At 59.0% G+C, this 51,251-nt stretch carries 42 protein-coding genes and 1 pseudogene; 33 read left to right on the top strand and 10 right to left on the bottom strand.

The window, feature by feature from the left end:
• The first annotated feature begins 190 nt into the window (after positions 1-190).
• The 7 genes from ebgR (at position 191) to AACR93_RS17785 (ending at position 9,826) form a co-directional block, all read left to right on the top strand.
• Entirely contained in the window at positions 191-1,156 is a 966-nt protein-coding gene (gene ebgR / locus AACR93_RS17815) for a transcriptional regulator EbgR (RefSeq protein WP_043851545.1), read from the top strand.
• Positions 1,157-1,477: 321 nt separating this feature from the next.
• On the top strand, positions 1,478-4,552 hold the full coding sequence (gene ebgA, locus AACR93_RS17810; RefSeq protein ID WP_043851544.1) for a beta-galactosidase subunit alpha: 3,075 nt from the start codon (positions 1,478-1,480) through the stop codon (positions 4,550-4,552).
• Complete coding sequence (locus AACR93_RS17805; protein ID WP_043851543.1) at positions 4,549-5,004, top strand: beta-galactosidase subunit beta; 456 nt, start codon at positions 4,549-4,551, stop codon at positions 5,002-5,004. Before ebgA ends, AACR93_RS17805 begins: the two co-directional genes overlap by 4 nt.
• Before the next feature lie 102 nt (positions 5,005-5,106).
• The gene (locus AACR93_RS17800; RefSeq protein WP_043851542.1) at positions 5,107-6,552 is read left to right on the top strand and encodes an amino acid permease; all 1,446 of its coding nucleotides are present in this window, start codon (positions 5,107-5,109) and stop codon (positions 6,550-6,552) included.
• Between the two features lie 76 nt (positions 6,553-6,628).
• A complete protein-coding gene (locus AACR93_RS17795; RefSeq protein WP_026080427.1) occupies positions 6,629-6,967 on the top strand; it encodes a tRNA-binding protein in 339 nt (112 codons plus the stop codon).
• A gap of 167 nt (positions 6,968-7,134) precedes the next feature.
• Positions 7,135-8,580: an amino acid permease gene (locus tag AACR93_RS17790; RefSeq protein ID WP_043851541.1), complete on the top strand. Its 1,446-nt coding sequence runs from the start codon at positions 7,135-7,137 to the stop codon at positions 8,578-8,580.
• 295 nt (positions 8,581-8,875) lie between these two features.
• Positions 8,876-9,826, top strand: coding sequence for a bile acid:sodium symporter family protein (locus AACR93_RS17785; protein WP_043851540.1), 951 nt, complete (start codon positions 8,876-8,878; stop codon positions 9,824-9,826).
• A gap of 79 nt (positions 9,827-9,905) precedes the next feature.
• On the opposite strand, the gene ovoA is transcribed toward AACR93_RS17785, so the two are convergent.
• Positions 9,906-12,056 carry a 5-histidylcysteine sulfoxide synthase gene (ovoA, locus tag AACR93_RS17780; RefSeq protein WP_043851539.1) on the bottom strand — a complete coding sequence of 717 codons (2,151 nt, stop codon included), beginning with the start codon at positions 12,054-12,056 and terminating at the stop codon, positions 9,906-9,908.
• A gap of 395 nt (positions 12,057-12,451) precedes the next feature.
• On the opposite strand from ovoA, the gene AACR93_RS17775 reads away from it, so the two are divergent.
• From AACR93_RS17775 to AACR93_RS17745, 7 genes are all read left to right on the top strand, one after another.
• Positions 12,452-13,174 carry a head GIN domain-containing protein gene (locus tag AACR93_RS17775; protein WP_041209455.1) on the top strand — a complete coding sequence of 241 codons (723 nt, stop codon included), beginning with the start codon at positions 12,452-12,454 and terminating at the stop codon, positions 13,172-13,174.
• A gap of 197 nt (positions 13,175-13,371) precedes the next feature.
• The gene (locus AACR93_RS17770) at positions 13,372-13,737 is read left to right on the top strand and encodes a carboxymuconolactone decarboxylase family protein (RefSeq protein WP_041209456.1); all 366 of its coding nucleotides are present in this window, start codon (positions 13,372-13,374) and stop codon (positions 13,735-13,737) included.
• Complete coding sequence (locus AACR93_RS17765; protein WP_043851538.1) at positions 13,737-14,252, top strand: VOC family protein; 516 nt, start codon at positions 13,737-13,739, stop codon at positions 14,250-14,252. The genes AACR93_RS17770 and AACR93_RS17765 overlap by 1 nt, the downstream gene beginning before the upstream one ends.
• Entirely contained in the window at positions 14,249-14,689 is a 441-nt protein-coding gene (locus AACR93_RS17760; protein ID WP_033114720.1) for a DMT family transporter, read from the top strand. The genes AACR93_RS17765 and AACR93_RS17760 overlap by 4 nt, the downstream gene beginning before the upstream one ends.
• Entirely contained in the window at positions 14,689-15,147 is a 459-nt protein-coding gene (locus tag AACR93_RS17755) for a DMT family transporter (RefSeq protein ID WP_043851537.1), read from the top strand. The genes AACR93_RS17760 and AACR93_RS17755 overlap by 1 nt, the downstream gene beginning before the upstream one ends.
• Positions 15,140-15,469, top strand: coding sequence for a hypothetical protein (locus AACR93_RS17750; protein WP_043851536.1), 330 nt, complete (start codon positions 15,140-15,142; stop codon positions 15,467-15,469). The genes AACR93_RS17755 and AACR93_RS17750 overlap by 8 nt, the downstream gene beginning before the upstream one ends.
• Before the next feature lie 69 nt (positions 15,470-15,538).
• Positions 15,539-15,754: a hypothetical protein gene (locus AACR93_RS17745; RefSeq protein ID WP_043851535.1), complete on the top strand. Its 216-nt coding sequence runs from the start codon at positions 15,539-15,541 to the stop codon at positions 15,752-15,754.
• On the opposite strand, the gene AACR93_RS17740 is transcribed toward AACR93_RS17745, so the two are convergent.
• From AACR93_RS17740 to AACR93_RS17730, 3 genes are all read right to left on the bottom strand, one after another.
• The gene (locus tag AACR93_RS17740; RefSeq protein ID WP_052497092.1) at positions 15,751-16,680 is read right to left on the bottom strand and encodes a LysR family transcriptional regulator; all 930 of its coding nucleotides are present in this window, start codon (positions 16,678-16,680) and stop codon (positions 15,751-15,753) included. The genes AACR93_RS17745 and AACR93_RS17740 overlap by 4 nt on opposite strands.
• A 186-nt stretch (positions 16,681-16,866) precedes the next feature.
• Positions 16,867-17,703, bottom strand: a complete 837-nt coding sequence (gene fghA / locus AACR93_RS17735; protein WP_043851533.1) for an S-formylglutathione hydrolase — start codon at positions 17,701-17,703, stop codon at positions 16,867-16,869.
• A 48-nt stretch (positions 17,704-17,751) separates the two neighbouring features.
• Complete coding sequence (locus AACR93_RS17730) at positions 17,752-18,879, bottom strand: S-(hydroxymethyl)glutathione dehydrogenase/class III alcohol dehydrogenase (protein ID WP_019446200.1); 1,128 nt, start codon at positions 18,877-18,879, stop codon at positions 17,752-17,754.
• Between the two features lie 119 nt (positions 18,880-18,998).
• Here AACR93_RS17730 and AACR93_RS17725 point away from each other — a divergent pair, with 119 nt between their 5' ends.
• The 3 genes and pseudogenes from AACR93_RS17725 to AACR93_RS17715 all read left to right on the top strand — a co-directional run bounded on the left by AACR93_RS17725 (position 18,999) and on the right by AACR93_RS17715 (position 26,827).
• A complete protein-coding gene (locus AACR93_RS17725; RefSeq protein ID WP_043851532.1) occupies positions 18,999-19,904 on the top strand; it encodes a LysR substrate-binding domain-containing protein in 906 nt (301 codons plus the stop codon).
• Positions 19,905-20,141: 237 nt separating this feature from the next.
• Positions 20,142-21,180, top strand: a pseudogene (locus AACR93_RS17720) (IS481 family transposase).
• A gap of 172 nt (positions 21,181-21,352) precedes the next feature.
• Complete coding sequence (locus AACR93_RS17715; RefSeq protein WP_156153004.1) at positions 21,353-26,827, top strand: ATP-binding protein; 5,475 nt, start codon at positions 21,353-21,355, stop codon at positions 26,825-26,827.
• 275 nt (positions 26,828-27,102) lie between these two features.
• On the opposite strand, the gene AACR93_RS17710 is transcribed toward AACR93_RS17715, so the two are convergent.
• Positions 27,103-27,966, bottom strand: a complete 864-nt coding sequence (locus AACR93_RS17710) for a YicC/YloC family endoribonuclease (RefSeq protein ID WP_042031958.1) — start codon at positions 27,964-27,966, stop codon at positions 27,103-27,105.
• A gap of 146 nt (positions 27,967-28,112) precedes the next feature.
• Between AACR93_RS17710 and rph the strand changes: the two genes are divergently transcribed.
• The 9 genes from rph to AACR93_RS17665 all read left to right on the top strand — a co-directional run bounded on the left by rph (position 28,113) and on the right by AACR93_RS17665 (position 37,861).
• Positions 28,113-28,829, top strand: a complete 717-nt coding sequence (gene rph, locus AACR93_RS17705; protein WP_026080315.1) for a ribonuclease PH — start codon at positions 28,113-28,115, stop codon at positions 28,827-28,829.
• 341 nt (positions 28,830-29,170) lie between these two features.
• Entirely contained in the window at positions 29,171-29,824 is a 654-nt protein-coding gene (pyrE, locus tag AACR93_RS17700; protein ID WP_043851530.1) for an orotate phosphoribosyltransferase, read from the top strand.
• A 179-nt stretch (positions 29,825-30,003) separates the two neighbouring features.
• Positions 30,004-32,436 carry a heavy metal translocating P-type ATPase gene (locus tag AACR93_RS17695; RefSeq protein ID WP_043851529.1) on the top strand — a complete coding sequence of 811 codons (2,433 nt, stop codon included), beginning with the start codon at positions 30,004-30,006 and terminating at the stop codon, positions 32,434-32,436.
• Between the two features lie 10 nt (positions 32,437-32,446).
• Positions 32,447-32,836, top strand: coding sequence for a Cu(I)-responsive transcriptional regulator (gene cueR / locus AACR93_RS17690; RefSeq protein ID WP_041209465.1), 390 nt, complete (start codon positions 32,447-32,449; stop codon positions 32,834-32,836).
• A gap of 83 nt (positions 32,837-32,919) precedes the next feature.
• Positions 32,920-34,074, top strand: a complete 1,155-nt coding sequence (locus AACR93_RS17685) for a GGDEF domain-containing protein (protein WP_041209466.1) — start codon at positions 32,920-32,922, stop codon at positions 34,072-34,074.
• Between the two features lie 30 nt (positions 34,075-34,104).
• Positions 34,105-34,368, top strand: coding sequence for a YihD family protein (locus AACR93_RS17680; RefSeq protein WP_005339598.1), 264 nt, complete (start codon positions 34,105-34,107; stop codon positions 34,366-34,368).
• 155 nt (positions 34,369-34,523) lie between these two features.
• The gene (gene ccoG / locus AACR93_RS17675; RefSeq protein ID WP_042031955.1) at positions 34,524-35,975 is read left to right on the top strand and encodes a cytochrome c oxidase accessory protein CcoG; all 1,452 of its coding nucleotides are present in this window, start codon (positions 34,524-34,526) and stop codon (positions 35,973-35,975) included.
• A 74-nt stretch (positions 35,976-36,049) separates the two neighbouring features.
• Positions 36,050-37,039: a serine/threonine protein kinase gene (locus AACR93_RS17670; RefSeq protein ID WP_043851528.1), complete on the top strand. Its 990-nt coding sequence runs from the start codon at positions 36,050-36,052 to the stop codon at positions 37,037-37,039.
• Between the two features lie 213 nt (positions 37,040-37,252).
• Positions 37,253-37,861 (top strand): thiol:disulfide interchange protein DsbA/DsbL, encoded by a 609-nt coding sequence (locus AACR93_RS17665; protein WP_043851527.1) that lies wholly within the window; start codon positions 37,253-37,255, stop codon positions 37,859-37,861.
• Positions 37,862-37,933: 72 nt separating this feature from the next.
• On the opposite strand, the gene pncB is transcribed toward AACR93_RS17665, so the two are convergent.
• Together pncB and AACR93_RS17655 are read right to left on the bottom strand one after the other, a co-directional pair.
• On the bottom strand, positions 37,934-39,112 hold the full coding sequence (pncB, locus tag AACR93_RS17660) for a nicotinate phosphoribosyltransferase (protein WP_041209470.1): 1,179 nt from the start codon (positions 39,110-39,112) through the stop codon (positions 37,934-37,936).
• Position 39,113: 1 nt separating this feature from the next.
• Positions 39,114-39,749: a nicotinamidase gene (locus AACR93_RS17655; RefSeq protein ID WP_043851526.1), complete on the bottom strand. Its 636-nt coding sequence runs from the start codon at positions 39,747-39,749 to the stop codon at positions 39,114-39,116.
• Positions 39,750-39,823: 74 nt separating this feature from the next.
• Here AACR93_RS17655 and AACR93_RS17650 point away from each other — a divergent pair, with 74 nt between their 5' ends.
• Entirely contained in the window at positions 39,824-40,474 is a 651-nt protein-coding gene (locus tag AACR93_RS17650) for an NUDIX hydrolase (RefSeq protein ID WP_043851525.1), read from the top strand.
• Positions 40,471-40,974 (top strand): DUF523 domain-containing protein, encoded by a 504-nt coding sequence (locus AACR93_RS17645; protein WP_043851524.1) that lies wholly within the window; start codon positions 40,471-40,473, stop codon positions 40,972-40,974. The genes AACR93_RS17650 and AACR93_RS17645 overlap by 4 nt, the downstream gene beginning before the upstream one ends.
• On the opposite strand, the gene AACR93_RS17640 is transcribed toward AACR93_RS17645, so the two are convergent.
• From AACR93_RS17640 to AACR93_RS17630, 3 genes are all read right to left on the bottom strand, one after another.
• A complete protein-coding gene (locus tag AACR93_RS17640; protein ID WP_043851523.1) occupies positions 40,899-41,864 on the bottom strand; it encodes an acyltransferase in 966 nt (321 codons plus the stop codon). The genes AACR93_RS17645 and AACR93_RS17640 overlap by 76 nt on opposite strands.
• A gap of 6 nt (positions 41,865-41,870) precedes the next feature.
• The gene (locus AACR93_RS17635) at positions 41,871-42,770 is read right to left on the bottom strand and encodes an acyltransferase (RefSeq protein ID WP_043851522.1); all 900 of its coding nucleotides are present in this window, start codon (positions 42,768-42,770) and stop codon (positions 41,871-41,873) included.
• 126 nt (positions 42,771-42,896) lie between these two features.
• A complete protein-coding gene (locus AACR93_RS17630) occupies positions 42,897-44,411 on the bottom strand; it encodes a YifB family Mg chelatase-like AAA ATPase (RefSeq protein WP_043851521.1) in 1,515 nt (504 codons plus the stop codon).
• A gap of 384 nt (positions 44,412-44,795) precedes the next feature.
• Between AACR93_RS17630 and ilvG the strand changes: the two genes are divergently transcribed.
• From ilvG to ilvA, 5 genes are all read left to right on the top strand, one after another.
• A complete protein-coding gene (ilvG, locus tag AACR93_RS17625; RefSeq protein ID WP_043851520.1) occupies positions 44,796-46,442 on the top strand; it encodes an acetolactate synthase 2 catalytic subunit in 1,647 nt (548 codons plus the stop codon).
• A complete protein-coding gene (gene ilvM, locus AACR93_RS17620) occupies positions 46,439-46,729 on the top strand; it encodes an acetolactate synthase 2 small subunit (protein ID WP_042079763.1) in 291 nt (96 codons plus the stop codon). The genes ilvG and ilvM overlap by 4 nt, the downstream gene beginning before the upstream one ends.
• A gap of 12 nt (positions 46,730-46,741) precedes the next feature.
• Positions 46,742-47,686, top strand: a complete 945-nt coding sequence (locus tag AACR93_RS17615; RefSeq protein ID WP_043851519.1) for a branched-chain amino acid transaminase — start codon at positions 46,742-46,744, stop codon at positions 47,684-47,686.
• Between the two features lie 144 nt (positions 47,687-47,830).
• Positions 47,831-49,672 carry a dihydroxy-acid dehydratase gene (ilvD, locus tag AACR93_RS17610; protein ID WP_043851518.1) on the top strand — a complete coding sequence of 614 codons (1,842 nt, stop codon included), beginning with the start codon at positions 47,831-47,833 and terminating at the stop codon, positions 49,670-49,672.
• Between the two features lie 3 nt (positions 49,673-49,675).
• On the top strand, positions 49,676-51,196 hold the full coding sequence (ilvA, locus tag AACR93_RS17605; RefSeq protein WP_043851517.1) for a threonine ammonia-lyase, biosynthetic: 1,521 nt from the start codon (positions 49,676-49,678) through the stop codon (positions 51,194-51,196).
• The last annotated feature ends 55 nt before the right edge of the window (positions 51,197-51,251 follow it).

Here is a 51,251-nt window from a genome sequence, read left to right as displayed (position 1 = left end):
ATGCGAGAGTAGGACACTGTCAGGCACCTATTTAGAAGAGGCCTCCCATTCGGGAGGCCTTTTTGCATTTCTGCGTTCCAAAAATCTGCCATGCCGCCGGCATTTTAGTAAAAGTGCTGGGCTATCAAGGGATTGCCCGTTACTCTTTAGCCGTTACCGATTAACACGTGATGCTGCCAGCGAGGTATTGATGGCTACGTTGAAGGAAATTGCACAGGAAGCGGGGGTTTCTCTCGCGACGGTATCCCGGGTACTGAACGAGGATCCCAGCCTGAGCGTCAAGGAAGAGACCAAGCAGCGGATCTTCGAGATTGCCGAACGGCTGGAGTACAAGACCAGCAGCGCCCGCAAGGGGGTACACAAGAGCAAGCTGCACTTTCTGGTGGTCTATGCCTATCCCCAGAGTACCGAGGTCAACGATCCCTACTATCTCGCTATCCGTTATGGCATCGAGACCCAGAGTGCCCGCCTCAATATCGAACTGACCCATCTCTACAACTGCGGTGAAGGGCGCGAACTGAGCGCCGTGGATGGCATTCTGGTGGTCGGTACCCTCACAGCCGAGCGTCTCGTCCAGCTCAGGGCTTGTTCCAGCCAGCTAGTGTTTGTCGACTGCCGTTCACAGGGAGAGTTCGATTCGGTCGATGTGGATCTCGCCCTGATCAGCCAGCAGGTAGTCGATTACTTCATCGCGCAGGGGCACCAGCGTATCGGTTATATCGGTGGCCAGGATGAGAATCCGGACCTGCGTGAACTGGCCTTCCGCGATTATGGCCAGCGGCTGGGGGTGGTGCTGGAGAGCGATCTCTATCGTGGGGACTTCTCCAGCGCTTCCGGCTACCAGTTGGCGAAGGAGATGCTGGCCGGCGACTGGCCCAAGGCGCTGTTCGTCGCCTCCGACTCCATCGCCATCGGTGTGCTGCGTGCCATCCACGAGAAGGGACTGGCGATTCCCCAGCAGATCGAGCTTATCAGCGTCAACGATATTCCGACCGCCAAGTTCACCTTCCCGCCGCTCTCAACGGTGCGGATCCACTCCGAGTTGATGGGCTCCCAGGGGGTCAATTTGCTGGTTGAGCGGCTGCGAGACGAGCGTGATATTCCACTCCGGGTGCTGGTACCGAGCAAGCTGACCCTGCGTGGCACCACTCGCTGATTTTAGTAAAATATTCTGCTTTTTAGTCGCGCCATCTTGCGGTGGTGCGACACCTCTCCCTAGCAAACCTCTTTCCCATATCATCCAACAACTTCATATCATATTGTTTTGTAGCTGATTTTATTGCTAATTAGCCAACTGTTATCAACATCCATGCCACTCCTCCATATCTTGCCCTCCTTTATCTCCCGCTTCTGATCTCGCTCACAAAACCATCTGTTCATTGTGATCAGGTTAAAACTTTACCAATGCAAAGCTGATATTTAGTAAATGTTTATCTAGAGTTTACCCAGTTAACGTTGCCTTGTTCCGGGAGGACATGTGAATAACTGGGAAAACGTCCAATTCGTTGGTGAAAACAGGCTGGCCCCGCGCGCCTACTTCTTCTCTTATGCCGACCACGCGCTGGCGGCCACCATGCAGCGCGAGCTGAGCCGCCGTTTTCTGAGCCTTGGCGGCCAGTGGCAGTTCCACTACTTCGACCACCCCCTGCAGGTGCCGGAGGCCTTCTATCACAGCCCCATGAGCGAGTGGGGCCAGATCACCGTGCCCAACATGTGGCAGATGGAAGGACATGGTCAGCTGCAGTACACCGACGAAGGTTTTCCCTTCCCCATCGACGTACCCTTCGTGCCGACCAACAACCCCACCGGCGCCTATCAGCGCAGCTTCATGCTGAGCCCAGCCTGGGACGGCGAGCAGGTGATCATCAAGTTTGACGGGGTGGAGACCTACTTCGAGGTCTATGTGAACGGCCAGTATGTCGGCTTCAGCAAGGGGAGCCGTCTCACCGCCGAGTTCGATATCAGTGCCTACGCCAAGGTTGGCGAGAACCTGCTGTCGGTACGGGTGATGCAGTGGGCTGACTCCACCTATATCGAAGATCAGGACATGTGGTGGATGGCGGGGATCTTCCGCGACGTCTATCTGGTGGGCAAACCGGCCGCCCATGTGCAGGACTTCTTCATCCGCACCGCGCTGGCCGATGACAATCAAAGCGCCACCCTGAGCTGCGATATCCAGCTGGAAAATCTGGGGGCGGCTGCCCGTGATCACCGTCTGGTCTGGTCGCTGCAGGATCAGGGCAGCGAGATCGCCAGTGGCTCGCTCGACCATCTCGCCATCGACGGCAAGTGTGATTGCCACTTCACGCTGGATCTGGCCCACCCCCATCTATGGAGTGCCGAAGATCCTTACCTCTATCAGCTGCAACTCTCCCTCTACAACGGTCAGGGCGAGCTGCTGGAAGTGATCCCGCAGCGGGTCGGGGTGCGTGAAATCAAGGTCAAGGATGGCCTCTTCTACGTCAACGGCCACTACCTCAAGCTGCACGGGGTGAACCGCCACGACAACGACCATCTCAAGAGCCGCGCGGTCGGCATGGATCGTGTTGAACGCGATATCGTGCTGATGAAGCAGCACAACCTCAACTCGGTGCGCACCGCCCACTACCCGAACGACCCGCGCTTCTATGAGCTGTGCGACCAGTACGGCCTGTTCGTGATGGCGGAGACCGACGTGGAGACCCACGGTTTTGCCAACGTCGGCGATCTCAGCCGCATCACCGACGACCCCTTCTGGGAGCCGGTGTTCGTGGATCGCATCGAGCGCCACGTGCACGCCCAGAAGAACCACCCCTCCATCATCATCTGGTCGCTCGGCAACGAGTCCGGCTACGGCTGCAACATCAGAGCCATGTACCAGCGCTGCAAGGCGATCGACTCGACCCGGCTGGTGCACTACGAAGAGGATCGCGATGCCGAGGTGGTGGATGTGGTGAGTACCATGTACTCCCGCGTCTCCCAGATGAACTGCTTCGGCGAGTTCCCGATGGCGAAGCCGCGCATCCTCTGCGAATACGCCCACGCCATGGGCAACGGCCCGGGTGGCCTCAGCGAATACCAGCAGGTGTTCGACCGCCATCCCCACATTCAGGGTCACTACATCTGGGAGTGGTGCGATCACGGCATTCTGGATCAGGACGAGCAGGGCCGCCCCGTTTACAAGTACGGTGGCGACTACGGCGACTACCCCAACAACTACAACTTCTGCATGGATGGCCTCATCTATCCGGATCAGACTCCAGGGCCGGGCCTGCGCGAATACAAGCAGGTGGTCTGCCCGGTCAAGGTGCGGGCGCTGGATCTGGCGAGCGGCAAGCTGGCGGTGGAAAACCGCTACTGGTTTTCCACTCTCGACGATATCCGCCTGTTGGTCGAGGTGAAAGCCGAGGGCGAACTGCTGGCCAGCCAGCAAATCCGGTTGGAAGGGATTGCCCCCGGTGCCACCACAGAGTTGCAACTCGAACTGCCATCCCTCGATGGGCGGGAAACCTTCGTCCAGCTGCGGGTCATCAAGGCCACCGCCACCCGCTACAGCGCGGCGGAGCACGAGCTGGGCCAGTACCAGTTCCAACTGAAGGCATCGACTCGCCAGCTGCAGCCCTTTGCCAATCCCAACGCTACTCCGTTGCATATCGCCGACGAGCGCCTCGCGCTGACCCTGAGCGGCAGCGGCTTTGCCCTGCGCTTCTCGCGCCTCGACGGCAAGCTGGTGAGCTGGCAGCAGGATGGCAATGAGCTCATCGAGCGGGCGCCACGCCTCACCTTCTTCAAGCCGATGATCGACAACCACAAGCAGGAGTACGAGAGCCTGTGGCACCCGAACCACCTGCAGATCATGCAGGAGCACTTCCGCACCTTAAGCTGGCGCCAGCTGGGTGAGGCGGTCGAGGTAACGGTCGAGAGCCTGATCGCGCCGCCGGTGTTCGACTTCGGCATGCGCTGCCGCTACGTCTACACCCTGAGCCCGAACGGTCAGCTGCACGTGGTACTGTCCGGCCAGCCCTACGGCGGTTATGACGACATCATTCCCAAGATCGGCTTCGAGCTGGGCATTCGTCAGGATCTCGACCGGGTGCACTACTACGGCATGGGGCCGGGCGAAAACTATCAGGACAGTCGCCAGAGCAACTGGATCGACAGCTTCCAGAACACAGTCAGCGAGATGTGGGAGCACTACCCCTTCCCGCAGGATAACGGCAACCGCCAGCAGGTGCGCTGGGCGACCCTGACCAACCGCCACGGCGCCGGTCTCTACGTGCGACCCGATGCCCCCATCAACCTGAGCGTCTGGCCCTACAGCTGGGAGCATATCCACGCGGCGCAGCACATCAACGAGCTGGAACCGAGCGGTTATCTCACCCTCAATCTGGATCACAAGGTACTGGGGCTCGGCTCCAACTCCTGGGGCTCCGAGGTGCTGGACTCCTGGCGGGTGTGCTTCGAGCCATTCAGCTTCGGCCTGACCCTGCTGCCCATCGCCCGTGGCAACCTCAATCCGGCTGCGCTGGCCGGGCTCGATCTCACCATCAACGGCGGGAGGAACCTCGCATGATCACCCTGGACAACCTGACCCTGTTCAAAAACATCTACCGGGAGGGCAAGAAGTGGGGCCGCTGCGTGGAGGCCATCAACAACCTGCCGAACCTCAAGCCCGGCATCTGCCACTCCATCGGTGACTCCCTCACCTACCGCTTGCAGGAGGGGGCCAGCCCGGCCACCTCGTTGTTCGAGGGGCAGCGCCGCTACTTCGACGTTCACTACTACCTGGAAGGGGAAGAGACGGTGGAGTGGGCTGCCAAGAGCGAGCTGGCGGTCGAGCAGGCCTATGACGATACCACCGACCGCGAGTGGCTGGCCGGTGAGGTGCGTGAGCGCCAGCAGGTGGGCAACGGGCAGGTGGTGATCTTCGAGAACGACGAGGCCTACCGCTTCGTCGGCGACGGGCCGGTGCGCAAGGTGATCATCAAGGTCACCGTCGAAGGCGGCTACTTCAAAAACAAATAACAAGCCGCCGGTTCTGCACTGACAAAAGCCGGAAGGGCGGGGCTCACCCTACAACCCATGCCCCGCTCTTTCGCTAGATAACTACAGGTCTGGAGATGCACCATGTCTGATTCCAAACGGAATACGATAGGCAAGTTTGGTCTGCTGTCGCTCACCTTCGCGGCGGTATTCAGCTTCAACAACGTCATCAACAATAACATCGAGATCGGTCTGGCCTCGGCCCCGATGTTCTTTCTGGCCACCATTTTCTACTTCATTCCGTTCTGCCTGATCATTGCGGAATTTGTGTCACTGAATAAGAACTCCGAAGCGGGGGTTTACGCCTGGGTGAAGAGCTCCCTCGGCGGGCGCTGGGCCTTTATCTCCGCCTACACCTACTGGTTCGTGAACCTCTTCTTCTTCACCTCGCTGCTGCCGCGGGTCATCGCCTACGCCTCCTATGCCTTCCTCGGCTATGAGTACATTCTCACCCCGGTGGCGACCACGGCATTGAGCATGGTGCTGTTTGCCTTTGCCACTTACGTCTCCACCAACGGCGCCAAGATGCTGGGCCCCATCACCTCGGTGACCTCGTCCCTGATGCTGCTGCTGACCCTCTCCTACATCCTGCTGGCAGGTGCGGCACTGGTGGGCGGCGTGCAGCCGGCAGACCCCATCACGGTAGAGGCCATGATCCCCGATTTCAGCTGGGCCTTCCTGGGTATTACTACCTGGATCTTTATGGCGGCCGGTGGCGCCGAGTCGGTGGCGGTCTACGTCAATGACGTGAAAGGGGGCTCCAAGTCATTCGTGAAGGTGATCATCATCGCCGGGATCTTTATCGGGGTGCTCTACTCCATTGCATCGCTGTTGATCAACGTGTTCGTCCACAGCGACACCCTGAAATATACCGGCGGCTCGGTGCAGGTGTTTGAAGGGCTGGCAGCTTACTTCGGCCTGCCGGAGATCCTGATGAACCGCTTCGTCGGGCTGGTCTCCTTCACCGCCATGTTCGGCTCCCTGCTGATGTGGACCGCGACCCCGGTGAAGATCTTCTTCTCCGAAATCCCGGCCGGTATCTTCGGCAAGAAGACGGTCGAGCTGAACGAGAACGGCGTGCCCGCTCGGGCAGCCTGGATCCAGTACCTCATCGTGCTGCCGCTGATGGTGATCCCGACTCTGGGCTCCAACACAGCGCAGGATCTGATGAACACCGTCATCAACATGACCGCTGCCGCCTCCATGCTGCCGCCGCTGTTCATCATGCTGGCCTACCTCAATCTGCGGCTGAAGCTCGATCACCTGCCGCGGGATTTCAGGATGGGTTCGCGCACCACCGGCATCGCCGTGGTCTCGGTGCTGATCGCCATCTTCTCGGTGGGCTTCCTCGCCTCCACCTTCCCGACCGGCGCCGACATCATGACCATCATCTTCTACAACGTCGGCGGGATCGTGATTTTCCTCGGCTTCGCCTGGTGGAAATACAACAGATACGAGGCGTCCCTCAGTGCCGAAGCTCGTGCCAAAGAGGCCCAGCCGACAGCGCAGGTTGCCATGCAGACGCCATAGCCACTGCATTGAATCCCAATCAAACCGGGTGGCCGTTGGCCACCCGCAAACCGTTGAACCAGAAAAGGAAAAGAGCATGAGCGAGACGATCGAGTTTGCCGAATTCAAGCGGGTCGAGATGAAGGTGGGCAAGGTGCTGGAGGTGGTGCGTCACCCCGGGGCCGACAAACTCTACATCGTCCAGATCGACGTGGGGGGCGAACGGCCGCTGCAGACCGTCACCAGTCTGGTGCCTTACTACAGCGAAGAGGAGCTGATGGGTAGCGAGGTGGTGGTGCTGACCAACCTCAAGCCCACCAGGATGCGCGGTGAGCGTTCCGAGTGCATGTTGCTCTGCGCCGAGACCCCGGACGAGAGCCAGAGCGTGCTGTTGCAGCCGCGGGTGCCGATGGCGCCGGGCACTCCGATCGTCTGACGGGTATTGCGAGCCGGTGCGGTGAGATTGCACCGGTTCAGCAACGAGGCCGTCCACGCGGCCCGATCATAACAAGAGAGTAAAGCGCGGGGCCGACAGACCCTTGCCAAACACATCACAGAGTCACAGCGTTACCCGCAGGGAGCGCAAGTCCACTGGAGGACACCATGTCTGAATCCGTACGCGGCACCATAGGCAAGTTTGCCCTGTTGTCGATGACCTTTGCCGCCGTGTTCAACGTGCGCAACATCGTCAACAACAACATCGAGCTGGGGCTCAGCTCCGCCCCCATCTTCCTGCTGGCGACCATCGTCTACTTCATTCCGTTCGTCTTCATCATCGCCGAGTTCGTCTCGGCCAATAAAAACTCCGAGTCGGGGATGTACGACTGGCTGAAAAAACCGCTCGGCACCCGGATGGCCTATCTGGGCTCGTTTCTCTACTGGTTCGTGAACCTGTTCTGGTTCGTCTCCCTGCTGCCCAACGTCATCGCCTACGCCTCCTACGCCATGCTGGGCTATGAGTACAGCTTCTCGCCCATGGTTACCTCGATCATCTCCATCGTGCTGTTTGCGGCGGCGACTCACATCTCCACCAAGGGGGCGAGCTGGCTTGGCAAGATTGCCGAGATCGTGGCCTACGGGGTGTTTGCCCTATTCGCCATCTATGTGCTGGGTGCCCTGATGGCTCTGAGTGGCGATCATGTGCCGGCCCAGCCCATCACGCTGGAGGCAATGACTCCCACCGTCAACTGGGCGACCCTCGGCATCATGTGCTGGATCTTCCAGGCGGCGGGTGGTGCCGAGACCGCAGCGGCCTACCTCAACGATGTGAAGGGCGGCCAGAAGTCCTTCATCAAGGTGATCATCAGTGCCGGCATCGTCATCGGTGCCATGTATGCGGTCGGTTCCCTGTTGGTGAACGTGTTCGTGCCGCGCGAGAGCCTCACCTATGCCGGCGGCATGGTGGAGATCTTCACCGGCATGGCGCAGTACTTCGGGCTCTCCGAGGCGCTGGTGGGCCGCTTCGTCGGCGTGGTGCTGTTTATCGCCATGTTCGGCTCCATGATGATGTGGACCTCGGCGCCGGTGAAGATCCACTTCTCCGAGATCCCGCAGGGGGTTTACGGCGAGAAGACCACCCAGCTCAACGAGCACGGCGTGCCGGTGCGCGCCGCCTGGTGGCAGTTTGTCTTCGTGTTTGCGATGCTGGTGGTCAACGGTTTCGGCTCCGAGTCGGTGCAGCAGATGATGAACACCGCCATCAACCTCACCGCCGGCACCGCCATGTTGCCGCCGATCTTCATCATGGTGGCCTACTTCGTGTTCCGCTGGAAACATGACGACACCCCCCGCGACTTCCGCATGGGGTCACGCAAGTTCGGGATGGGCGTGGTGTCGGTGCTGATCGCCATCTTCGTGGTGAGCATGAGCGCCTCCGCCTTCCCGGCCGGGGTGGATCTGGTGCGCGCCTTCTTCATCAACGTCTTTATGACCGCGGTCTTCTCGGCGCTGGCCTACTGGTGGATCTCCCGCTTCGAGAAGCGGCAGGCCCGCAAGCTCGGTGGCAATGAGAAGAAAGGCGGCAGCGGCAAGCTGGCCAGCCAGCGCTGATCGGCTGGGTGAAAAAGCGGAACGGGCGGCCTTGGTCGCCCGTTTTTTTATCCATTTTTAGCCGTTTGGGAGCTGTCAGGGCCGGTTTATCGTCAACTTTTGCTACTCGATATAGCGAAGGCGTTAAGCATTGATGAACAATTATTCGCCGCTCAACTTTGCGCCTCTCCGTTATCGGGGTAAGCTGGAGGTTCGTTTTAGCGGGAGGTGCCAGACATCTCCCGCTCTGTTTCTTGTCCTCCCCAATCCTGACTGTCGCCATGGCTGCAGGATGCCCTTCTGATGGAGACCTTTCGTGCGTCTGGATCCCTTTACTGTTGTGCTGATTGCGGTGGTCACCCTGGCCTCCCTCTTTCCCTGCGAGGGGCAGGTGGCTGTCTGGTTCGGTCTGCTGACCAAGCTGGCGGTGGCGCTCCTGTTCTTCATGCATGGCGCCAAGCTGTCGCGCCAGAACCTGCTGGCGGGCCTCGGCCACTGGCGGCTCCATCTGGTAGTGATGCTCAGCACCTTCGTGCTGTTTCCGCTGCTGGGGCTGCTGCTCACCCCGCTGGTACCGGGCTGGCTGAGCCCGGCCATCTACCTCGGCTTCCTCTATCTCTGCGCTCTGCCTGCCACCGTGCAGTCGGCCATCGCCTTCACCTCGATGGCGGGGGGCAATGTGTCGGCTGCGGTGTGCAGCGCCTCGGCCTCCAGCATCCTCGGCATCTTCCTCTCGCCGGTGCTGGTGGGGATGATGATCCACGTACAGGGGCAGGGGATCGACACCTGGCACTCCATCCAGTCCATCATGGTGCAGCTGATGCTGCCGTTCGTGGTGGGCCACCTGTCACGCCCGCTCATTGGGCGCTGGGTCGACAGCCATCGGCCGCTCATCGGCAAGCTGGATCAGAGCTCCATTCTGCTGGTGGTCTACGTCGCCTTCAGCGAGGCGGTGGTGCAGGGGATTTGGCATCAAGTAGGCTGGTACGATCTGGCCAGTATCGTGTTGCTGAGCTGCGTATTGCTGGTGCTGGTGCTCTGCTGGAACGTCTGGATCAGCCGTCGCCTCGGCTTCGACAAGGCGGACGAGATCACCATCGTCTTCTGCGGCTCCAAGAAGAGTCTGGCCAACGGGGTGCCGATGGCCAACGTCATGTTCCCGGCCGCCAGCGTCGGGGTGATGGTGCTGCCGCTGATGATCTTCCACCAGATCCAGCTGATGGTCTGCGCCGTGCTGGCGCGCCGCTATCACGAGCAGGGGCATTGATACTCGCGCCGTTTTTATTGCCATAACAAGAGGGAGGCCCGTTGGCCTCCCTCTTCTCATCTGCATGTCGACCGGCGTGCTAGCGTTTGCGCCAGACGGTCAGCTGCGCCACCGTGTGCTGGTACTTGCGGGCGGTCTCGCGGATGACGAAAGGCACATCCCGGGGCGGGTAGTGCTCCTCGAACTCCGCCGCCAGCAGCCGTTGCAGCGCCTGATAGGTGGTGAGCGCCTCGCCGTTTTCGCGAATGCCGCCGAGCCAGTTGGCGGGCGGGGTATATTCAGCCAGCCAGGTATAGGGGCTGGTGAGCACCAGCAGGCCACCGCAGCGCAGCCGCGGGGCGATATCCCGCAGGAAGCGGGCGGGCTCCCGCAGCCGGTCGATGAGGTTGGAGGCGAGCACCAGATCGTAGTGGTCATATTTGGGCTTGAGGTTGCAGGCATCCCCCTGACTGAAGTGGATGCGCTCCGCCTGACTCACCCCCAGCCCGTGGCTCGACAGGCGCGCCTCGCAATACTCCACCAGTTCACCCTCCAGCGGAATGGCGTAGCGGAAGCTGTCCTGACTGGCGAGGGCCAGCGCCACATCGATGAAGCGGGCCGAGTAGTCCACCCCGTCCACATGCTGGAAGTGGCGGGCCAGTTCGAAGCTGGCGCGGCCGGTGGCACAGCCGATATCCAGTGCCCGCTGGTGGTTGCTGCAGAGCTCGCCAGCAAGATCAGCAAGCGTCTTGGCGTAGTTGGCTACCCCGAAGTGGCTCGGGCCGTACTGGAAGTCGAGGTACTGAGCGACCAGCGTGTCGGTTTCATAGGGATTCACGATAACGGGTTCCTGATAACGGGAGACCAGATAGCGGAAACCCGCATGCTGGAAGAAGTGACGCCGGAAGGCGTAACGGGATGATTTGAGCGCTTCGTTACCCGTGCTGATCCAGCTGCCGCCCTTGATCAGGGTGTGCTTGCCATCAAAGGTGGGGGTGGAGAAGTCGTCGTAGAGCGGGTGGATTTTAAAGCCGTCGAAGCCATCGATGGCGGTGCTGGTCCACTGCCAGACATTGCCCACCAAATCGAAGAACTCCCCTTGCGGGCAGGCATCCACCGGGCAGGAGGAGGCGAAACGGGCCAGATTGATATTGCCGGGTGCCTCCGTCCAGTCCGGCTGATCGCCGGGTAGCTGTTCGCGCAGCAGCTGCCACTCCGCCTCGCTCGGCAGCTGGATGGGGAGCCCGGTCCGGGCCGCCTTCCAGCGGCAGAAGGCAGCCGCCTCCAGCTGATTCACCTCGACCGGCCAGTCCCATGGCATGGCGACCTGCTCGGTCATCAGCCGCAGCTGCAACTGCCCGGGTTCGGCGGGGTCACCCACCCAGAAGGTGGGCATCTTCGCCTTGGCGTACTGGCACCAGCCCCACCCCTCCTCATCCCACCACTGTTGCTGGCCATAGCCGCCCGCCTGCACGAAATCGAAAAATTCTGCATTGCTCACCAGCATGCGGCTGGCCTGAAACGGGGCCAGCTCGATATGGCGCTCGCCATATTCGTTGTCCCAGCCGTAGGTGGCGTCCCGCTTGCCAAGGCGCACCTTGCCGCCGGCCACCGGCAGCAGGCTGTTGGCGGGCACCTGAGCAATGTGGTGGCGGGCTTCGGTGCAGGCGGGCCAATGAGGCTGCGGCCGCACCCAGGCGAGTGGCAACTGGCGGATGAGCACGCTGGAGGTCTCGAGGTGGATGCGCTCGTGCTCTATCCCCATCAGGATCACCCAGGCCGGGCTCTGCCAGTCGATGGGCAGGGTGAGCGGCATCTGCCGGATGAAGTCGCACACCAGTGTACGGACTTTGGCCCGATAGCTGCGCAGCTCGGTAACCTTGGGCCAGTCGTAGTGGGTCTCGTCCAGATCGTCCCAGCTCATCTCGTCCACCCCGATGGCGACCATGGCCTCGATGCGGGCATCCAGCCGCTGGTCGATCAGGCGTGCCGCCAGCAGCTTGTTGATAAAGAAGGCGGCGGTGTGGCCGTAGTAGAAGATGAGCGGGTGGCGCAGCGGGATCGCCTTGTTGAACCAGGCCCGCTCATCGGCCAGACAGTCAAACAGTGAGTCGTAGAGATCGAAGGTCTGGCAGAAGTAGGCGAGCAGTTCGCGCCGTTTCTGCTCGGGATCGCTGCCGGTCAGCAACGGGGTGCGAGTCGGCTCCGGCAGACCGGTGGCAGTGGAATAGAGAGGGCTTGCTTGGGTCACGCTCTGACTCCTTGTTGGCAGTAAAGACTGACAAGACAGTGGTAATGACATTACCGCAATGGAGAGCTTGGTACGCACGAAGTACCACTATTGGCTCAACAGACCGGCAGGGCAATCCAAAACTTCCACGGCTTGTCAGCGTAGCGACCTCGCGAACGGCTTGTCAGCCAGCTCTCCACCTGCCTGTTAGGGGATGGTCAGATTCGCCAAATGGTGGTCTAAATGGCTCTTTTTAATGCGTGCCACTTCTTACTGTTGATTTCATTTTTATTGAAAATCATATAGTTAGCTTCTGGCATGGCCATTGCTATCTGTGGTTTCATACGGCCTCTATTTTTGTGGTTTCGAACAGGGCCTGTCAGGTGGCTTATCAATAAATAAAAAGGAGAACAGTTATGCGGTGGATGATTGGCGTCTTGGTGGCGTTGGTGATGGGAGGTTGCAACGTCTTTGCCGACACCGAGATCAAGGGGGAAGGTGTCCCGGTCGAGCGCCAGCAGGCACTGGGCGAGCGGGTGACCCGGGTGCTGGCGGGAACTCCAGCTACCCTCCATTTGGTGGCGGGGGAGCAGCGCGGCATCCTGATCAAGGGGCAGGCAAATCTCTTGCCGTATCTGGAGCTGACCGAGCGCGGCAGCAAGCTGGAGATCGAGGTGAAGGATGGTTACCGACTGCGGCCTACCGAACCGCTGGAGATCACCATCACCCTGCCAGAGCTCAGTGAAATGGCGCTGGCAGGTACCGGCAACGGCGATCTGAGTGGCTTCAAGGGTGAGGCGCTGGAGCTGTCAGTGGCGGGAACCGGTGGTATCGTTGCCAGCCAGCTGGAGGTACAGCGATTGAAAGGCAATATCGCTGGTGCAGGTAGCCTGGATCTGGGGAGCGGCTCTGCCACTAGCATCGAGCTGAACATTGCCGGTGCTGGCGATGTGCTGGGCAGCGAAATGCGTGGCAACGAGGTCGAGGTCAATATCGCCGGCAGCGGTGATGTGGAGGTGCGGGCCCAGAAAACGCTCAAGATCGGCATCGCAGGCACTGGCAACATCACCTACTGGGGTGACCCCGAGGTGGAGCAGCAGATCGTGGGCTCCGGCGGGGTGACCCGCGCCGGCAGCTGATATCAACCGATCACCACAACTGAAACAGGCCCGCAACGGGCCTGTTTTGTTTTTTCCAACATGGCGCGACCTCCCGTGCCATTTGTGCAAATCCTGCATAAGTGATGTTCCGGCCCGCCGGTTTTTCAATACATCCCGCTCCCTAATAATGCGCCTCATCCGCTACGGCGAACTTATCAACTACTGAGGCGTCACTGATGACAACATCATTACCTTTTGCAAATGCCGTGCTCGATGATCAGGCTCTGGTCAGCGGGCTCAAATCCATCCACCCGACCTGGGGCGACATGACGGTCCGCGTGGCTGGTGAAGCCTGGGGCATGCCGCTGCTCGACCAGAAGAGCAAGGCGCTCATCACCATCGCCATCGACCAGATGGCCCTCAACGTCAGCGGTGAAGGCAACCCCTTCGCAGCTCATGTCGATATGGCACTCAAACAGGGGGCGACCTGGCAGGAGCTTGAAGAGCTGATCGTCTTTGCATCCGTCTATACCGGCTTCAACAAGGGGGCGACCACCATGGGGGCGCTCAACAAATTGCGCCACGAGCGGGGGGATATCTGATGGCCATTCCAGGACTGAAAAAGCCCGATCATATCGGCTTTACCGTGCCCAATCTGGCAGAGGCGATCGCCTTCTTTCGCGACCACTTCGATTTCGAGCTGGCCTATGAGTTCGGGCCCTTTGTGGCGAGTGACAACTGGATGGCGGAGCACCTCAACGTGAATGCCCGCGCCGAGATCACCCGCATTGCGGTGATGAATGCCAAAGGGATCAATCTGGAGATCTTCGAGTACGCCAGCAATATCGAGCGCAACCTCAAGGCTCCCAACAACGCCGATATCGGTGGCCACCATCTCGCCTTCTATGTGGATGACATGGCGGCGGCGGTGGCTTACCTGAAGGAGCAGGGGATCGCCGTGCTGGGCGAGCCGACCTGCATGACGGAGGGGCCGACAGCAGGGGAGTCCTGGATCTATTTTCTTGCGCCATGGGGCATGCAGCTGGAGCTGGTCTCCTATCCGCAGGGCAAGGCCTATAGCGGTCAATCACCCGTCGCCCTGTTTGATCCACGATGAACGCGCTCCCGGTTTTGCTAATCGTGATGGCCGGCATGGGCCTCTCCTTCGAAGCGGGCCTGCTGGGTCCGCTTGGTGAACAGGTGGGCCATCTGTGGGCCACCCTGAGCATCTTCGGCGTGGGGGCTGCACTGCTCTGGCTGATCCGTTTCTTCACGGTGCGGGGGCCATCCACAGGGTGGCATGGGGTGCCGAAATGGCAGCTGATCGGTGGCTTGCTCGGCCCCGTCTATGTGGTGGCGCTCACTCTCTCGACCCCCATGCTGGGGGTTGCGATGACGATGATCTGCGTCCTGCTGGGGCAGGTGACCAAGAGCTTTGCCATCGACTACTTCGGCTGGTTTGGCATGCCGAAACGGGCAACCCGTCCTCTGCGGCTGGTGGCACTTGGCTGCATCGCGCTGGCGCTGCTGTTTACCTATCTGGGAGCAAACTGATGATGCTGATTATCGTGTTGGCCATCGTCTCCGGCATGGCGCTCAGCGCCCAGGCGGCGATCAATGGTCAGTTGGGATCGCGGGTTGGAGTGGTGCAGAGTTCGCTGCTCACCTTCACCATGGGCACTGTGGTGACCGCCCTGCTGATCTTCTTCTTTGAGCCGCCCTATCAGGCGACCCTGCTCAGCGTGCCGAAGTGGCAGCTGGCCGGTGCCCTGTTCGGCATTGTCTACATGGTGGTGATGGTTGCGGCCATTCCACGGGTAGGGGTCGCCATCGCCACTGTGGCCACCATTCTGGGCCAGATGGTGATGAGTCTGGTGATCGATACCATGGGTTGGCTGGGCAATGCCCCCATCCCCCTCAACTACTGGCGCCTTGCCGCCATGATGGCGGTTGCTGCGGCGCTGCTCTGCATCTATCTGGCGAACCGACAACAGGAACAAGTAAATGAGTGAACAGGCAACAACCCTGATGGTCTTTTTCAATCTCAAACCGGGGACAAACGAGGCGGATTATCTGGCGTGGGCACGGGAGGTCGATCTGCCCACCGTGAACCGGCTCAACAGCGTCACCTCGTTCGAGGTGTTCAAGGGGCTGAAGATGCTGGGGCAGCAGAGTGCCTCGCCGTGGGACTACTTCGAAGTGATTCGTATCGAGTCGGAGACGCAATTTCTGCAGGAGATCCAGAGTTCGCAGATGCAGCAGGTGATCCGGCAGTTTGAGGCCTTTGCCGCAGATGCCCACTTTATCTGCACCCGGGACATCACAACGCTGTAGCTGGCTCGCCAGTGGTGAAAGGAATGCCACTCTTGCCACTGGCTTGGCTGCCACAACATCAGAGGCTTTATGAAAAAACAGCTTGGCGAATACCTGCACGTGCTGGCCATCATCTTTCCGCTGACGCTGCTGATCCCGCGCTGGATGGCGCCGCTGCTGGCGAGATGGCAGCTCGACCCCGCCGCACCAGTCGGGGTGTTGCTCATCGACAGTGTGATCGTGGCCTGCGCCGTCTTTGTCTTGCTGCCGGCGCTGCACAAGCTGACCGGCAGGCTGTCTGGCTAAACCTGTCTGGCATCCCAGTAGCAGGGAGAGCCATATTTTCCCGCCAGAAAATCGATCACCACCCTCACTTTGGCGGCGAGCTGGTCGGTCTCCAGATAGAGCGCGCTGATCACCTGCTGCTCCACGCTGGTGGAGACGGTGAACCGGGTCATGATCGGTTTGAGCCGCCCGGTTTTCAGCTCCTCGCCGATGAGCCAGGTGGGGAACACTACAATCCCGGCACCCGCTACAGCGCCGGCAACCAAGGTATCGGCATTGTTGCTGTAGAGGGTGCCGCTCACCTCATAGGGTTGCAGCTGCTCCTGGCCGATGAACCAGCGTTGCAGGCCATTGCTCCCCTTGAAGACCAGACAGTTGTGCTGCACCAGCTCATCCGGACTGGCCGGTTCGCCATGGCGATTGAGGTAGTCCGGGCTGGCCGCCATCACGTAGTGCTGCTGGCCAAACTGTTTCATCCGCAGGGAGGAGTCTTGCGAGATCCCGATGCGGATCAGCAGGTCGATCGACTCGGCCGCCGGATCGACATAGTGATCCGTCTGCTGCAACTCGACCTTGAGCAGGGGGTAGCGCTCCAGCAGCTCGGTCAGATAGGGGGCAATGTGCAGCCGGCCAAAGGCGACCGGAGCGCTGATCCGGATGGTGCCTCTCGGGGTGTCCGCCCGCTGCTCGATCTGGCCGACTACCCGCTCATACTGCTGGAGGATCTCGGCGCACTGTTTGGCAAAGGCGACCCCCTCCTCGGTGAGGGAGATGGAGCGAGTATGGCGGTGCAGCAGCTTGGAACCCACCTTCTCCTCCAGCTGCGCCATCTTGCGCGAGACGGACGAAGGGGTCATATCCTGCCGACGCGCCACATCTGAAAAACTGCCAAACCGGGTGGTCATCAGAAACAGCTTCATCTCCAACAACGAAACGTCGTAGTTCACGGGATACCTCCTCCATCGCAATCCTCAAGGGTAATCGGCCGACCTTGGCCAAGGCAAGCCGGTATCATGCGGAGGCTGCTGCCACTGATGCTCTGCTCTGGCATGCCGTTACCACGAGCAGCAAGGCTGATCTCGTCCGATCACCACAACCCCAACTGAAACAGGCCCGCAACGGGCCTGTTTTGATCAGAGGTGGCGGGCGTGAAAGCGCAGGTGCGCCTCGATAAAGCTCGCGACGAAGTAGTAGCTGTGGTCATAGCCCTCGTGGCGGTTGAGCTCCAGCGGCCACCCCTTGCTGGCAGCCACCTCGGCCAGCGCGTCGATATGCAGCTGCTCGGCGAGGAAGGGATCATCCAGCCCCACATCTACCAGGGTGGGCAGCGGTGTGACCGGCTGGTGGCGCAGCAGCTGGCAGGCATCCCACTCCTGCCACAGCAGAGGGTTGCTGCCGAGATACGCCCCGAGCGCCTTCTGGCCCCAGGGGCAGCGGCTCGGGTGACAGATCGGGCTGAACGCCGAGACCGAGCGGTAGCGACCGGGCTCCCGCAACGCGGCGATGAGCGCACCGTGACCGCCCATGGAGTGGCCACTGATGGCGCGTCGGGTCGAGACGGGGAAGTGGGTCTCTATCAAGTCAGGCAGCTCGCGGGTGACGTAGTCATACATCTGGTAGTGAGTCTGCCAGGGGCTCTGGCTGGCATTGACGTAAAAGCCTGCTCCCATGCCGAGGTCATAACCGGGATCGTCGGCCACGCCGTCGCCGCGAGGGCTGGTGTCCGGCGCCACTATGGCGATGCCGAGCTCGGCGGCGATGCGCTGGGCACCCGCCTTCTGCATGAAGTTCTCATCGGTGCAGGTGAGGCCGCTGAGCCAGTAGAGCACGGGCACCTTCTGGCCGGTGAGAGCCTGAGGTGGCAGATAGATGGCAAAATTCATCTCGCAGCCGAGCACGGTGGAGCTGTGGCGATAGCGCTTGTGCCAGCCGCCGAAGCTCTTGTTGCTGCTGATAATCTCCAGATTCATCGAAGGACTCCTGCACCCCGCCCACGATGGCGGGCGGGGTGATCATGCTCAGTAGTGGATGACGGTGCGGATGCTTTTGCCTTGGTGCATCAGATCGAACGCCTCGTTGATCTGTTCAAGCCCCATGGTGTGGGTGATGAAGTCATCGAGGCGGAACTCACCCTGCATGTAGCGCTGCACATAGCTCGGCAGCTCGCTACGACCGCGTACCCCGCCGAAGGCGCTGCCGCGCCATACCCGACCGGTGACCAGCTGGAACGGACGGGTGCTGATCTCCTGACCCGCTCCGGCCACGCCGATGATGACCGACTCGCCCCAGCCCTTGTGGCAGCACTCCAGCGCCGCGCGCATCACCTTGACGTTGCCGATGCACTCGAAGGAGAAGTCGACGCCGCCGTCGGTCAGCTCGACGATCACCTCCTGGATGGGCTTGTCGTAGTCGTTCGGGTTGATGCAGTCGGTGGCGCCCAGCTTGCGGGCCAGTTCGAACTTGCTCTCGTTGATGTCGATGGCGATGATGCGACCGGCCTTGGCCAGACGGGCACCGATCACCGCCGAGAGGCCGATGCCACCGAGCCCGAAGATGGCGACGCTCTCACCCTCCTTCACCTTGGCGGTGTTCATTACGGCGCCGATGCCGGTGGTAACGCCGCAGCCGAGCAGGCAGACCTCTTCCAGCGGGGCGGCCGGGTCCACCTTGGCGATGGAGATCTCCGGCAGTACCGTGTATTCGCTGAAGGTGGAGGTGCCCATGTAGTGATAGATGGGCTGGCCATCTTTCGAGAAGCGAGTGGTGCCGTCCGGCATCAGCCCCTTGCCCTGGGTGGCGCGGATCTTCTGGCAGAGGTTGGTCTTGCCGGACTTGCAGAACTTGCACTCGCCGCACTCGGGGGTGTAGAGCGGGATCACGTGATCGCCCACCTTGACGCTGGTGACGCCCTCGCCGACGGATTCGACGATGCCGCCCCCCTCGTGGCCGAGGATGCAGGGGAAGACCCCTTCCGGATCTTCACCGGAGAGGGTGAAGGCATCGGTGTGACAGACGCCGGTCGCGACGATGCGCACCCGCACCTCGCCCGCTTGGGGTGGCATGACTTCTACTTCTTCGATGGAGAGGGGCTGACCCGGGCCCCAGGCGATGGCGGCTTTACACTTGATGCTTTGAACCTGTGCCATGAATGACATCCTTCTTGTTGAGCAGGGTGAGGAGAATGGGTTCGGGCATTCAGTGTAGTTTCCCGCCGATTTGGTGATAATGAGGGCAAATCTCAAATCACTTTTACACACAGGTAATAATGTTCGGCTGGGAAGGGATCTGTGAATTTGTCAGCGTGGCGGAGCAGGGGGGCTTTACCCCGGCGGCGCGCAAGCTGGGGGTGTCGGTGGCGCAAGTCAGCCGTCAGGTGGCACAGCTGGAGGACAGGCTGCAGGCCAAGCTGCTGTTGCGTACCACCCGTCAGGTGCGGCTCACCGAGCTTGGCGAGATCTACTATCGCCACTGCCGTCAGCTGCTGGACAACCTCTACGAGGCGGAGCTGGCGGTGGGGCGTCATCAGGCGGTGCCGCAAGGGTCGCTGCGCATTACGGCCCCCGTCTCCTACGGCGAGAGCCGCATCGCCCCGCTGGTGAACGACTTCATGGTGCGCTTCCCCCAGCTGGAGGTGACCCTCAACCTCACCAACCAGCTGCTGGATCTGGTGCATGAAGGCTACGATCTGGCGCTGCGGCTCGGCCACCTCAAGGATTCGACGCTGGTGGCGCGCAAGCTGGCGCAGCGGGTGCCCTATGTCTGCGCCTCACCGGCCTACACCGCCCGCCACGGCATGCCCAACAGCCTCTCCGAGCTGACCCGCCACACCTGTCTGGTGGGCAACAGCGACGAGTGGCACTTCACCCTGGATGGCCGCCCCCACAGCGTGCGGGTGCGCGGCCTGTTGCAGTGCAACAGCGGCCACGCCCTGCTGGATGCGGCGCTCAAGGGGATCGGCATCATCCAGCTGCCGGATTACTACGTGAGCGACCATCTGGCCCGAGGGGAGTTGATCGAGCTGCTGCCCGAACTGCGGGCCCCGGCGGAGGGGATCTGGGCCCTCTATCCCCATAACCGCCACCTCTCCCCCAAGGTGCGGATGCTGGTGGACTACCTCGCCGAGCGGCTGAGCGACCCGCACCAACCGGCGCTGGTGATGCCGATAGGCTAGGGCTTCTCTCGCTCGTTGGTTCACTGGTGGAAATCTCATGGCCTGAAAATAAAAGAGCCCTTGAGGAATCAAGGGCTCTTTTGCAGGCAACAACCGGATAGTCAGCGACTCGTCACTCGATGTTCTGGATGTATGGAGATGGTATTCACCTGACAGTTGCCCACAAAAGGGAGTGGTCATACGGCTTCAAACCGGATAACAAAACGGTACCCCTACCGTGTTATCTGGAGTCACCGTATGACCACCAGCGAGAAAGTAGCACGTCGCAAACTCAGCCTGCTAGAGCTCGCCAAAGAGCTCAATAACGTCAGCAAAGCCTGCAAGCTCATCGGCTGCAGCCGTCAGCAGTTCTACGAGATTCGCCGTAACTACCAGACCTATGGCGCCGAGGGATTGCTCGACAAATTGCCTGGGTGTAAACGCTCATCCCAATCGGGTTGCGCCCGAGATTGAACCGGCCATCCTCGATTACTCCCTCACCAGACCAACTCATGGCCCGCTGCGGGTCGCCCAAGAACTGGATCTGCAAGGTATCAACGTCAGTGCCGGTGGGGTGCGTGGCGTATGGCAACGGCACGACTTGCTCTCCAAACACGGCCGTTTGTTGCGCCTCGAGAAAACCCACTGGGAGCAGACCATTGAGCTCAATGACGAGCAGATTCGCCTGTTAGAGCGCTTCAGCCCCGAGTTTCGCGAACGCCAGATTGAGGTCCACTGCACTGGGGAACTGGTGGCGGTCGACACCTTCTTCGTCGGCGCGCTCAAGGGGGTTGGCAAGGTGTATCTGCAAACCGTGCTGGACTGCTACAGTCGCCAAGCTTGGGGACGGCTCTACACCAGCAAGCTGCCGGTGACCTCGGTTCATGTGCTCAATGAAACGGTGCTGCCGTTTTTCGAGGCCCACGAGGCACGGGTCTATACCATCCTGTCGGACAACGGGCGCGAGTTCTGTGGACGACCTGACCACCATCCCTACGAGCTGTTCCTGCAACTGGAGGGGATTGAGCACCGAACCACCAAGGTGCGCAGGCCGCAGAGCAACGGCTTTATCGAGCGGCTGCATCGAACCTTGCTGGATGAACACTTCCGCATCAAGGGGAGGACGACCTGGTATGAGTCGGTAGAGCAGATGCAGACAGACCTAGATAGCTATCTGGTGCACTACAACACCCAGCGGCCACATCAGGGCAGGATGATGGAGGGTCAAACCCCCTACAGCATGTTCAAGAAGGGTCTGAAATTGATACCGAAGGAAGTGCGCTCTAAAGTAGCGTAAACAAGACACCGGTTTGAGGCAGGTGTCAGGTGATAACAAGACCTGTACAGATAGCACAAGAAATAAAGACAATTGCATATATATTGGTTACTATTTTCCTATTTTTGTTGGGCTTCGAAAATGTTTTTAACAGAAGCTGGGGCGCGATACATCATTTTTAGGCAGAGCTACCATGACTCATCCTGTCACTTCATCTGATATAGCCAATATAGAAAACACTTTGGGAGACCTCAACCGGGCTGCTAATGCCAGTATTCGAGGCTATTTAACCCAGATCGCGTACACTGCGCTGCAATGGGTTAACCTTTGCGAAAATGAAGTACTCGTTGTCGAAGGTCGCGAAGATTTAGATCGTTTTATTCTTAGTTCTGATGGAACAATTCTCGATGTGAGCGAAACACAACTCAAAGATCTCACTGATGCGGTCAACGTAAGGTCAGATGCAGTTTGGGAATCTATCTTTAATTTTTTGTTGTCATATAAATATCATAAAGAAGGTGGTCGAAATGTTCGCATGGTGTTCGCAACTACAGCAAGTTTAAAAACTCAGAAGACCTCTTCATCTACAGGTATTAAGAAGGTAAAAAAGCAAGAACGGCTAGATCTGGAGATAGATGTCATATCTACTTGGTCTTCACTACTTGAACAGAAGAATGAAAAACTAAAACCTGAGGTTGAAAAACTAACGGCAGCAATTAATGCCCTATTTAATAAGTATCTAAAGCCTAAAATATCAGATGATGATCGCGAGGCATCAAGTGCTGAAAAGCAGTATGCTAAAGACGTACAGGTCGCGATTGGCTTTCAAGAGGACAATAAAAGTTGGACCGACTTTTTCACTTCAGTAAGTTGGATAACAGACCTACGCTCTGCTTCAGGTATAGAAGAGCAGCTCAAGACAACTATCGAAGCTGAACCCTCAATGTCCAAACTTCCAGCAAGCGAGTTCGCTCAGATTCTTATTTATCAGGTTCTATTAGCATCCTCAAAATCAGAAGTATCTGAGCGAATTCTTACTCGTGCTTGTCTTCAAGAGCTTACCTCTCGGAGTGTTGACGAATTACGTGATTGGGCCACTCGTAATGGACTCATACATCTTGAAACCTGGCAGCAACATGTTGAAAAAGCTCTATCAAAGCAAGATGAACGACTAGAACACCTTGAATGCACAGTTGCAACAGTATTGCCGTCACATGAAAAGGCTTGGACTACAATTAAGAAATTTACGGATCTAACGCGTCAACGTATCCGAAACACTATCGGCGACATTCATCTTGAACGCACCGAGCAATTGAATGCCCTTGAAAAAAATCTAATTGCGAGTAAAACCGTAATGATCCTTGGGGCCTCAGGAGCAGGAAAGTCCGCACTCGTTCGAACCTACACCGAAAACTTAGATTCTCAAAATGGACTCACTCTTTGGTTAGGAGGTAGTTCTCTTGAGCGCCCAGATTTACTTGCACTCAACGCAGACTTGAATCTTGGGATGTCATTTGATCAAGTATTTGAATACAATTCAAACTCCAAATTATTGGTACTTGACGGACTAGACCGGGTATTTGAAATTTCATCGTTGTCAATCGTATCTGACCTACTGAATATTCTTAGGGTAAATAAAGAAGATGCTTTATGTGAACTCATAGTTACTTGCCAAACTCAGGATTGGCCACATTTAGAAGAACGCCTACATGACGTAGGTATTGATACCTCCGGTTGGGCATTATACGAATGTGAACCCCCGAGTCATAATGAGCTATCACCTATTTGGGACTCTATACCAAAAATTCGTCGAATAGCACAAGAACCACACTTAGCTCCGCTACTTCAGAACCTAAAAGTTCTCGATTTAATAGCATCTCAGATTAATCGATCTGGCTATGAAGACCCCTTAGTTGGTGAAAATAGTGTTGCATCTTGGTTTTGGCAAAGCCAAGTATTGAGCGGAAGACATCGTCACCGTCGAAATCTAATCTTGATGCGTATAGCAGAAATGCAAGCTGACACACTTCGACTTTCAATCCCGATGACAGATCTCCCTTCTTCTGAAATAGCGATTGTTGAAGAATTCGAATCAAATGGAATTTTGATCATCGATGAATACAGTAATGTTCTTTTTGCCCACGACTTATTCGCCGACTGGGCTCGTCTACGCCTACTGCAATCTAAGGAGGATTACCTTCTAGAATTCTTGCAATCTCGTATCGATTCCCCTTTATGGCTCCGAGCTATTCGACTTCTGGGTATTGAACTGCTTGATACTAAGAGAGATGTGCAAGATTGGAAAATTCTATTACGCAGTCTCCAAGAAATTGGAGGGGGATCTACAGCTGATTTGCTTCTTGATTCTATCGTCTTTGCCTTGGACTCCAAGACTCACTTGGAATTACTTAAAGATGAACTTTTATCAGATGATAGCGATCTCCTTCGCCGTCTACTAAAGCGTTTCTTGGCTTTTGCAACGTTACCAGACCCTAGGATGAAGAAAGTTGGCAAGTTGTTAGGTCTTAAAGATGCAGATATATCTTGTTCATTCAGATACCCCAACTGGCCCTATTGGCCTGCTGTACTTGAGTTCCTTTATGCTTATCGAGAACAAATTTCCGAAACTGTCCCTAATGAAATCTGTAAGGTGGCGAAGCTTTGGTTGGAACACACCAAGCCACAAACTAGGTACAGACGAGAAGTCGGTGAAATAGGTATCTTACTCGGGGAACTCGCGCTCTCTGCATATACTGGTAGACAAGACCAAGAGTTCTCAGCAACAGATTTCTTCATTCTTGCTTTGTCAGGTATCCCTGAATGTGAAAAAGAAGTTGTAGAATTTGCACTAAAAGCATCCGAACGTACAACAAAAATAAAAAGTGAAAGTCATAGAAACTTCTATGACTTTAGTAACCCATATCACGACTTAGAATATAAACATTCTGAGGATGCACCAAATAACGAGGTTAATAACTTTTTCCGCTCCGCAGTGTTAGTAAAAAGGGGGCTTAAGCATTTAATTCGACACAGACCTGAAGTAGCACGTGAAGTGATATTGTCATGCCTTTTTACGCCGAAATCATGCATTGTCCCATATGCTTCAAGTAGTCGAGAATGGGAGGCGGATTTTCAATCCATTCACTCATGGCCTACTCCCTCACATTTTCGAGGCCCTTTTCTCGACCTGCTAAAAGCAAACTTTGCAGAAGGTGCCGAAACAATATTCAGAATTATCGATCATGTCTCAGAGCAATGGCTCGAAAGGCGAATATATGAAGGAAACAAAACTTCTCATCACATCTATGATTCAAACTCTCTTGGGAGTCTCGAAGTAGATGTTGGCGGTGTGAAAAGAACACTTTCTGGAGATGGTCGAACACTTGGGTGGTCCGCAGGTTTAGGAAGCCCTCTACCAAACAGCATCATAACATCAGCACTTATGGCTCTCGAGCAGCATCTCTACAGTGAAATAGGTTCTGATGATATTCAATCTATGCTTAACATGATCTTAGAGCGCACACGATCTGTTCCTTTGCTTCACGTGTTATTGGATGTAGGTCGTAAAGAGCCAAATCTATTCACAGAATCTCTCATGCCTTTACTTGGGGTAGCAGAACTTTACACTTGGGAGATTCAACTTAGAGTCCAAGGTCGTACCCACCTGAATATGGCGTCACCACAACAAGATTCATTTTCTACGAAAATCCAAAGAGAATTTAATTCACTCTCTCATCGCAGCCTAGATCTTAGGGATATTGCCTGTTCCCTTTTCTTTACTAATGAGAATGTTTCCGCTTTTTTACAAAAGAAGGTAATTGAGTGGAAAGAAATAATCAGAGAGAGTCAACCATGTGGCAATCGTGAAAGGCTTAGTCAAATAGTCGATTTGTTTACCAAGGAAAATTACATACCTATCCCATCAGAAGATGGCGTAGTAAGGTCGTACAGATATACTCCTCCCAAAGCAGAAGAAAAGCAAAGCGACCAATTTAACAGTCTTTTGAGAACCCGTGATTTAATTCTATATCAAAGCAATTGCAGACGCTTTATAGACGAAGGGAAGTCTATGTCCACGAATGAGCTGGAAGCATTCGTACAAGACCTAAAGAACATAAAAGAAATTTGGCAAAATGACCTAAATAGCTGTAATTCACCTGAAAAAGAGCGCAGCAATGATACATTTGATCAATTTGATATCCCAAACTTATCAGCAAATGCGCTTTGTGGTGGAATTGCTGTGCTGCTATGTCTTCACATTGAATGGGTCAAAAAACAATCTGACTTATCTAAGTGGTGCCAAGGCATCTTGACTCAACTTATATTAACGCCTCCTCCACATAGTGATATGGACAGCCATGAAAATTCTTCCAACTGGGAATGGGACTGTTTTGCAGCTGAGGCAATTGTTGCTCTTTGGCAGCAAGAACCAGAAGATCTAGAGTTAAGACAATTAGTTGCCAGATTGGCTTTTTCTTTCCATAACGAAGCGGTTGCAATTCTTGTACGTAATGTTCAAGCATTGGTTCCAAGTCGACATAGTGACCTATTAAGATTGAGAAGGCTTATTTTTGAGTGCGCTTATGCGAGAAGGCAATGTCAGTTTATTGCTAGGATAAAACGCGTTTATAGCGTTTCAAATGATGGGAAAATAGAACAGTTTAATAGTGCGCTGCAACAATGGTATTTAAACCTTATTGAAGATTTTGTTAGTGGCTCCCTAGATGCCTCTCTTATAGATTGGGAATGTATCGGTAATAAAGAGCTACTATCGAACTTTAGTGAAATGGAACTGTTAAACAGAAACGATTATTTAGACTTTGAGTTACTAATAGCTGCGCATAAATACTCATCTCAACTGACTGAAGGTCTTTCAGAGGAAGAGAGAGAATATAGTATAGATTTTTTTAAGAGTTCTTTATCCTATATCATTAAGACGCTAGAGCATAGCGGAAGTGATTATTTTGAAACATACCCTAGTGATGGTGGAATCTGGTTACTTGAGAAGCTTGCTTTGGCTGTATCTGTGATGAAACCAGAAGAAAATCCAGAGTATATGTGGGATAAGTTATTAAGCTTTCCTTCGAAGTATCACCATTGGGCAGAGACTTTTCTTAAGTTTTACTATACATCAATCCTCCAGTTAGAAACCATGCCTCGATACATACTCAATCTTAGTATTAAGTTTATCGAGGCTGTATCTAAATTACCTCAAGAGCATTCTTGGAACTACAGAGAGGATGTCTGGCTAGCTCTGTATGGTGTACATAGTAGTACCTTAGAGTCGTGGAAACCCCAACATTCTGACTTAGCAAGTTCTCTTTGGCCTTTAATGAAAGTGTGGTTGTCTCAAGAGTTGAACGATGCGAAACAAATATCTTCTGTAGCTCGGTGGCTTAAATCTGACGCAGCAACTCACATCCGTTTTGATAGTCTTGGCTCTCTAAATGAGGTTGTAAAATTGCATAGTAATGGTTGGTCTGGAAGCGAACTGGAAAGTGCAGAAAATGCAATTGCGAAGCTACTTCTGTCAATATGGGAAAGTGAGCCAAACGCTTTGCGACGTTCAGAGGCGATGCGTACAAACTTTCAGTTTTTACTTCGTTGGCTGGCAGATAATCAGCATCAACTTGGGCTTGAACTCACAAGTCAAATCGGCAGACTGTGATTCTATCTTTCGCATATAGTGCTTTTTAGGTTTCTATATTTGGAACTAATTGGTTCATCTGATTTTGCAAGTGCGGCCACCTGCTTTGCTGTCATAGATGCCATTGTGCCTCCTAATACTCACCATTTGATGCAAGTATAGCGAGGCATTACTCACCAGTTAATTCACCGCTTGGATGAAACAGATTGAGACGTACAAGAACAGAATGGAAATAAAAAGCCCTGATAAATCAGGGCTTTGGTGAATATTGGAAAGCTTTGGAAAACAAGAGAAAATTATTCAATATTCTGGATCTGCTCGCGCATCTGCTCGATAAGGACTTTCAGCTCGACGGCGGACTGGGTCACTTCGGCGTTGATGGACTTGGAACCCAGGGTGTTCGATTCGCGGTTGAACTCCTGCATCATGAAGTCGAGACGGCGACCGCAGGCGCCACCCTTCTTCATGATCTTGTTGGTCTCGCTGATGTGCATCTCCAGACGATCCAGCTCTTCGGCCACGTCGATCTTCTGGGCCAGCAGCACGATCTCCTGCTCGATGCGGGCCGGATCCAGCTCGACTTTGGCTTCGGCCAGACGGTCGGTGAGCTTCTGGCGCTGCCACTCGATGATCTGCGGCAGATGGACGCGCACCTTCTTCACTTCCACCTGAATGCCGGCCAGACGCTGTTCGATCAGGGCCTTGAGGTTGGCCCCTTCGCTGGCGCGGGAGGCGAGGAAATCTTCCATGGTCTGGTCAAAACCGCCGAGCAGCTCGGTGGCGACCGCGTCCATGTCCTGCTCGGCGGCAGCCATGACGCCCGGCCAGCGCAGTACATCGACCGGGTTGAGCTGGCCCTGGCCCGCCTCTTTCATTACCCAGCTGGCGCTGTCGATAATCAGCTTGGCCAGCTCTTCATTGATATGGAGCTGGCTGGCTGCGGCCTGAGCGGCCTCGAAGCGCAGGTTGCACTCCACCTTGCCGCGCTGCAGTTTGGCGCGGAAACGCTCACGCAGAACCGGCTCCAGGCTGCGCAGTTGCTCCGGCAGGCGAATGTAGGTCTCCAGATAACGCTGGTTGACCGAACGAATTTCCCAAACGGCTGTGCCCCAGTCGCCCTTGAGTTCCTTGCGGGCGTAGGCGGTCATGCTGTGAATCATTGATTGTTCCGGGCTTGATGAAGTGTGGCGGGATTATACCCAGCGGGGGCCGGTGCGTCAGCCGAAGTGTTGGTTTTAGCGGCTGATATTTGGGCCGCGATGGCTTATACTCCTGCGCCAATTCAGCCAGCCCAGAGGTCCGTCCCATGTCACGTCCAAGCGATCGCACTGCCGCGCAGCTTCGTCCGGTCACCATTACCCGCCACTTCACCAAGCATGCTGAAGGGTCCGTGCTGGTGGAATTCGGCAACACCCGCGTGCTCTGCACCGCCAGCGTCGACACCAGCGTGCCGCGCTTCCTGAAAGGGAAGAATCAGGGCTGGGTCACCGCCGAATACGGCATGCTGCCGCGCTCCACCCACTCCCGGATGAACCGTGAAGCGGCCTCCGGCAAGCAGAGTGGCCGCACTCTGGAGATCTCCCGGCTGATCGCCCGCTCCCTGCGCGCGGCGGTAGACCTGACAGCGCTGGGCGAGCACTCCATCACAGTTGACTGCGATGTGCTGCAAGCCGATGGCGGCACCCGTACCGCCTCCATTACCGGTGCCTGTGTGGCGCTGGTGGATGCGCTGAACTGGATGGTCGAGAAGGGCATGATCAAGCAGAGCCCGCTCAAGCAGATGATCGCTGCCGTTTCCGTCGGCATGTATCAGGGCGAGGCCATCTGCGATCTGGAGTACATCGAAGACTCCGCCGCCGAGACCGATATGAACGTGGTGATGACCGAAGATGGTCGCATCATCGAGGTGCAGGGCACCGCGGAGGCCGAGCCTTTCACCCATGAAGAGCTGCTGGAGATGCTGGCGCTCGCCAAGGGCGGCATCGCCGACATCATTGCGCTGCAGAAGCAGTCGCTCTCCTGATACTAGGATCTGTTGATGTTTCGGCACAAGTCGCGTTGCAGTGTCAAAGGATGCCAGGCTAGGCGCAGGATGCCGCCAATGGTTATTCCCTTGGCAAGTCCTGCAACAACGCATGGCATCCTTTGCCACGCAACCCGTAGGGACGGGGCGGTTTTTGTGCATAACGTCGTTATTCGATGCCTCGTTTGGATTACCAAACTTCGCATCTCATGCCTAGTTCTGCGCAAAAACCGACTCCGTCGCGGCCGTGACGAAGCGTCAACAGATCCTGCAAACGCGGCATTGACCGCGTTTTTTTATACCCCCACACAAGACAACGACAAGCCAAGCAAGGAGCCAGAATGAAAGCCTACCAGCGTCAATTTATCGAGTTCGCCCTGGAGAAACAGGTCCTCAAATTCGGTGAATTTACCCTGAAATCCGGTCGTAAAAGCCCCTACTTCTTCAACGCCGGTCTGTTCAACAGCGGCCGCGATCTGGCCCGTCTCGGCCGCTTCTATGCCGCCGCCCTGATGGATGCCGGTATCGAGTTCGATGTGCTGTTTGGCCCGGCCTACAAGGGGATCCCCATCGCCTCCGCCACCGCCGTGCAGCTGGTGGAGCAGCACGATGTGGATGTGCCCTGGTGCTTCAACCGCAAGGAGGCCAAGGATCACGGCGAGGGTGGCAATCTGGTGGGCAGCCCGCTCAAGGGGCGCATCATGCTGGTGGACGACGTTATCACCGCCGGTACCGCCATCCGCGAATCCATGGATCTGATCCAGGCCAACGGCGCCTCGCTGGCGGGCGTGCTGATCGCGCTGGACCGTCAGGAGAAGGGCAAGGGCGAGCTCTCCGCGATTCAGGAGGTGGAGCGTGACTACGGCGCCCACATCATCGCTATCATCCAGATGAGCGACCTGATCCAGTATCTGGAAGAGAAGCAGGCCGAACGGCCGGAGCTGGCTGAGCAACTGGTTGCCATGAAGGCTTACCGCGCCCAGTACGGTATCTGAGTTCCGCTCACACCGCGCAATAGCTGAATGCGGCGCCCGTTTGTTCTCTGGCAGCAAACGGGCGCCGTTTTTTTCATCTGCAAAAAGTGGATCATGTGGCTTGAGCTTGCCCTTACAGTAAAGGTTAGGGTTTGCTAGTCGGCGTTTTGTGGTGCCGACGGGTTCCGGGGAGGAACAACATGACCACTCATCTTCAATCACCCATTCATCTGCAGTTGCCGCTCAGCGGCATGAGCTGCGCCAACTGCGCAGGCCGCATCGCGACCAGCCTCAACAAACTCGACGGGGTATCGGCCACCGTCAACTTCGCGCTGGAGCAGGCGGCCATCGAGCTGGCCAGCCCCGACCGTCTGCCTGCGGTGCTCGACAGCATCAAGAGTCAGGGTTATGACTACGGTAGCGAGACCTTTTTGTTTCAAATTACCGGTATGACTTGTGCCGGTTGTTCGGCTCGACTGAACAAGATGCTGGCCGCGCTGCCCGGCGTTATCTCGGCCGAGGTCAATTTCTCCATCGAACAGGCTCGGATCGTGCTGGTCCCCGGGATGCAGACCCCGGCCGCTTTGCGCGAGCAGATCGAAGCGCTCGGCTTTGGCGCCCAGCTGGCACAAGGCTCGGCCAGCGGTCGCCGCCAGCAGTTGCTGGAGCGGGAAGCGCAGGAGGCCGCCACTGCCCGTCAGGCGCAAACCTGGGTCATCATCTCGGCTTTGCTGACCCTGCCGCTGCTGGTGGGGATGCTGGCCATGGCCGGGTTGTTCCCCTGGCATCTGCCCGCCTGGCTGGAGTTGCTGCTCGCCACCCCGGTGCAGTTCTGGATCGGTGCCCGCTTCTATCGCGGCGCCTGGCTCGCCATCAAGAACCGCGCCGCCAATATGGATGTGCTGGTGGCTACCGGCACCAGCGCCGCCTACTTCTACAGTCTCTATCTGTTGTTGACGCTGGGGATGGCTGCCAGCGGCAAGCTCTATTTCGAGGCGAGCGCCATCATCATTACCTTGATTTCGTTGGGGAAACTGCTGGAGGCTCGGGCCAGACGCAGCACCCAGTCCGCCATTCGCGAACTGATGGCGCTGCGGCCGGAAACCGCCACCGTCTGGCGTGGCGAGAGCTGGCAGAGCGTCGCCATTGACGAGGTGCTGCGCGGCGATCGGCTGCGGGTGCTGGTGGGTGAGCGGGTGCCGGTGGACGGCAAAATCGTGAGCGGCGCCAGCGAGCTGGACGAGTCGATCCTCACCGGCGAGAGCCTGCCGGTGCCGCGCGGCGAGGGCGACAAGGTGCTGGGCGGTGCCATCAACCGCTCCGGCGTGCTGGAAATTGAAGCCACTACGGTGGGGGAGGACTCCAGCCTCAGCAAGATCATCGCATTGGTGGAGAGCGCCCAGATGGGCAAGGCGCCGCTGCAACAACTGGTGGACAAGGTCTCCGCCGTGTTCGTGCCGGTGGTGATGGCCATCGCCCTGTTCACCCTGCTGGTATGGTACGCCATCAGCAACGATTTCGGTCAGGCGCTGCTGGCAGCGGTGGCGGTGCTGGTGATCGCCTGCCCCTGTGCGCTGGGGCTGGCCACACCGGCGGCCATCGTCACCGGTACCGGCGTCGCGGCGCGTCACGGCATTCTGATCAAGGATGTGGATACCCTGCAGAAGGCCCACGCCATCAAGGCGCTCATCTTCGACAAAACCGGCACACTCACTCAAGGCAAGCCGGTGTTGGCCAGCTGGAGCGGCAACGATGAGCCGCTGCGCCTCGCCGCCGCCCTGCAGCAGGCGAGCGAACACCCGCTGGCGCTGGCCATGCGCGAGGCGGTCGGCAAAGAGGCGGTGCTGCCCCAGCCGGAAGCTGTCGAGGTGTGGGTCGGTGCCGGTATTGTTGGTCAGGTCGCCGGCCACAGGGTCGCCATCGGCAATGGCTCCCTGCTGGCCCAGCTCGGCATTGAGGTGCCACAACAGGATGAACAACCCGCCGACGGCGCGACCCGGGTCTGGGTGGCCATCGATGGTGCGGTGGCTGGCATAGCTGCCTTGGCGGATACCCTGCGCCCCGAGAGTCCTGAAGCCATCGCCACCCTGCGCCAGCGCGGCATCGCCAGCTGGCTGGTGAGCGGCGATGCTCCGGCGCCGGTGGCCCATATCGCCGCCAAGCTGGGGCTGGACGGGGCCTTCGACTCCGTGCTGCCGGCCGGCAAGGTGGAGAAGGTCGCGGCGCTGCGGGCGCAAACCCGCGGGCTGGTGGCCATGGTGGGGGACGGGGTGAACGACGCCCCGGCGCTGGCGGCGGCGGATGTCGGCATCGCCATGGGCTCCGGCTCCGACGTGGCGATGGAGACCGCCTCCATCACCCTGATGCGATCTGACCCGCGGTTGGTGGCCGATGCCATCGATATCTCGGCGGCGACCTGGCGCACCATCCAGCAGAATCTGTTCTGGGCCTTCGTGTTCAACATCATCGGCATTCCGCTGGCGGCACTGGGTTATCTCAGCCCCGAGCTGGCGGGGGCGGCCATGGCCCTGAGCAGCATCACAGTTTTGAGCAATTCCCTGTTACTGAAACGCTGGCAGCCACGGGCACTTGCCCAGGTCAGCCACAATGTCAGCACTGAATCGAACCGTTAAGGAGTCATCCATGAACATCAGCAAGGTAGCCAAGGCCACGGGACTGACCGCCAAAACCATCCGTTACTACGAGAGCATCGGCCTGATCTCGGCACCGGTGCGCAGCGACAACGGTTACCGCAGCTATACCGAATCGGCCCTGCGCGAGCTGCGTTTCGTCAAGCGGGCGCGGGAGACCGGCTTCAATCTGGAGGAGTGTCAGGAGCTGCTGGCACTCTATCGGGACGAGCACAGAACCAGCGCCCAGGTGAAGAAGCTGGCGCAGGAGAAGATCGTCGATCTGCGTGCTCGCATCGCCGGGCTGCAGGCGATGCTCAGCTCGCTGGAGGGGCTGGTCTGCTGCTGTCACGGGGATGAAAACCCCGAGTGCCCGATCCTCGACGAGCTGGAGCGCGGTTGAGTAACTGCTTAATAAAAAACGCTTTATTGTTGCTCAATGAGGGGTAGTGGTAGACTGCTTGGCTCTTGTACAGGAGTACTCAGTTGACCCAGAGTGTGACACGCCAGGTCAGGCAGGCCATCATGGTCCAGCTCTACACCCATGCTTCGTTCAGTCTGCCCTGTCTGGGCTTGCTGGCGTTTGGCTGGAGTCTGCTTTTTCACGACTACCTGCCCGCCAGTGAAGCGCTCGGGTGGCTGGTCGGGGTGTTGCTGTTGCTGCTGTGCCGCGGCTGGCATCTGCGCTGGCGCCAGCCCAGATTGCACCAGACGCCGCTGCCCCTGCTGGAGCGGGAGCTCTTTATCGGGGTGACCATCACCTCCATCAGCTGGGCGCTGGGTGTGCTGCTCTACATGGACAAGCTGCCCGACACCTATCGCGCGGCCATGATGATGCTCACCAGCCTGATCCTCACCGGCAGCGCCATCATGCTGTTTGGCAGTCGCCGCTCGCTCTACGGTGCCGTGTTGCCGCTCGGGTGCGCCATGCTGTTCGAGCTGGGGGCGGGCAACGAGCAGGAGCGGATCGTCTCCTGCATGCTGGCGGGCTACCTCTTCGTCTTTTTACCGACCCTGCTGCGCCGTCTGCGGCGGGATCAGATCGCCTCGCTTCACCACCGCTTCTCCAACGCCGAACTGGTGGCAGAGTTGAAAGCGGTTTCCGAACATCTGCGCCTCACCTCCCGTCTCGACGGCCTGACCGGCATTGCCAACCGTGCCCATCTCGACGACTGTCTGGAGCGCGCCTGGCGCCGCTGCCACCGTGCCCGGGCGCCGTTGTCGCTGGTGCTGGTGGATGTGGATTACTTCAAGCAGTTCAACGATCTCTATGGTCACCAGCTGGGGGATGACTGCCTGCAGCAGGTGGCTGGTTTGCTGGCCGAGGTGGAGCGACGCGAGGACGATCTGGCTGCCCGTTACGGTGGCGAGGAGTTTGCGTTGCTGCTGCCTTGCACCGGCATGCAGGGGGCGCTGCAGGTGGCGGACAATGTGCGGCAATCCCTCAAGGAGCTGGCTATTCCGCACCAGAAATCACTGGTCTCCGGTCGGGTCACATGTAGCTTTGGTGTTGCCACTCTGATACCGGACAACAGCATGAAAATCGCCGATTTGATCCAAAAAGCGGATGCGGCCCTCTATCAGGCCAAGCATAATGGGCGGGATCGAATCGAAGTAGCCTTGATGGGTAAGGTTGCCTGAGTTAATACAGACAGATTAAAGAGGTTGTCTATGCAATGTCATCGTATCGAAGAGCTGCTGGAGTTGTTGCAGCCTGCCTGGATCAAGGAACAGGATCTCAGCCTGGTGCAGTTTGTTGCCAAACTGGCCCAAGAGGCGGGTTTTGAAGGTCCCCTGTCCGAGCTGACCGACGACATGCTGATCTATCACCTCAAGATGCGGGAATCCGACAAGCAGGCGATGATCCCGGGTCTGGCCAAGGATCACGTGCCCGATTTCAAAGAGGCACTGCTCAAGGCCCGCGGAATCAAGTGAATCTTGAACAGAAGCACATCACCACAAGGTGATGTGCTTTTTTGTTGCCGAAATTTGCGATCCAACCCCAATATTAGATACATCTAATCCACACAATTAGCAGGTTGTTTAAGATATAATCCGCTCCATAACAAATAAGGGAGCGATGTCTTGCAATGGCCGATCACGAGAAAATCGATATCAAGGATGTCACCGACAAGAGCGTAACCGGGACTTTCAACCCCAATACGTTCAAAGCCAGCGATGACAGATTCAACCCCGGCAACCGTATCTACGTCCGGGCCCAGACCGGTTACTGGCAGCGGGTGCGCAAAGGGATGGGCTGGTTCTTCGTTGCCCTCTTCGTGCTGCTGCCCTGGCTGCGCTACGAGGGGCGACAGGCGGTGCTGTTCGACCTCGGCCATCAGCAGTTCCATGTCTTTGGTGCCACCATCTGGCCGCAGGATCTGACCCTGCTCGCCTGGCTCTTCATGATCGCCGCCTTCGGGCTGTTCTTTATTACCACCTTCCTCGGTCGGGTCTGGTGTGGCTATCTCTGCCCGCAGACGGTCTGGACCTTCATGTTCATCTGGTTCGAAGAGAAGCTGGAGGGGCCGGCCAACAAGCGGCGCAAGCTGGACGAAGCACCCTGGAGCGGCGAGAAGCTGGCTCGCAAGGGGGCCAAGCATCTGGCTTGGCTGCTCATCTCGCTGGTCACCGGCCTGACCTTTGTCGCCTACTTCCAGGATGTGACCCGGCTGGTGCCGGATGTGCTGACCCTCAAGGCGAGTGGCTGGGTGCTGTTCTGGGTGAGTTTCTTCACCATCATCACCTATGGCAACGCCGGCTGGATGCGCGCCATCATGTGTATCCACATGTGCCCCTATGCCCGCTTCCAGTCCGCCATGTTCGACAAGGATACCTTCATCGTCGGCTATGACCCCAAGCGGGGCGAGACCCGCGGTGCCCGCTCGCGCAAGGCCGATTACAAGGCGCTGGGGCTGGGTGATTGCATCGACTGCGACCTCTGCGTGCAGGTCTGCCCGACCGGTATCGATATCCGCGACGGTCTGCAGTACGAGTGCATCAACTGCGGCGCCTGTGTCGACGCCTGTGACCAGACCATGGAGCGGATGGGTTATCCGAAGGGGCTCATCAGCTACACCACAGAGCACAAGCTGGCCAACGACTCTACCCATGTGGCGCGGCCCAAGCTGATTGGGTATGGCCTGGTGATGGCCACCATGCTGGGGGTGTTTGCCTACAACGCCATGTCCATTATGCCGATGGGGCTCGATATCCTGCGGGATCGCAACCAGCTGTTCCGCGAGAACAACGACGGGCTTATCGAGAACACCTATACCCTCAAGATCCTCAACAAGACCCTGCAACCCCAGACTTACCAGCTGGATGTGGAGGGGTTGCCCGAGTATCAGTGGTTCGGCCCCCGTGAAGTGACCCTGAAGGCAGGCGAGATCTACACCCTGCCGGTCAGTCTGGCGGTGGATCCCTACAACCTGAAGCGGCCGACGCTGGATATCCAGTTCGTGCTCAAACGGGAAGGGGCTGCCCCCGATGACAGCAAGGGCAACCTGCGTCAGGGCAGCAAGTTTATCGGCCGGTTGTAACGGTCTGGCCTGCCGCCATGCACGGCAATGGCGGGCAGTAGTGATAGAATGGGGCGCAACGGCGCCCCTTTCTTATGGTGGATGACATGCGTTTCAACTATTCCGATCTCACTCCCGACCTCATCATGGATGCGCTGGATCTCAGCGGTCTGCGGCTCGACTCCGGTCTTATCGAGCTCAACAGCTACGAAAACCGGGTCTACCAGTTTCAGGATGAGGATCGTCGCCGCTATGTGGTGAAGTTCTACCGACCCGGCCGCTGGAGCCGGGCCCAGATCCTCGAAGAGCACGAGTTTGCCGCCCGCCTCTGTGAGGAGGAGATCCCGGTCGCCGCGCCGCTCGCTTTTGCTGGCGAGACCCTGCTGGAGCATGAGGGCTACCCGTTTGCCATCTGGCAGAGCGTCGGGGGACGCCAGTTCGAGGTGGACAACCTCGACCAGCTGGAGTGGGTGGGGCGCTATCTTGGCCGCATCCATCAGCTCGGAGCCAGCAAGCCGTTCCACCACCGGGTTCGCCTCGACGTGGATAGCATGCTGCACGAGCCGCGTCAGCTGCTGGCGTCTGGCGAGTGGTTGCCAAGCGGGCTGGCCAAGCAGTTCTTCGGCGTGCTGGACGAGCTGATCAAGCATGTCAGCGACGCCATGACCCTCGATGTGGCGCAGATCTCCCTGCATGGAGACTGCCACCCGGGCAACATCCTCTGGCGTGATGGCCCCATGTTTGTCGACCTCGATGATTGCCGCACCGGCCCTGCCGTTCAGGATCTCTGGATGATGCTGAATGGCGAGCGCAACGAACAGCTGATCCAGCTCGACACCCTGCTGGCTGGCTACGAGGAGTTCATGGAGTTCGACACGCGCGAGCTGGCGCTCATCGAGCCGCTGCGGGCGATGCGCATCGTCCACTACATGGCCTGGCTGGCACGGCGCTGGGAAGACCCGGCCTTCCCCCGTCACTTCCCCTGGTTCAATACCGATCACTACTGGCGCCAGCAGATAGCGACCCTGCACGACCAGCTGGAGGCGCTCAAGGCTCCGCCGCTCACCCTGACGCCCGGCTGGTGAACCAGCTAGAGGGGCTGGGGGATGAGTCAGCAGCTGTTATGCGCGGGCTGTCGCCGCTCCTGATCACCGGCGGGCAGCGAGGGGAGGAGATGAGCGGCAAGAGGGACTCAATCTCCTGTTCTGGCCATTGACTGGGCAGAGGTGACGCAATAGGCTTGGCACTGCTTCGGTTCGCCGGGCGTGCCTCACAGTGATCCCTTAACAGGAAACATCATGAAAAAAATCCTATTTTTCCTTGCTGCCATGCTGATGATCCCCATGGTTCACGCCGCCCCCGAGTTCAAGGAAGGCGTCAACTACGATGTGGTTAAACAGACTGGTACCGCCCAGCCGGAAGTGATGGAGTTCTTCTCCTACTACTGCCCGCACTGCGCCACCTTTGAACCGATCGTCGAGCAGATGAAAGCCGAGCTGCCCAAGGGCGTCGCCCTGAAGAAGAACCCGGTCGGTTTCCTCGGTCGTGAAATGGGCCCGGAGATGCAGCGTGCCTACGCCGTTGCCAGCCTGCTCAACGCCGAAGCCAAGCTGACCCCGGCCATCTTCAACAAGATCCATGTTCAGCGTCAGCCGCCGATGAGCCGCGATGACGTGAAGCAGCTCTTCGTTGCTAACGGTGTACCGGCCGAAGAGTTTGACGGCGCCGTCGACAGCTTTGCCGTGTCCGGCATGGTCTCCCAGTTCGATCGCAACATGGAGAGCTACAACATCCGTGGCGTACCGGCCTTCCTGGTGAACGGCAAGTACATGATCAAGATTGAATCCATCTCCTCTCAGGAGCAGTTCAACCAGCTGGTGAAATTCCTGCTGGCCAAGAAAGACTGATCACTCTTGAATCGATAAAAAAGCCCGCCGGTGCAAACCGGCGGGCTTTTTGTTTTCTGGCAATCTGGCAGGTCAGACCCCGACGTGGAACGCTTGCTTGAGGTTGCGGATAAACTCCGCATCCCGGCAGAGGGTCTTGCCCGGGCTGTCGGAGATCTTGGCAACCGGGCCGCCATTGCACTCGATCAGCTTGAACACGATGTTCATCGGGCTGACGCCGGGCAGGTCGCAGGTGAGCTTGGTGCCGATGCCGAAGCTGGTGTTGATGCGGCCGCGGAAGTGGCGGAACAGCTCGACCGCCTTGTCGAGATTGAGGCCATCGGAGAAGACCAGGGTCTTCTCGGCTGGATCGATGCCGAGGCGCTGATAGTGGCTGATCGCCTTCTCGCCCCATACCACGGGATCGCCGGAGTCGTGGCGCAAGCCCTGATAGCGGCTGGCCAGCTCGAAGTCGAAGTCGCGCAGGAAGGCATCCATGGTGATGCAGTCGGTCAGCGCGATGCCGAGATGGTCGGTGAACTCGTCCAGCCAGCTGGTGAGGGCGGCGCGCTGGCTGTGTTCGAGCGGGAAGCCGAGCTGCTGGTGAGCCTGGAACCACTCGTGGGCCTGGGTGCCGACGGCAGGCAGCTGGTACTTCTGGGCCAACATGTAGTTGCTGGTGCCGCGAAACGCCGGCAGCCGCTCCTTGAGGCGCCCCACCACGGCATCCTGTACCGCGTGTGAGAAGCGGCGGCGGGTGCCGAAGTCGATGAGGTTGAACTCGCTCATCTCGTCGCGACTCAGCTCTCGCTCCAGCTTGTCGAGCTTCTGATCGAGCCGCTCCAGCGCGTGGCTGACGCCAAACTGGGGGTAGCGGAAGCGGTTGCGCATCTCGCTGATGATGGCGAGCACCGGGATCTCCCACAGGATCACGTCCTGCCACGGCCCCTCGACCCGCACATTGATGCGGCCATCCTGTTCGAACACCTTCAGCAGGGAGGCGTCGAGCGGCTTGCGGCGCAGATGGTCGAGGTAGTCAGGGGTGAAGAAGGGGCGCTCGGCCAGAAAGTGGTGCTCGGATTTGGTCAGCCGCAGGGAGCCGGCGAGGCGCAGTTGCTCCTCGATCTGCCCCATCATGGGCAGCAGGTCCTCTTCGTTGCGGCTGTGGAATTCAGCCACCACCTCGGCATCCGGATAGCGATGAAACACCGCTTGCTGCATGTGCAGCTTGTAGGCGTCGGTGTCGAGCAGGCTGGTTAGAATAGGGGGCATATCAGGCGTCCAGCAGGCGTTGAACATCGGTCAGGGTCTGGGCCAGTTCGGCGCCAGCCTCGATCATCTGGGTGTGGGCGCTGGCAATCGTCTCGGGCGCAATGCCACGGCAGGCATCGAGGTGGACGATCACCCGGAAACCGGCGCGGCGCAGTTGCAGCACGCTGGTCTTGACGCAGTAGTCGGTGGCCAGGCCGCCGACCAGCACAGTGGTGACACCACGGGCTTGCAGGAATTCGATGAGGCCGGTGCTGCGGCGCTCGGCCAGATCGTGGAAACAGGTGCCATAGGGGTGCAGATCCGGCTCGACTCCCTTCCAGATGAAGAAGTCGTAATCGATAGGGGCGGGCAGGCCGTCGAGCAGCTCGAACCCCTTGCTGCCGGGGACGCAGTGTACCGACCAGGTGAGATCGGCGTTAGGAAAATCAAGCGGTTGCAGCATGGTAGCAGGCTCGCTGGCCACCCAGACCGCATTGGCGGGGTGGGCATCCTTGCTGCCGATGCGCAGGCTGGCGAGGGTGGCCTGAGCGTTGAGGGCCGCCACAATATCATCCCCGCCCGCGACGGGCAGTTCGTTCGGGCAGAGAGGGGTAAAGCCCTTCTGCGCATCAATATCCAGACTGGCGACGGTTCCCATGATTGGCTCCTGCACATACTATTCGTGTGATATTATCTACCAAACATTAATGGAAGGCGAGCAGGGCGATCGGGATGCTGAGAATGAGTCTGGATATGGTGGTGCTGCGGTTGCATGAGGAGCGGCTCGAACTGCTGCTCGAGACCCGCGATCGCCCCCCTTTTGCCAACTGCTGGCAACTGCCTGCCCTGCGTATCGACGAGACGCTGGACCGGGATCTGGACGCCGCCCAGCGCCGCCTGCTGGCGGAGTGGGGTCTGGGTGACTGCTACAGCGAGCAGGTCTGTACCCTCGGCAATCTGGAGCGGGATCCCCGTGGCTGGTCCACAACCCTGGTTTACCTCTGTCTGGTGGCGCCTGAAGTGGAGGCCCGCCATGGTTGCTGGCATCCAGTCTCTACCCTGCCGGGCATTAGCCTCGCCTTCGACCATCTCCAGCTCATCGCGAAGGGACTGGAGCGACTGCGTATCAAGAGCCGCTACAGTACCCTGCCGCTGCAACTGCTGGGTACCGAGTTCACCCTCTCCGAGGTGCAGCGTGCCTTCGAGATCATCCTGCAAACACCCATGAATACGGCCGCCTTTCGCAAGCGGATCCACCGCGCTGACATCCTGGTGGACACCGGCCGCAAGCGTACCGGCAAGCAGCGCCCCGCCATTCTCTACCGGTTGGAAAGCCCCTGCTGCGTGATGTTCGATCAGGTGATGCACGGAGCGGAAGCATGAGCGCATCCCCTGTTCGTGTGCTGGTCAGCGCGTGTTTGCTCGGTCAGCCTGTGCGCTACGACGGTCAAAGCAAGGGGATAGTCAGCGACTGGCTGAGTGAGCTGGGTGCCGAGGGGCGGGCTCTGGCCTTTTGCCCCGAAGTGGCGGGTGGTCTGCCGACCCCGCGCCCTCCTGCCGAGCGGCAGGGCGAGCGGGTAGTGACGGCGAGCGGGCTGGATGTGACTGCCGAGTTTGACCGTGGCGCCGAGCTGGCGCTGGAAATCTGTCAGGCGCAGGGTATTCGCTTCGCCTTGCTGAAAGAGGGGAGCCCCTCATGTGGCAGCGGCCGTATCTATAACGGCCGCTTCGAAGGTGTTTCTGTGGCGGGCGAGGGCAAGACCACCGCCCTGTTGCGCCGCCACGGTATTGCAGTGTTCTCCGAGGATCAGTTGGCCGAGTTGGCCTCGGCGCTCTCTTTGGATGCATCCCCGGATTTGGCGGCCACCGGCAGCGGCGCCTGACCGCTCTGCCACCCCTCCAGCACCTCGTCTTTCTCCTGCCAGCGCTGGTTTAGCCACTCCTGAAAACCGCGTTTGAACTGCTTGTCGTTGAAGTAATCCCCTATGAGGGCCTCATCCACCGGCAGCTCCTCGATCCGCACCTGAATGCGTTTTACCCGTCCCATCAGGAAGTCCTTGAACGGGGTCTCGGCGTTGTCCGGATAGCGGATGGTGACGTTGATCAGGCTGTCGAACTGCTCGCCCATGGCGGCCAGCGTAAAGGCCAGCCCTGCCGCTTTGGGCGGCATCAGGTGGCGATAGCGGGAGCGGGCAGCATCCCGTTTCTGCTCGGTGAAGCGGGTCCCTTCCACGAAATTGATGACGGTAGTGGGGATATGGCGAAACTTCTCGCAGGCATTGCGGGTGGTCTCGATATCCTTGCCGCGCAGGTGCGGGTTGCGCAGCAGGAATTCCCGTGAATAGCGGCGCATAAATGGCATATCAAGCCCCCAGCAGGCGAGCCCCAGCAGCGGGATGTAGATCAGCTCGTGCTTCATGAAGAACTTGGGCACCGGCAGCCGGTCGCGAAACAAGTGGCCGAGCACCACGATGTCGGTCCAGCTCATGTGGTTGCTGATGATGAGATACCAGCCATCCTTGCGCAGCCGGGTGCTGTCTTCCACCTGCCAGTCGATGCGGGTGGTGAGGCGGATCACCAGCGCGTTGCAGGCCAGCCACAGGCGCATGAAGCGGTTGTTGAGGCGGCTGCAGGCGCGGCCAAAGGCTGGCACCGGCAGCAGCAGTTTGGCCAGCGAAACCAGCAGGATCAGGCTGGCGCACAAGGCGGTAAAGAGAATGGTCAGGCCGGCGCTGATGAGCAGCACCAGCGGGCCGGGAAGCATGGATAACATGAGTGTTTACTGCGCCTTGGTTGCCAGCAGCTGGTTCAGGGTCTGGTCCTTCTCGTGCCAGATCCCGTTCAGCCACTGCTGAAACTCTTGTTGGAACTCGGGGTCATTGAAGTAATCCCCCACCAGTTTGCGGTCGATCGGCAAATAGCGGATCTGAACCTTGATTTGCCCGACCCGGCCACACATGAAATCCCAGTAGCTGGGAATGCCCTCCGGGTAGGCGATGGTGACATCCACCAGTTGATGCAACTGGTCACCCATGGCGGCCAGAGTAAAGGCGATGCCGCCTGCGCGCGGATGGAGCAGGTGACGATAGGGCGAACCCTGCTTCTGATGTTTGCCCTTGGTGAAGCGGGTGCCTTCGACGAAGTTCATCACACTCACTGGAATGTGGCGGAACCGGGCACAGGCTTTACGGGTTGTCTCTATGTCTTTTCCCTTCAGATGGGGATGCTTTTCCAGAAATTTCCTGGAATATCGCCGCATGAAGGGGAAGTCGAGCGCCCACCATGCCAGACCGAGAAAAGGTACCCAAATCAGCTCTTTCTTGAGGAAAAACTTCAGGAAGGGAATTTTTTGGTTAAAAACCCGCTGCAGTACCAGTATGTCGACCCAGGATTGATGGTTGGCAATCACCATATACCACTCATTCCGGCGCCCTTTGTCCACTCCGACCACATCGAAAGGGGTTCTGATGATGGTTTTCTGGATCAGATTGTTGAAACCTATCCAGCAGCTGGCACAGCCATCCAGCAGCCAGTTGCAGAGGGTGCGCCACCCCTTGATGGGGAGCAGAAGTTTGAGCAGACCCAGCGAGAAGATGGGAACAAACCAGAAGAGGGTGTTGAAAAAATAGAGCAGGGTGGAGAGGCTGCCGCGCAGTCGCTCTATCAGCTTGTTGGGCATGAGTCGGGTCCGTCTTGCTGTCGATAAAGGGCCATCAAGTGGTCAGATCTGTGGCCATAATATCAGCCGATGGCCCGTGAGACCATTCAGAGCCGTTACGGGGTTGGACTCACCCTTTCCCTTCTGTCAGTTGCTGCGCAATCGCGACAGCAGCCTGTCCGTGGCCCTGTAACCGAGTGCCTCGATCAGGTGCTCCTTCTCGATGGTCTGCCGTCCTGCCAGATCGGCGATGGTGCGCGACACCCGCAGGATGCGGTGCCAGGCCCGGATGCTGAGCCCCAGCTTCTGGATGGCATTCTCCAAAAATTCGGCATCTTGCGCTGATAAGCGGCAAATATCCTCTATCTCGCGGCTATCAAGCCGGTTGTTGAGCTTGCCGTTGCGGCTCAGCATGCGCTCCCGTGCCGCCAGCACCCGATCACGGATCTGCCGGCTCGACTCCCCCCGCTCCGCCTTGCCGGTCAGGCTCCCCTTGGGCAGCAGCGGCACCTCCACCGTCAGGTCGAAGCGGTCGAGAAAGGGGCCGGAGAGCTTGCCGAGGTAGCGCAAGATCTGATCCGGGCTGGAGCGGGTCTGGCCGTCACCATAGTGGCCGCAGGGGCTGGGGTTCATGGCGCCCACCAGCTGGAAGCGGGCGGGGAAATCCACCTGACGGGCGGCCCGGCTGATGGTGATGTGGCCGGTTTCCAGCGGCTCGCGCAGGGAGTCGAGCACCTTGCGCTCAAATTCTGGGAGCTCGTCCAGAAACAGCACCCCGTTGTGGGCCAACGAAATTTCTCCGGGCCGCGGGTGGCTGCCACCGCCCACCAGCGCCACCGCCGAGGCGCTGTGGTGGGGCGTGCGATAGGGTCTGTGGTGCCAGTGACCGGCGCGCGGGGTGAGGCCGCCGATGGAGTGGATGGCGGCGGTCTGCTGCGCCTCCTGCTCGCTCAGCGGTGGCAGAATGCCGGGTAGACGGCTGGCCAGCATGCTCTTGCCGGTCCCGGGCGGGCCGATGAACAGCAGGTTGTGGCTGCCGGCGGCGGCTATCTCCAGTGCCCGCTTGGCCTGTGACTGGCCGATCACATCCTGCAGATCCGGTACATCGGGCAGGCTCTCCGCGCTTTGTTGATCCGGCAGTGGCAGTTCGTACTGGCCGGCCAGCCAGGCGGTGACGGCCAGCAACTGGTGGGCGGTGCGCACCTCGGCATCCTGAATCAGGGAGGCTTCGGGGCCGTTCTCCCGCGGTACCAGCAGGGTGCGTCCCGCATCGCGGCAGGCGAGCACGGCGGGCAGCACACCGAGCACAGGGCGAATTTCGCCGGTCAGAGCCAACTCGCCTAAAAATTCGTGATCGAGCAGGTATTTTGCAGGTATTTGTTTGGAAGCAGCGAGAATCCCAATGGCGATGGCCAGATCGAAACGGCCCCCCTCCTTGGGTAGATCAGCGGGGGCCAGATTGACCGTGATGTGTTTGCTCGGAAACTCGAAATTGCCGTTGAGCAGGGCGCTGCGCACCCGATCCCGCGACTCCTTCACTGAGGTTTCCGGCAGGCCGACCATGTTGAAGGCGGGCAGGCCGTTGGAGAGGTGAACTTCCACTGTAACTTGCGGGGCCGCGATCCCGAGGCTGGCACGGCTATAAACCACAGCTAATGACATAAATCCCGTCCTTGAGTTGATATATGTTCTGACTAACTGCTTATTGTTGGTTTTTTATTCCAGAGTTCCGGCTGAGGAATAGCCAAAATCAGTGGGTTGTCACAGAAAAAAGGCTTGCCCAATAAAAATCACCGTGCTAGTTCTAATAGCCATTCGCGGTAGAGACCGCCCCAATTTCACAGGATTTCCGGTTGTAACTATGAACATGGCCTCCCGTTTCGTCAGCATTATTGTGGTCCTAGTGGTGATTATTATCTCACCGCTCGGGGCTCGTTTAGCTGCACGGAACAAGGGATAGACCCACCACCGGACAGAACGAAACAAGCGACCCCCGAGCCTCACAGCTCGGGGGTTTTTTTTCGACCAAAGGACAGGATTTTCCACATGAACGGCGCGCAGTTTTTGGTACAGGCTCTCAAGAAACAGGGTGTGACCCAGGTATTTGGTTACCCGGGCGGGGCCATCATGCCGGTCTACGATGCTCTGTATGACGGTGGTCTGGCCCATCAGCTCTGCCGCCACGAGCAGGGCGCCGCCATGGCGGCGGTGGGTTACGCCCGCGCCTCCGGTCAGGTGGGGGTCTGCATCGCAACCTCCGGCCCCGGCGCCACCAATCTGGTGACCGGTCTGGCGGAGGCGCTGCTCGATTCGGTGCCGCTGGTGGCCATCAGCGGTCAGGTGCCCTGTGCCGCCATCGGCACCGATGCGTTTCAGGAGGTCGACGTGCTCGGCATGTCCCTCTCCTGCACCAAGCACTCCTTCATGGTGACCGATGCCGCCGATCTGGGGCGCGTGCTGGCAGAAGCTTTCGCCATCGCCACCGAAGGGCGCCCCGGCCCTGTGCTGATCGATCTCCCCAAGGATGTGCAGCTGGCCGCCGTGCCTGTCCAGAGCCCGCTGTTTGCGGTGGAGGAGCCCGAGCATCTCAATTCGGCCGAGCTGACGGCCGCCCGCACCCTGCTGGCTGCCGCCGAGCGCCCGGTGCTCTACGTCGGCGGCGGGGTGGGCATGGCCAATGCCGAGATGCAGTTGCGCGACTTTGCTGCCGCAACCGGCATGCCTGCAGTCACCACCCTCAAGGGGATTGGCGCGCTCGACCCCGATAGTTCCGTTTATCTGGGCATGCTTGGCATGCACGGCACCAAGGCCGCCAACTACGCGGTGCAGCAGTGCGATCTGCTGCTGGTGGTGGGCGCCCGTTTTGACGATAGGGTGACCGGCAAGCTGGAGGAGTTTGCTCCCGAGGCCAAGGTTATCCATCTCGATGTGGATGCCGCCGAGTTTGGCAAGCGCCGCGCTGCCGAGGTGGGTATCACCACGGATCTCAAACAGGTGCTGCCGCGCCTCGCCATGACTCTCGACATTGCCCCCTGGCGTGAACACTGTGCCGCCATGGCCCGCAAGTATGCGTTTCGCTACGACCATCCGGGTCAGGCCATCTATGCACCGGCCCTGCTCAAGCAGCTCTCCGCCCGGCTGCCGGAGAGCAGCGTGGTGGCCTGCGACGTGGGTCAGCACCAGATGTGGGTGGCCCAGCACATGCGCTTCACCAGTCCGCGCAACCACCTCTCCAGCGCCGGTCTCGGCACCATGGGCTTCGGTCTGCCCGCCGCTATCGGGGCCAAGATGTCGCGCCCGGAGGATGAAGTGGTGCTGGTTAGCGGTGACGGCTCTTTCATGATGAACGTGCAGGAGCTCGGCACCATCCGCCGGGCCCAGCTCAAGGTGAAGATGGTGCTGCTGGATAACCAGCGCCTCGGCATGGTGCGCCAGTGGCAGGAGCTGTTCTTCGACGGCCGCTACAGCGAGACCATCCTCTCCGACAACCCCGATTTCGTCGCCCTGGCTGCTGCTTTCGGCATTCCGGGTGAGACCATCACATGCAAGGAGCAGATAGCCGGAGCCCTCGATCGCCTGCTGGCAAGCGAGAGTGCCTACCTGCTGCATGTGGCTATTTCAGAGGAAGAAAACGTCTGGCCCCTGGTTCCACCGGGAGTCGCCAACCACCAGATGATGGAGCAACGCCCATGAACCCGCACACCCTTGCCCAGCCCGCATTTGCACAACACACCCTGCATATCCATGCCCAGCCCAGACCGGAAGTGATGGAGCGGGTACTGCGGGTGGTGCGCCACCGCGGCTTCAATCTCTGCGCCCTCACTATGGAGACGAGAGCGGAGCAGGATTGCCAACAGCTGCGGATCACGGTTACTGTCGAGTCGGTGCGTCCCATCCAGCAGTTGTGGAGCCAGCTGGTGAAGCTGGTGGACGTCTCCCGGGTCGATGCACTGGAACAGCAACCCCGGATCAGAGCTTAAGGAGCCAAGCCAATGTCACAGCCTTCCCAATCCGCCACTCACCCGCAATACATCTGGTTCAACGGCAAACTGGTGCCCTGGCAGGATGCCCAGGTGCACGTGATGAGCCACGCCCTGCATTACGGCTCCTCGGTGTTCGAGGGGGTGCGCGCCTACGACACCCCCAAAGGCACCTGCATCTTCCGTCTGCAGGAGCATACTCGCCGCCTGTTCGACTCCGCCAAGATCTACTGGATGGACGTCCCCTACAGCGAGTCCGAAGTGAATGAAGCCTGCCGCACCGTGGTGCGCGAGAACGGCCTGAAGAGCGGCTACCTGCGCCCGCTGGCCTTTGTCGGCAACGTGGGGCTGGGGCTGCATCCGCCGCTGGATGCCAAGGCTGACCTGATGGTCGCGGCTCTGCCGTGGGGTGCCTATCTGGGGGAAGAGGGGCTGAAAAACGGGGTGGATGTGTGCGTCACCTCATGGAGCCGGCTCGCGCCCAACACCATTCCCACCGGCGCCAAGGCGGGCGGCAACTATCTCTCCTCCCAGTTGATCAGTCGCGAAGCCAAGCGCAACGGCTTCGCCGAGGGGCTGGCGCTGGATGTGAACGGCTACCTGAGTGAAGGGGCGGGGGAGAACCTGTTCCTGGTGAAGAACGGCGTACTGTTCACCCCGCCTGCCACTGCCGCCATCCTGCCCGGCATCACCCGCGATACCATCATGACGCTGGCCCGCGATCTCGGTTATGAGGTGCGCGAGCAGGCACTGCCCCGTGAGGCGCTCTATGTGGCAGACGAAATCTTCATGACCGGCACCGCCGCCGAGGTGACCCCGGTGCGCTCCGTCGATCGGATGAAGGTGGGCGCTGGCAGCCGTGGCCCGGTGACAGAGCAGCTGCAAAACGCCTTCTTCGGCCTGTTCAATGGCAAGACCGAAGACAAGTGGGGCTGGCTGACGCCAGTTCACGACTGATGAGAGAGGGGAGGCGTCATGCCTCCCCGAGTCGCTTCCGGTGAGAGCTTCCCAGAGGAGCCTTCACCAGGATCGATTCAGATCCACTCGTATCATCACCGCATAACGCATCGAGCCCATATGGGCATTCAGGGAGTAGAGACAATGCCGAAGTTGAGATCCGCCACCACCACCCACGGACGTAACATGGCCGGGGCCCGCGCCCTGTGGCGTGCCACCGGAATGACCGATCAGGATTTCGGCAAGCCCATCATCGCCGTGGTCAACTCCTTCACCCAGTTCGTGCCGGGCCATGTCCACCTCAAGGATCTGGGTCAGCTGGTGGCGCGCGAGATCGAAGCTGCCGGCGGCGTTGCCAAGGAGTTCAACACTATCGCCGTAGATGACGGCATCGCCATGGGCCATGGCGGCATGCTCTACTCGCTGCCGTCGCGCGAGCTGATTGCCGACTCGGTGGAGTATATGGTCAACGCCCACTGCGCCGACGCCATGGTCTGTATCTCCAACTGCGACAAGATCACCCCGGGGATGCTGATGGCGGCCCTGCGCATCAACATCCCGGTGATCTTCGTCTCCGGCGGCCCGATGGAAGCGGGCAAGACCAAGCTCTCCGACCAGATCATCAAGCTGGATCTGGTGGACGCCATGATCCAGGGCGCCGACCCCAAGGTCTCCGACGCCCAGAGCGAACAGGTGGAGCGCAGTGCCTGCCCCACCTGCGGCTCCTGTTCCGGCATGTTTACCGCCAACTCCATGAACTGTCTGACTGAGGCGCTCGGCCTCTCCCAGCCGGGCAACGGCTCGCTGCTGGCGACCCACAGCGATCGTGAGCAGCTGTTCAAGCTGGCGGGCCAGCGCATCGTGACTCTGGCCAAGCGCTGGTATGAGCAGGACGATGCCTCGGCACTGCCGCGCAATATCGCCACCAAGGCGGCGTTCGAGAACGCCATGGCGCTCGACATCGCCATGGGTGGCTCTACCAATACAGTGCTGCACCTGCTGGCGGCGGCGCAGGAGGCGGGCGTCGACTTCACCATGGCCGATATCGACCGCATGTCGCGCAAGGTGCCGCAGCTCTGCAAGGTGGCGCCCTCCACCCAGAAGTACCATATGGAAGATGTGCACCGCGCCGGCGGCGTGGTCGCCATTCTGGGCCAGCTGGAAAAAGCGGGTCTGGTGCATGGCGATACCCGTACCGTGCTGGGTTGTTCCCTCGTCGAACAACTCAATGAATATGATGTCAGCCGTCAGCCGAGTCAGGAGGTGGTGGACTTCTACCGCGCTGGCCCGGCCGGCATCCGCACCACCAAGGCGTTCAGTCAGGATTGTCGCTGGCCAGAGCTGGATCTGGACAGAGCCGAAGGGTGCATCCGCTCGCTGGACAACGCCTACAGTCAGGAGGGCGGTCTGGCGGTGCTCTCTGGCAACCTCGCTGTCAATGGCGCCATCGTCAAGACTGCCGGGGTGGATGAGGAGAACCTCACCTTCCGTGGTCCAGCCCGGGTGTTCGAGAGTCAGGAGAGCGCGGTGAACGGCATCCTCGACGGTACCGTGAAAGCGGGCGAGGTGGTGGTGATCCGCTACGAAGGGCCGAAAGGGGGCCCGGGCATGCAGGAGATGCTCTACCCCACTACCTATTTGAAATCCATGGGATTGGGCAAGGCGTGTGCCCTGATTACCGACGGCCGCTTCTCCGGCGGCACCTCGGGTCTCTCCATCGGCCACGTCTCGCCGGAAGCAGCCTCTGGCGGCACTATCGGTCTGGTGGAGGATGGCGACATCATCAGTATCAACATCCCGGCCCGCAGCATGGTGCTGGAGGTGGCCGACAGCGTGCTGGCTGCCCGCCGCGTCGCTGTCGAAGCCCGTGGCTGGAAGCCGCTCGATCGTGAGCGTCAGGTCTCCTTTGCCCTGCGCGCTTACGCCATGTTCGCCACCAGCGCCGACAAGGGTGCGGTGCGCGATCGCACCCTGTTGGGGGAATAAATCATGGTCTCTGCGGCTGATTATCTACGCAAGGTGCTGCTCTCCCCCGTCTATGAGGCGGCGCGGGTCACCCCCTTGCAAACCCTGAAGAAACTCTCCGAGCGGCTCGGCAATCACGTCAGCCTGAAGCGGGAGGATCTGCAACCGGTCCACTCCTTCAAGCTGCGCGGTGCCTACCACAAGATCGCCACTCTGAATGAGGAGCAGAAGGCGCGTGGCGTTATCGCCGCCTCTGCCGGCAACCACGCGCAGGGGGTCGCCCTGTCGGCCGCCAAGCTCGGTATCAAGGCGATCATCGTGATGCCCAAGACCACGCCGGACATCAAGATCGACGCGGTGCGCCGTCAGGGCGGCAACGTCATGCTGTTCGGCAACAGCTTCGACGAGGCCTATGGCGAGAGTCGCCGCCTCTCCGAGCTGGAGGGCTACACCCTGATCCCGCCGTTTGACGACGTCGAGGTGATCGCCGGGCAGGGCACCATCGGCAAGGAGCTGTTGGAGCAGGATACCCACCTCACCCACGTCTTCGTGCCGGTGGGCGGCGGCGGGTTGGCCGCCGGGGTGGCGGTCTATATCAAGCAGCTGCTGCCGGATGTGAAGGTGATCGGAGTGGAGGCTGAAGGGTCTGCCTGCCTCAAGGCCGCGCTGGCGGCCGGCGAGCCGGTCAATCTGGAGCGGGTCTCCCTGTTTGCGGACGGGGTGGCGGTCAAGCGCATCGGCGAGGAGACCTTCCGCCTGTGCAACCAGTATCTGGACGAGGTGGTGACCGTCTCCAACGACCAGATCTGCGCCGCGCTCAAAGACATCTTCGATGACTGCCGCGCCATCGCCGAGCCGTCGGGGGCCCTGTCGCTGGCCGGCCTCAAGGCCTACAGCGAGCGGGAGCAGATCAAAGGGGGGCGGATGGCGGCCATTCTCTCCGGTGCCAACGTCAACTTCCACAGCCTGCGTTACGTGTCGGAGCGCTGCGAGATTGGCGAGAAGCGTGAGGGCATGCTGGCGGTGACCATCCCCGAGCGCAAGGGGGCCTTCCTCGACTTCTGCCGTCAGCTCGGGCCCCGTATGGTGACCGAGTTCAACTACCGCTATGCGGATGCCGAGCAGGCGTCGCTGTTCGTCTCGGTGCGCCTCACCGGCGGTGACGAGGAGCTCGGGCAGATCATCGATCAGCTCGGCGGCAACGGCTACCCGGTGGTCAACATGACCGAGAGCGAACTGGCCAAGAACCACGTGCGCTACATGATTGGCGGCCGCCCGGCCCGGCCCCTCGGCGAACGGCTCTACAGCTTCAAGTTTCCGGAGCAGCCTGGCGCTTTGATGCGTTTTCTCGAGACCCTGGGCTGTCGCTGGAACATCAGCCTGTTCCACTACCGCAACCACGGTGCCGACTACGGCCGGGTGCTCTGCGCCTTCGAGCTGCCGGACGAAGACGTGGCCGCCTTCCACGACTACCTGCGCGAGATTGGCTACGGTTGGAAAGAGGTGAGCGACGACCCCGCCTACCGGCTATTTTTGGCTAGTTGAGCAGGGGGGACTTCAACAACCCATCTGGAGGGAGGCACTAAATAGCTGTTCCGAA

Source organism: Aeromonas sp. L_1B5_3, assembly GCF_963866575.1.
In the GTDB taxonomy this organism is placed as follows: domain Bacteria; phylum Pseudomonadota; class Gammaproteobacteria; order Enterobacterales; family Aeromonadaceae; genus Aeromonas; species Aeromonas jandaei.
The sequence above is the reverse complement of the archived record's forward strand: the minus strand, read 5'-3'. Positions and strand labels throughout refer to the sequence as shown.

Bases quoted from the DNA above. Each gene is read 5' to 3' on its own strand.
- ebgR (WP_043851545.1), top strand. From the start codon at position 191: ATGGCTACGTTGAAGGAAATTGCACAGGAAGCGGGGGTTTCTCTCGCG.
- AACR93_RS17805 (WP_043851543.1), top strand. From the start codon at position 4,549: ATGATCACCCTGGACAACCTGACCCTGTTCAAAAACATCTACCGGGAG.
- AACR93_RS17800 (WP_043851542.1), top strand. From the start codon at position 5,107: ATGTCTGATTCCAAACGGAATACGATAGGCAAGTTTGGTCTGCTGTCG.
- AACR93_RS17795 (WP_026080427.1), top strand. From the start codon at position 6,629: ATGAGCGAGACGATCGAGTTTGCCGAATTCAAGCGGGTCGAGATGAAG.
- AACR93_RS17790 (WP_043851541.1), top strand. From the start codon at position 7,135: ATGTCTGAATCCGTACGCGGCACCATAGGCAAGTTTGCCCTGTTGTCG.
- AACR93_RS17775 (WP_041209455.1), top strand. From the start codon at position 12,452: ATGCGGTGGATGATTGGCGTCTTGGTGGCGTTGGTGATGGGAGGTTGC.
- AACR93_RS17770 (WP_041209456.1), top strand. From the start codon at position 13,372: ATGACAACATCATTACCTTTTGCAAATGCCGTGCTCGATGATCAGGCT.
- AACR93_RS17765 (WP_043851538.1), top strand. From the start codon at position 13,737: ATGGCCATTCCAGGACTGAAAAAGCCCGATCATATCGGCTTTACCGTG.
- AACR93_RS17760 (WP_033114720.1), top strand. From the start codon at position 14,249: ATGAACGCGCTCCCGGTTTTGCTAATCGTGATGGCCGGCATGGGCCTC.
- AACR93_RS17755 (WP_043851537.1), top strand. From the start codon at position 14,689: ATGATGCTGATTATCGTGTTGGCCATCGTCTCCGGCATGGCGCTCAGC.
- AACR93_RS17750 (WP_043851536.1), top strand. From the start codon at position 15,140: ATGAGTGAACAGGCAACAACCCTGATGGTCTTTTTCAATCTCAAACCG.
- AACR93_RS17745 (WP_043851535.1), top strand. From the start codon at position 15,539: ATGAAAAAACAGCTTGGCGAATACCTGCACGTGCTGGCCATCATCTTT.
- fghA (WP_043851533.1), bottom strand. From the start codon at position 17,703: ATGAATCTGGAGATTATCAGCAGCAACAAGAGCTTCGGCGGCTGGCAC.
- AACR93_RS17730 (WP_019446200.1), bottom strand. From the start codon at position 18,879: ATGGCACAGGTTCAAAGCATCAAGTGTAAAGCCGCCATCGCCTGGGGC.
- AACR93_RS17725 (WP_043851532.1), top strand. From the start codon at position 18,999: ATGTTCGGCTGGGAAGGGATCTGTGAATTTGTCAGCGTGGCGGAGCAG.
- AACR93_RS17715 (WP_156153004.1), top strand. From the start codon at position 21,353: ATGACTCATCCTGTCACTTCATCTGATATAGCCAATATAGAAAACACT.
- AACR93_RS17710 (WP_042031958.1), bottom strand. From the start codon at position 27,966: ATGATTCACAGCATGACCGCCTACGCCCGCAAGGAACTCAAGGGCGAC.
- rph (WP_026080315.1), top strand. From the start codon at position 28,113: ATGTCACGTCCAAGCGATCGCACTGCCGCGCAGCTTCGTCCGGTCACC.
- pyrE (WP_043851530.1), top strand. From the start codon at position 29,171: ATGAAAGCCTACCAGCGTCAATTTATCGAGTTCGCCCTGGAGAAACAG.
- AACR93_RS17695 (WP_043851529.1), top strand. From the start codon at position 30,004: ATGACCACTCATCTTCAATCACCCATTCATCTGCAGTTGCCGCTCAGC.
- cueR (WP_041209465.1), top strand. From the start codon at position 32,447: ATGAACATCAGCAAGGTAGCCAAGGCCACGGGACTGACCGCCAAAACC.
- AACR93_RS17680 (WP_005339598.1), top strand. From the start codon at position 34,105: ATGCAATGTCATCGTATCGAAGAGCTGCTGGAGTTGTTGCAGCCTGCC.
- ccoG (WP_042031955.1), top strand. From the start codon at position 34,524: ATGGCCGATCACGAGAAAATCGATATCAAGGATGTCACCGACAAGAGC.
- AACR93_RS17670 (WP_043851528.1), top strand. From the start codon at position 36,050: ATGGTGGATGACATGCGTTTCAACTATTCCGATCTCACTCCCGACCTC.
- AACR93_RS17665 (WP_043851527.1), top strand. From the start codon at position 37,253: ATGAAAAAAATCCTATTTTTCCTTGCTGCCATGCTGATGATCCCCATG.
- pncB (WP_041209470.1), bottom strand. From the start codon at position 39,112: ATGCCCCCTATTCTAACCAGCCTGCTCGACACCGACGCCTACAAGCTG.
- AACR93_RS17655 (WP_043851526.1), bottom strand. From the start codon at position 39,749: ATGGGAACCGTCGCCAGTCTGGATATTGATGCGCAGAAGGGCTTTACC.
- AACR93_RS17650 (WP_043851525.1), top strand. From the start codon at position 39,824: ATGCTGAGAATGAGTCTGGATATGGTGGTGCTGCGGTTGCATGAGGAG.
- AACR93_RS17645 (WP_043851524.1), top strand. From the start codon at position 40,471: ATGAGCGCATCCCCTGTTCGTGTGCTGGTCAGCGCGTGTTTGCTCGGT.
- AACR93_RS17640 (WP_043851523.1), bottom strand. From the start codon at position 41,864: ATGTTATCCATGCTTCCCGGCCCGCTGGTGCTGCTCATCAGCGCCGGC.
- AACR93_RS17635 (WP_043851522.1), bottom strand. From the start codon at position 42,770: ATGCCCAACAAGCTGATAGAGCGACTGCGCGGCAGCCTCTCCACCCTG.
- AACR93_RS17630 (WP_043851521.1), bottom strand. From the start codon at position 44,411: ATGTCATTAGCTGTGGTTTATAGCCGTGCCAGCCTCGGGATCGCGGCC.
- ilvG (WP_043851520.1), top strand. From the start codon at position 44,796: ATGAACGGCGCGCAGTTTTTGGTACAGGCTCTCAAGAAACAGGGTGTG.
- ilvM (WP_042079763.1), top strand. From the start codon at position 46,439: ATGAACCCGCACACCCTTGCCCAGCCCGCATTTGCACAACACACCCTG.
- AACR93_RS17615 (WP_043851519.1), top strand. From the start codon at position 46,742: ATGTCACAGCCTTCCCAATCCGCCACTCACCCGCAATACATCTGGTTC.
- ilvD (WP_043851518.1), top strand. From the start codon at position 47,831: ATGCCGAAGTTGAGATCCGCCACCACCACCCACGGACGTAACATGGCC.
- ilvA (WP_043851517.1), top strand. From the start codon at position 49,676: ATGGTCTCTGCGGCTGATTATCTACGCAAGGTGCTGCTCTCCCCCGTC.